The organism is Phreatobacter sp. AB_2022a, from assembly GCF_026847585.1.
Classification (GTDB): Bacteria; Pseudomonadota; Alphaproteobacteria; order Rhizobiales; family Phreatobacteraceae; genus Phreatobacter.
In genome coordinates this window covers 1-56,409 of the sequence record NZ_JAPSET010000045.1, presented here as the reverse complement: position 1 = coordinate 56,409, position 56,409 = coordinate 1, and the positions used below count along the sequence as shown (strand labels likewise).

The following is a 56,409-nucleotide window of genomic DNA, read 5'->3' as shown; positions in this document are numbered from 1 at the left end:
CGCGGTGCTGGCAGCCCGCGAGGCGGCGCGTTCGGCCACCGACCTCGATGCGCTGAAAGCCATTCTGGAGGCCTTCGACGGCTGCGCGCTGAAGGCGACCGCCTCGCGCACCGTGTTCGAGGACGGCGCGCGCCAGGCGCGCGTGATGTTCGTCGGCGAGGCGCCGGGACGCGACGAGGATCTCGCCGGCAAGCCCTTCGTCGGCCGCTCCGGCCAGTTGCTCGACCGCATGCTGGCCGCCATCGGCCTCGACCGGAACACCAACGCCTACATCGCCAACGTCATTCCCTGGCGGCCGCCGGGAAACCGCACGCCGACACCGCAGGAAATCGCCATCTGCGAGCCGTTCATCCGCCGGCAGATCGAGCTGAAGAACCCCGATCTGCTGGTTTGCGTCGGCGCGCCCTCGACCGAGACCCTGATGGGGCTGAAGGGCATCATGAAGTCGCGCGGCCGGCTGCAGCCCTATCAGCTCGGCGAGCGCCAGATCCAGGCGATCGCAACCCTGCACCCGGCCTATCTCCTGCGCAGCCCGATCGCCAAGCGGCTCGCCTGGCGCGACCTGCTGACCATCAAGGCGGTGCTGGAGCGCTAGGGACCTTTATCGTTTCTCCGCTACGGAGAAAGGCGCCAGGAACCCATGGCCCGGCGCCGTCATGCGGCCTGGCGCATCTCGGGCTGGCGATAGCGCAGCCGCACCACGCCGTCGCCGACGACCTTGGAGCTGACGAGATCGAGGCGCACCCGGGCCGGCAGGCCGTGGCTCAGCGGAACGCCCGACCCGGCCAGGGCGGGCACGACGAAGATGTCGAGCTGGTCGAGGGCGCCCGCCGCGATGAAGGCGTTGTTGAGGCGCGGTCCGCCGACGATCAGGGCCGGCCGCGCCCGGCACTCGCGGCGCAGCCGCTCGATCAGAGCGGGCAGGGCGTCATGCCAGGCGCTGGCGCGCTCCGCAGGCTGTTTCAGCGGCGTCGAGGTGACGACCACCACGTTGCGGCCGGGAAAGACGGGGGCGCCCGATGCCGCGAGGCTGCGGTCATAGGTCGTCCGCCCCATTACCACCGTGCCCACCGCGTCGAGAAACCGGCGGTGCCCGGGATCGATGGCGGCGCAGGGTCTCGGCCAGAAGATGCCGTCGGTAGCGGCCGCGAGAAATCCGTCGAGGCTGACCGTCAGCGCGCCGGCAATGCGAGGGGCGGGAACTTGGCCGGATTCGCTCATCGTTCCTTGAGTGCTCCGAAGGTCATGCGATGGTGGCGCGTCGGCCCGTGCACGGCGATCGCATCGCGGTGCTGGCGCGTGCCGTAGCCCTTGTGCTGCTCGAAGCCATATTCGGGATGGATTGCACCAAGATGGCGCATCAGCCGGTCGCGATGGACCTTGGCGATGATCGAGGCGGCGGCGATCGAGACCACCAGGGCGTCACCGTCGACGATGGCTTCGCCCGACATGCCGAGCGGCAGGGCGGGCACGTCGCGGCCGTCGACAAGGACATGGCGCGGCGGCAGCGCCAGCATGCGGACGGAAGCCGCCATGGCGTGGAGCGTCGCCTTGCGGATGTCGGTCCGGTCGATCCGGCCGGGCGAAGCGGAGGCCACCGCGACCGCCAATGCCGAGGCCATGACGGCGGCATAGAGATGTTCGCGCGCGGCCTCGTCCAGCTCCTTCGAATCGGCGAGGCCGTCGGGGATGGCCGCCGGATCGAGGATGACGGCGGCGGCGACCACGGGGCCTGCGAGCGGCCCGCGGCCGGCCTCGTCAATGCCGGCGACCGGCCCGAAACCCTGAGCCAGGGCACGCTGTTCGATGGTGAAGGAGGGGACGATCGGGGCCATGGCAACTTGGAATTCGATTGATCCGGCAGGGCGCCGCGGCCGCCAGGGCTGCCGATCGGCCGGCCGGCAGGACGCGGGACTGTGATTCAGCTTTTTGGCGGAATGTGAGTCCGGTCAGCAACTTGTTTTGCGTTGTTCACAAGACGATTCGGCCGGGCGCGCGCGCCGAGATTCCGATTCAACCGGTTCAGATGCCGCTTCAGGTCGCGCGCCGGGACGTCCGCGCCTCAGAACAGGCTGAGCTGGCGCGCGGCATCCGGGCCTTTTCGCTCGGGAGGTGTGAACAATTCGGTGGCAAGCCGCAGCCGCCGCTTGCCGAAGCCGAGCCGGCGCGAGGCCACCTCGAACCTGCGACCGACCATCCAGGCGAGCGGACCGACGCCCTTCTGCCTGACATGGAAGGTCGCGTCGTAGTCCTTTCCGCCGCGGGTATCGCGGATCAGCGACAGGACGTGGCGGGCCGCGTCCGGCCGGTGCGCGACCAGCCATTCGCGGAACAGGTCGCGGATCTCCAGCGGCAGGCGCAGAAGGACATAGCCGGCCTCGCGCGCGCCCATATGGTAGCAGGCATCGAGGATCCGCTCGATCTCGGCATCGTTGACGGCCGGGATGATCGGCGCCACCAGCACGGCGGTCGGAATGCCGGCCTCCGAGAGCATGCGGATCGCTTCCAGGCGCTTCGCCGGCGTCGCCGCCCGCGGTTCCAGCGAGCGGGCGAGCTTGCGGTCGAGCGTGGTCACCGACAGGGCGACCTTGGCAAGGCCCTTGGCCGCCATGCGCGAGAGAATGTCGATGTCGCGCGTCACCAGATGGCTCTTGGTGACGATGCCGACGGGGTGATTGGTCCGTTCCAGCACTTCGAGGATGCGGCGGGTCAGCTGCCAGCGCTTCTCGATCGGCTGATAGGGATCGGTATTGGTGCCCATGGCGATGGTACGCGGCTGGTAGGCCGGGTCCGCCAGCTCGCGCTCCAGGAGTTCCGGCGCATTCGGCTTGACGAACAGGCGCGTCTCGAAATCGAGCCCGGGCGACAGGCCCATATAGGCGTGGGTCGGGCGGGCGAAACAATAGGCGCAGCCGTGCTCGCAGCCGCGATAGGGATTGATCGACCGGTCGAAGGAGAGATCGGGGCTGTCGTTGCGGGTGATGATCCGCCGCGCCTTCTCCTCCTGCACGGTGGTCGCCAGCTCCGGCAGCTCGTCGAGCGTGCCCCAGCCGTCGTCCAGCGCCTCGCGCGACTGGCTTTCGTAACGGCCGGAGGCATTGCTCAGCGTGCCGCGGCCGCGCCGGCGCTCCTCGCCGACGCCCGCCCCCGCGGAGACGTCGAGCGCGCGGGCCGTACGCAGGCCGAAAAGATTGGCCGCAGCCGCTTCCAGACCGCCGGCGTTCAGCCTGTCGGCCATGCTCTTGTCGATCCGTGCGGTGCTGCGTCCCATGCCCAGAGAGCTACCATCGCCCAACGATCGAAACAAGAACAAAGAGGGATCAAACAGGAACAAAATCCTTTGATCGGACCCTGGCGACGGATGGCGCTTGCCAGTTTGGCAATAAGGGCATAAAGATATCTTTATATGTAACCGAGGAGGCGAGGGCCCCGTGACAGGCGCAAGAGCCCATTCCTTCGACGATGGTGTCGCCGTCCTGAGGGCGGTGGGCGAGCCGACGCGTCTGAGGTTGCTCGCGCTGGCGGCCGAGGCCGAACTGACGGTCACCGACATGGTCGACATTCTCGGCCAGTCGCAGCCGCGGATTTCACGCCATCTGAAGCTGCTGCTGGAAGCAGGCCTGGTCGAGCGCGTCAAGGAGGGATCCTGGGCCTTCTTCCGCGCGAGCGGCGAGGGTGCCGGCGCGCGCGCCGTCCAGGCGCTGGTGGCGCTGGTCGATCCCGAGGACCCGATTCTCGCGAGCGATCGCGAGCGCCTGGCCGAAGTCCGCGCCAAGCGGGCCGAGGAGGCCCAGGCCTTCTTCCGCCGCCATGCCGCGGAATGGGACAAGCTGCGCGCCCTGCACGTGGCCGAGGAGCGGGTCGAGCGTGCCGTCAAGGAGGCGCTGGAGGGCCGGCCGGTCCGGGCGCTGCTCGATCTCGGCACCGGCACCGGGCGCATGCTGGAACTGTTCGCAGGCGAGATCGACCGCGGCCTCGGCATCGATGCCAATCCGGAAATGCTCACCCTCGCGCGCGCCGCGCTCGACCGGGCCGGCATCCGTCACTGCGCCGTCAGGGCGGGCGACATCTATGCCCTGGCCCTGCCGCGCGACAGCTATGACGCCGTGATCATCCACCAGGTGCTGCACTTCCTCGACGACGGCGCCCGCGCGGTGCGCGAGGCGGCCCGCGTGCTGCGCCCCGGCGGCCGGCTGGTGGTGATCGATTTCGCCCCGCACGAACTCGAATTCCTGCGCGAGACGCAGGCGCATCGCCGCCTCGGCTTCGCGCGCGAGGTGGTCGAAGGCTGGCTTGCTGCGGCGGGTCTCGAACCGACCGATTTCCGCACGCTCGCGCCCGACCATGGCGGCAGCGAGCAACTGACCGTTTCCATCTGGGTCGCCCGCGATCCCCGTCTTGTGACCGATGCCCCGGCGCTGCCGGGTGTTCCAGCCGTCGAGGTTGTCTGATGTCCACCTCCTACAAGCCCAGCCGCTACGTCTCGCGCTCCCGGCTCAAAGTGTCCTTCGAGTTCTTCCCGCCGAAGAGCGAGGAGATGGAAGCGACCTTGTGGGAATCGATCGAGCGGCTGGCGCCGCTCGCGCCGACCTTCGTATCGGTGACCTACGGCGCCGGCGGCTCGACGCGCGAGCGCACCCACGCGACCGTCCAGCGCATCATCGCCGAGACGCAGCTGAAGCCGGCCGCGCACCTGACCTGCGTCGCCGCGACCCGCGGCGAGGTCGACGACGTCATCCGCGGCTACTGGGCCGCCGGCGTGCGCCACATCGTGGCGCTGCGCGGCGATCCGGTCGGCGGCATCGGCACGCCCTATGCCTCGCATCCCGGCGGCTATGACGGCTCGCCCGAACTGGTCGCGGGCATCCGCGCCATCGGCGATTTCGAGGTTTCGGTCTCGGCCTATCCGGAAAAGCATCCCGAGAGCGGCTCGATCGACACCGATATCGAAATGCTGAAGCGCAAGGTCGATGCCGGCGCGACGCGCGCCATCACCCAGTTCTTCTTCGACAACGAGGTCTATCTGCGCTACCTCGACCGGGCACGCGCCGCGGGCATCACCATCCCGATCGTCCCCGGCATCGTGCCGGTGCAGAACTTCAAGCAGACCGCGGGCTTTGCCGCGCGCGCCGGAGCCAGCATCCCGGACTGGCTCGCCCGCCGCTTCGAAGGGCTGGAAGGCGATCCGGCCACGCGCAAGCTGATCGCGGCGGCGGTTGCCGCGGAACAGGTCTTCGACCTCGTCGATCGCGGCGTGACCGAGTTCCACTTCTATACGATGAACCGCGCCGATCTCGTCTACGCCGTCTGCCACCTGCTGGGCCTGAGGCCCGAAGGCGAGACGGCCCGCGCGGCGGCGTGATCCGCCGCCGCATCCCCGAGTTCTACCGTTCGACTGCCGCCTGACATCAGAGTGCGCGACATGACCCAGTTTCCGCCCCGCCATGCCAATGGAGCCGATGTGCTCGCCGCCCTCACCAAGGCGGCGGCTGAACGTATCCTGGTGCTCGACGGCGCCATGGGCACGATGATCCAGCGCTACAAATTCGACGAGGCGGCCTTCCGGGGCGAACGCTTCGCGCACTGGAACCATGACCTCAAGGGCAACAACGATCTCCTGATCCTGACGAAGCCCGACGTGGTCGAGGCGATCCACCTCGAATATTTCGAGGCCGGGTCCGACATCGTCGAGACCAACACCTTTTCCTCGACCTCCATCGCCCAGGCCGATTACGGCATGGAGCACCTCGCCTATGAGCTGAACTACGAAGGCGCGCGCCTGGCCAAGGCGGCGGCCAAGAAAGCGGAGGGCCGCGACGGCCGGCGCCGCTTCGTCGCCGGCGCGCTCGGACCGACCAACCGCACCGCCTCGATCTCGCCCGACGTCAACAATCCGGGCTTCCGGGCGGTCACCTTCGACGAGCTGCGCGAGGCCTACGCCGAGCAGACCCGCGGCCTCGTCGACGGCGGCGCCGACATCATCCTGATCGAGACCATCTTCGACACGCTGAACGCCAAGGCGGCCTTCGTCGCGGTCGATGAGGTGTTCGAGGAAAGGCGCGTGAAGCTGCCGGTGATGATCTCCGGCACGATCACCGACCTTTCCGGCCGCACCCTGTCGGGCCAGACGACGGAGGCCTTCTGGTATTCGCTGCGCCATGCCCGGCCGTTCTCGATCGGCCTCAACTGCGCGCTCGGCGCCAAGGAAATGCGCGCCCATATCCAGGCGCTGTCGAAGGTCGCGGACACGCTGGTCTGCGCCTATCCGAATGCCGGCCTGCCCAACGAGTTCGGCCTCTATGACGAGAGCCCGGAGGCAATGGCCGAGCTCGTCGGCGAATTCGCGACCGCCGGCTTCGTCAACATCGTCGGCGGCTGCTGCGGCTCGACGCCCGACCACATTGCCGCGATCGCCAAGACGGTCGCCGGCGTCAAGACGCGCAAGCTGCCGACCATCGAGCCGCGCCTCAGGCTCTCCGGCCTCGAACCCTTCGTGCTGACGCCCGAAATCCCGTTCGTGAATGTCGGCGAACGCACCAATGTCACGGGTTCGGCGCGCTTCCGCAAGCTGATCACGGCCGGCGACTACACGGCGGCGCTCGCGGTCGCGCTCGACCAGGTGCAGAATGGCGCCCAGATCATCGACGTCAACATGGACGAGGGCCTCCTCGATTCCGAACAGGCGATGATCGACTTCCTCAACCTGATCGCCGCCGAGCCGGACATTGCGCGGGTGCCGGTCATGGTCGATTCCTCGAAGTTCAAGGTGATCGAGGAGGGCCTGAAGCGCCTGCAGGGCAAGGGCATCGTCAATTCCATCTCGCTGAAGGAAGGCCACGACAAGTTCGTGGCGGATGCCCGCACGGTGCTGCGCTATGGCGCGGCGGTGGTGGTCATGGCCTTCGACGAGCAGGGTCAGGCCGACACGTTCGAGCGCAAGACCGAGATCTGCAAGCGCGCCTACGACATCCTGGTCAACGAGGTCGGCTTCCCGCCCGAAGACATCATCTTCGATCCCAACGTGTTCGCGATCGCCACCGGCATCGAGGAACACGACAATTACGGCAACGACTTCATCGAGGCGGCCGGCTGGATCCGCAAGAACCTGCCGCATGCCCATATTTCGGGGGGCGTCTCCAACCTCTCGTTCTCGTTCCGCGGCAACGAACCGGTGCGCGAGGCGATGCACTCTGTGTTCCTCTACCACGCGATCAAGCGCGGCATGGACATGGGCATCGTCAATGCCGGACAGATGCAGGTCTATGAGAACCTCGACCCGGAACTGCGCGAGGCCTGCGAGGACGTGGTGCTGAACCGGCGTCCCGACGCCACCGAGCGCATGCTGGCGATCGCCGAGAAGTTCCGCGGCCACGGCAAGGGCGAGGCCAAGGTCGTCGACCTCGCCTGGCGCGAGAAGCCGGTCGGCGACCGGCTCACCCATGCCCTGGTCAACGGCATCACCGAATATATCGAGCAGGACACGGAGGAGGCTCGCCAGCAGGCGGCCCGCCCGCTGCATGTCATCGAAGGTCCGCTGATGGACGGCATGAACGTCGTCGGCGACCTCTTCGGCTCGGGCAAGATGTTCCTGCCCCAGGTGGTCAAGTCGGCCCGCGTGATGAAGCAGTCGGTGGCCTATCTCCAGCCGTTCCTGGAGCAGGAGAAGCGTGATCTCGGCCTCGTCGACAAGCCCGCGGCCGGCAAGATCCTGATGGCGACGGTCAAGGGCGACGTCCACGACATCGGCAAGAACATCGTCGGCGTCGTGCTCCAGTGCAACAACTACGAGGTGATCGACCTCGGCGTGATGGTGCCGGCCCAACGCATCCTGGAGGAGGCGAAAAAGCATCAGGTCGACATTATCGGCCTGTCCGGCCTGATCACGCCCTCGCTCGACGAGATGTGCCATGTCGCGGCCGAGATGGAGCGCCAGGGCTACGAGGTGCCGCTGTTGATCGGCGGCGCCACCACCTCCCGCGTCCATACCGCGGTGAAGATCCATCCGAACTACGAGCGTGGGCAGGCGGTCTATGTCGCCGACGCCTCGCGCGCGGTCGGCGTCGCCTCGACGCTCCTGTCGAACGAGAACAGGCCTCAATATGTCGCCGACATCAGGGCGGAATACGCCAAGATCGCGGAGGCGCATCTGCGCGGCGAGCAGACCAAGCAGCGCCTGCCGCTGGCCGATGCCCGGGCCAACAGCCTGAAGCTCGACTGGGCCGGCTACGAACCGCCCCGGCCGCGTTTCATCGGCACGCGTGTCTTCGAGGACTACGATCTCGCCGATCTCGTCTCGGCGATCGACTGGACGCCGTTCTTCCAGACCTGGGAGCTGAAGGGCCGCTATCCGGCCATCCTCGACGACGAGAAGCAGGGCGAGGCGGCCCGCGGCCTGTTCAAGGACGCGCAGGTCATGCTGCAGCGGATCGTCGGCGAGAAGTGGCTGACCGCGCGGGCCGTGATCGGCTTCTGGCCGGCCAATGCGGTCGGCGACGACATCAAGGTCTTTACCGACGAAAGCCGCGGGCAGGAGCTCGCGACTTTCCATACGCTGCGCCAGCAGATCGCCCGGCGCGAAGGCCGCGAGCGCGCGCATATCGCCCTCTCCGACTATTTCGCGCCGTCGGGGACCAAGGCCGACTGGATCGGCGGCTTCGTCGTGACCGCGGGCATCGGCGAGGACGAACTCGCCAGGCGTTTCGAGGATGCGAAGGACGACTACAACGCGATCCTGACCAAGGCGCTGGCCGATCGCCTCGCCGAGGCACTGGCGGAGCGCATGCATCAGATCGTCCGGCGCGAGCTCTGGGCCTATGCGCCGGACGAGAAGCTCTCCAACGAGGAACTGATCCTCGAGCAGTATCGCGGCATCCGGCCGGCGCCGGGCTATCCGGCCCAGCCCGACCATACCGAGAAGGACACGCTGTTCCGCCTGCTCGACGCGGAGAAGGCGATCGGCGTGAAGCTGACCGAAAGTCGTGCCATGTGGCCGGGCTCCTCGGTCTCGGGCCTCTATGTGTCCCATCCGGACAGCGAATATTTCGGCGTCGGCCGGGTCGAGCGCGACCAGGTCGTCGACTATGCCGCGCGCAAGGGCTGGACGGTCGAGGAGGCCGAGCGCTGGCTGGCGCCGGTGCTCAACTACGATCCCGCGCTGATGCGCTCGATGAGCGAGGCGGCGGAATAGCGCCGGCCGGCTGGAGCGAAAAAGGGGACATGTGCAGCCGGGCCGCCGCGTCGCGACGGCCCGGCTTTTTCATGCGGCAAGGCGCGCTGCGGAGCCCGTCTGTTCGGCGAGAGCCCAGATATGGCCGAAGGGATCGAAAAGTGCTGCGACCCGGCGGCCGGTTTCATCGGGTTGGATGGCGTCCCGGACCGTGGCGCCCGCCGTCGTCGCCGCGGACATCGTCGTGTCGATGTTCTCGACCGTGAGGCGGAAAACGGTGCCGACCGCGCCGGCGGCCTTCGGGAAGAAGGGGCCGCCGCGCCAGGGCTCGCGCTCGCGATTGGGGTTGGCGCCGGCCACCGAGACCTTGAGGCCGGCCAGTTCCAGATCGACCGCCATCGGCGTTCCGGTCCGCGGATAGGTCGCCGTTTCGCGCGCGCCGAAAGCCATGACATAAAAATTTGCCGCCTCCCGCTCGCGGCCATGCTCGACGAAGAGGGTCAGTTCGAGGCTCAGGGGGCTGGTCATGCTGCGTCTCGCTGCGCTTGAGGGAATCGGCCGGCGGCCCATTCTAGCGCGCGATCATCCGGTGTTGCCGCTTCCGGCATGCCCGATGCCATGGCCGATCCATGGCCAGGCGCGGGCGCAGCAAGCCGTGAATCGCGTCGGTCCGAGCGGCTCGACGACCGCCTCGAGCGGGATGCGACCCTAGATCGTCACCTGCGTGCCCACCTCGACCACCCGGCCGGTCGGCAGGTGGAAATAGTCGGTCGCGGAGTTGGCGTTGACCGCCATGCCGATGAACACATAGTCCTGCCAGAGCGGCATGCCGAGCTTGCCGGAGGCCTTGAGGTGCCGCCGGGAGAGGAAGAATGAGGTCGACATCATGTCGAACTTCACGCCGATCTTCTTGCAGGCGATCAGCGCCTTCGGCACGTGCGGCGTCTCCATGTAGCCGAACTTGATGACGAGCTTGGAGAAGCTGTCGTTGAGCTTCTCATAAGAGACACGCTCGCCCTCCGGAACGCGCGGCGTGCCGACGCTCTTCACCGCCAGGAACACGTTGTGTTCGTGCAGCACCTTGTTGTGCTTGAGGTTGTGCAGGAGCGAAGCGGGGGCATAGGCATGTTCCGAGGTCAGGAACACGGCGGTGCCGGGGACGCGGTGCGGCGGGCGCTTCTCGAAGCTCTTCATGAGATCGGCGAGGGGTACCTCGATGCGCCGGGTCTTGTCGGCCAGGATGCGCGTTCCCTTCCGCCAGGTCAGCATCAGGAACATGATCGAGCCGCCGAACAGGAGCGGCACCCAGCCGCCTTCGATGAGCTTCATCAGGTTGGCGCCGAGGAAGACCCATTCGATGATCTGGAACGGCACGATCAGGCACGCGGTGGCCAGGAGGCTCCACTTCCAGACATGGTGGATGACCACGAAGGCCATGATGGAGGTGACCACCATGGTGCCGCTGACCGCGATGCCGTAGGCCGAGGCAAGGTGCGAGGAGGTCTTGAACGACAGGACCAGGAGCAGGACCGCGACCAGCAGGATCCAGTTGATGAAGGGCAGGTAGATCTGCCCGGCATGTTCCTCGGACGTGTACATCACCTTGAGACGGGGCAGCAGGCCGAGTTGCACGGCCTGGCGCGACAGCGAGAAGGCGCCGGTCAGCACGGCCTGGCTCGCGATGATCGTGGCCATGGTCGCGAGGATGACCATCGGCAGCAGGCCCCAGCTCGGCACCAGCAGGAAGAACGGGTTCTGCACGGTGGAGGGATCGGCCAGCACCATGGCGCCCTGGCCGAGATAGTTGAGGGTGAGCGAGGGGAAGACGACGCCGAGCCAGGCATTCTGGATCGGCCGCCGGCCGAAATGGCCGAGATCGGCGAACAGCGCCTCGCAGCCCGAGACGGCCAGAAAGACCGCGCCGAGGGCCACCAGGCCGAGGCTGCCGTGGGTCAGGAGGAAATGCACGCCGTGGACGGGGTTGAACGCCCAGAACACGCCGAGGTCGTCGCGGATGTGGATGAGGCCGGCAAGCCCGATGCAGATGAACCAGGTCATCATGATCGGCCCGAAGAACCGGGCGACATGGGCTGTGCCGTGGCTCTGCACCGCGAAGAACAGCACGATCACCACGGTGGTGATCGGCAGGATGTAGGGGTCGAAGACCGGAGTGACGAGCTTCAAGCCCTCCAGGGCGGACAGCACCGAAATGGCCGGCGTGATGGCGGCATCGCCGTAAAAGAGGGCGGCGCCGATGACGCCCATCACGACGATGAAGGTGCGCCCGCGCCCGAGCGCCTTCTGGGCGAGCGCCATGAGGGTGAGCGTGCCGCCTTCGCCTTCATTGTCGGCGCGCAGCAGGATCAGGACATATTTGACCGTCACCAGCAGGATCAGCGCCCACAGGATCAGCGACAGCACGCCGAGCACGGTTTCGCGTGGAATGGCGGCGAGCGGGGCGGTCGGATGGCCGAGCGCGCCGGCCAGCGCTTCCCGGAAGGCATAGAGCGGGCTGGTGCCGATATCGCCGTAGACGACGCCGATGGACCCGATGAAAAGAGCAGCGAAACTGGCCTTCGGCACATGGCTGTCATGGGCCGTGTCGGCTGAGGGGGGCGCCTTTGCGGGGTCGCCGACACCTGCCGGGACCGTATTGCCGGCTGCCGCCGTTTCGTTCGCCATGGATAAGACCTTGAGACGGCCGGGCGCTTTGTCCGGCCCTGAGTGACAAATGGCTTCAAGCGCCGATCGAGGCCCTCGGGGTTGTCATCAGTCGCCGATCTGTCCCGGCGGTCGTCGCGCTGCCTCGTTGCGGCGCGCGTCATACAGCATTGCACGGGCGATGATCAACTGGCCATCCACGAAAAAGCCGCAAATCGCCGCAGGCCCTGGCTTCGCCGGCCTATTGGATCAACGCAGGCTGGTGTCGGATCGACGCGAGATGTCGAGGATTCGCACACCCTCGGCCGAGACCGTGCCCGATGTCAGGGGAAAGGTCTCGATCGCATCGGTCATGCCGGCCCGCCGTGCAAGGTTGCGGGTCGCCTGGCCGGAACCGGTGCGCGCGACGGGCGCAGCGACGGCGGCGTCGCGTGCCTGGATACTGGCCTGGATCTCGGCCGCTCGGCGGCGCAGGTCGGCCGGCAGCCTGCCATAGGACCGCGCGTCGACGAAATCGGCCTGCCGATAGGGGAAGCGCGAGGCGCCGGCGAAGACGCGGACACCGGTCTCGGTCACCACTATGTCGCCGGCACGCAGCGTGAAATCGTGGGTGATCGGCAGGCGCGCGAGACCATTGGTGGCCCGGCCGTGGCAGGTGCAGGTCGCATCCGCCGCCTCGCGGAAACGGAAGGCGGTGCGCAGCCGGGCGTAGACCTGGCCGCGCGGCCCGCTGGCCTCCTCGATCGGCTGGCCGCCGCGCGCCGTGTAGAGCGCAACCTCGGTGCCGGGGCACAGGCTGTTGCAGGCCTCCTGCTGCGTGCCCTGACCATCGCGGCCGCCGGCGGGTGCCGGAAAGAAGAAGCCGTCGCAGAGCCGGACGCAATAGACTCGGGTGCCGCCCGGCACGCGGAACTGGCCGGACCGGTTCGAAGTGGACACCGAGCGGCCCTGGCGCGCCGGACCGCCCTCATGCCGGGGGCGGACGGTGATCAGGGGCACCTCGCGCTGGGGCGTGGCGCCGAAGAAGGGCAGGCCGGGAAAGGCAGAGCGCGAGGCGACACGGGCGCTGGCCTCGCCGCGCCGCATGGCGCGCAGCTCGGCGTCGCGCCGGATCACGGCGTAGATCTGGTCGGCATCCTGGGCCGCGGCTGGCAGGCTTGCGCCTGCAAGGATGCAGCAGGCGAGAAAGAACACGGCAAAGCCGGACATGCGTGCAACCATTGAAGCCCTACCTGGCCGTCCGTCGCGGCGGACGGCCCATGACATGAAAGGCGGCAGTGGATTGTCGACGCGGTTCCGAGGCTGGAACCATGTCGGCGAGACGTATCAACAAACAGGCTCGCCCCTCGACCTCGCCCCAGGGCGCAGTGCCTGGGACGTGGCCAAACTTCAGCCGAGCCCGTCGCGCATCTGGCACGGGACTATTGCAGTTCGATGTCGACAGTCTAGCCGAGTTTTCCCGCAAGACCAGTACCTGCGTAGACTTGCACGCAAGGGTTGACATCAGAGGGTTAAAGCAAAAGAAAATGCCGGACTTTCGTCCGGCCGAAGGTCTGCGAACTGTCGTGGTTTCGATGCTTTGGATCGACCGGTTCAACCAGCCCTGCCGGTGTCGATGCTCTTAGAATGCACCGAACAGGATGGCTCCGAAAAACGCGAATGCGGCGCAGACGGCAACTACGTTCACGTGTCGGGCAAGTTCCACTGGCAACCTCCCTCGCAGGAACCGGAACCTGCAGGCTAAGCAGCGCGACGGGGCTTTGCCAAGCGGATTCGACCGGCCCGCGACCGGGCGTCGCGGCGGGCAGCGCGAGCGCTTTGACAAGTCTGGCGAATTTGCGGCCGCGCCATGTGGATGATAGGTGAGATATCCTGTCCCATCAGATGTTTCATGGGCTGACGTGGCGGGTCAATCGTGCCCGCAGCGCCCTGCCGGTCCGGCGGCCGGCATGGCGGCGCCTCCCGGCAGACCGCCGGATCGCCGCCTTGACCGGCCTGGAATAGAATGTCACGTCTTTTTACATAATGGCCAAGCCACCGATCGACGATTCATCCCGGCCCACCTCGGCCGACGTTCATCTCGCCGCGCGCCGCGGCTATCATCACGGCAACCTGAAGGAAGCGCTGATCGAAGCGGCGCGCCGGCTGATCGCCGAGCGCGGCCCGGCCGGTTTCACCCTGTCGGATGCGGCCAAGCTCGCCGGCGTGTCGCCGGCCGCTCCCTATCGTCATTTCAAGGACCGGCAGAGCTTGCTGCGCGACATTGCTCAGCTTGGCTTTGCCGCGCTCGGCGAGCGCCTTGGACAGGCCGCGGCGGCCGGTGGGCCGCAAGGCTTCAGCGCCATGGGCCGGGCCTATCTCGCCTTCGCCCGCGAGGAGCCCGCCTATTACGCAGCCATGTTCAACTCGGGCACGACGAGCGAAGAGGCCAAATCCGAAGGGGCCGAGGATCCCGGCTTCCGGATGTTGCGCGAGGCGGTCGGCCGGGCCCTCGGCACGCACGACGCGGAGGCGGCACGGCGGGCGGCCATGCTGGTGTTCGCGCTCACCCACGGCCTTGCGAGCCTGTCGGTGCCGGGATCACCGGCGCGCCCCCGGGATCTCGGCGATCCGGAAAAGCTGCTCGATCTCGGCGTCGACGCCATGCTTCGCGGCCTGCCGGCGGCGCTCGCCGGCGGGAACTGAGGCGGTCAGTCGGCCGGCGGAGCGAGCGCGGCGCCGGCCAGGGCCAGGACGAGGCTCGAAACGGCGCTGGCCGCGAGCAGCGCGAATTTCAACGCGGAAGTCCAGGGCAGGACGGGACTCGCATCGGCGAGGCCTGAATAGGCCAGCGCCAGAAGGCCGTCTTCGACCAGGTCGGCAGTCAGAAAGCCGGCGGGCACGAGAAACAGCAGCCGGAAGGTGCGCTGCGACAGCGGCAGGCCGCGGCTCGCCAGGCCCGCGCCGGTCAGGAGCGCTGCGGCGGTCGCGACGGCCAGCGGCAGATCGGTCAGAAGGGCCGCGAGGGCCTCGCTCCGGCGCGGGCCGATCGTCGTCAGGAAGGCGCGAAAGTCCTCGGCCGTGTAGCCGGCATGGCGCGCCTCGGGCCGCACCTGCTTCAGGCAGTCGAGCCCGCCGCAACTGCCGCGCAGCAGGGCTTCGACGCCGGCATTGGCATAGGCGTTGACGAGAAAGGCAGCGAGCACCGCGGCGAGGGCAAGGGCAAGCCGCAGCGGTGTCGCTGCGCGGGCCAGGCGTTCGACCACAGCCATCGGGTTCACGCTGCGGCGTCCGGCTGTCGCAAGGTCAAAGCGTCTCGGAATCGCGGTCGTTGATCTGACGCTGCAGCCGCTTGTTCTGCGCGGCCAGTTCCTTGAGCTTCTCGTTGATGGCGTCGACGCCGGGGTCGGTCGCACCGTTCACGAAGCGCGCGCCGATCTCGCCGCCGCGGCGCCAGGCGACCTCGCAGGCATAGGTGGCGTTGCGTTGCGGGATCTTCAGTTCGAACCGGTCGGGCAGGTCCATGATCGACCCGCAATCGAGCCGCACGCCGGTCTCGGAATAGTTGCGCACCGTGCATTCGACCGAACGCAGGCCGCCCGGGAATATGATCATTCCCTTCCAGAATGTGCGGGATCGCTGGGCGATTCGGCGTTCACTCATGACTGGCGCGGGTCCGGCGTGGCGTCGTCGTCGCTGCAATTTCAGCTGGCGGTTGCAATGGCTTCCTTCTAGCCCGGGAGCCTTAACGTCTCGTTTACACTATGGTTCGGATTTGTCGAAAAGGCCCGCATAATCCTTTGGCCGGGGCGGCGCGTAACCGCCGCGCTTGGAGGTGCGGAGCCCGAGGCCGACCAGGCCTTCGGCCAGCCTGACGGCCGCGGCGACACCGTCGATGACCGGCAGGCCGCATTCCGCGCCGAGCGCCGCGGCAAGATCGGCCATGCCCGCGCAGCCGAGCACGATGGCTTCGGCCCGGTCGTCGCGGATCGCCTTGGCGATCTCGGCGGCAATTCTGGCGCGGGCGTTCGAGGCGGGGTCGTCGAGCTCGAGCACCGGAACCTCGCAGGCCCGCACGCTGCCGCAGCGGCGGCCGAAGCCGTATTTGTCGACATTGTGCTCGAGCGCCGGCACCGAGACGGCCAGGGTCGTCACCACGCTGAAACGGCCGGCGACGAGGCTTGCGATGTGCATCGCGGCTTCGCCGATGCCGACGACCGGCGCCGTGGCCAGCGACCGCGCGGCGTCGAGGCCGGTATCGTCGAAACAGGCGATGATGAAGGCATCGCTCGCCGGCGCTTTGGCGAGTTCCGCGAGCACGCCCGGCACCGACAGCGCCTCGTCATAATATCCCTCGATCGAGGCCGGCCCGCGCGCGGGATTGACCGCGGCGATGGTCGTGCCGGGGCTTGCCGCCGCCCGCGCGGCCGCGCCGATCCGCCGGGTCATGGCGGCGGTGGTGTTGGGATTGACGACCGTCAGAAGCATCAGCTCCGCTCCCCGAAAGAGGTCTTGCGGGGCGCGAGACGCGCGGGCTGCCGCATCGTCCGCGCCCGGCCTTACGCCGGCACTGCGGGCAAGGCGGTTTCCTCGACCCGCAGACAGCGCACGACGTGGCCGGCGCCGACGGTGACCGGCTCGGGCTGCGCCGCCGTGCAGGCGGGCACGGCCAGCCGGCAACGCGGGGCAAAGGCGCAGCCGGGCGGCAGGTCGGCAAGATCGGGCGGTGAGCCGGCAATGGCATCGAGCCGCGCGCCGCGCGGCAGTCCCTCGCGGGCGCGGCTGTTGAGGAGCCCGATCGTATAGGGATGGCGGGGCGCGCGGATGATGTCGCGGATCGACCCGGTCTCGATGATCCGGCCGCCATACATCACCGCCACGCGGTCGGCGACCTCGACGGCCACGCCGATATCGTGGGTCACGAAGATCACGGCGAGGCCGAGTTCGCGCTGGAGCTCGCGGATGAGCAGCAGGATCTGGATCTGGACGGTGGCATCCAGCGCGGTGGTCGGCTCGTCGGCGAGCAGGACCTGCGGGTTGCAGGCAAGGGCCAGCGCGATCATCGCCCGCTGCCGCATGCCGCCCGACATTTCATGGGGATAGTTGTCGAGCCGGCGCTCGGGCGAGGGGATGCGCACGCGCTGGAACAGGTCGAGCGCGCGCCGGCGGGCCTCGGCCGTCGAGCAGCCCTCATGCTTGACGATGGTCTCGGCGATCTGGCGGCCGAGCGTGTAGACGGGGTCGAGCGCCAGCGCCGGCTCCTGGAAGATCATCGACACCGCGCGGCCGCGGAAGGCCTGGAGATCGCGGGCGCCGAGCGCGAGCACGTCGCGGCCGCCGACGCGGATCGTGCCGGTGGTGACGCTGCGCCGTTCCGGATTGAGCCGCAGCAGGGCCCGCAGCGTGACCGACTTGCCGGAACCGGATTCCCCGAGGATGGCGAGGGTTTCGCCCCGATCGAGCGTCAGGTCGACGCCGTTGACGGCACGGATCGGTCTGGCGCCGCCCGTAAAGGCGACGGTGAGGTCGCGGATCACGACGGTCGGTTCCTCGGCGGCCATGGCCTCGCTCCTTACGCGGCTGCGCGGCTGGACGGAGCCGCGGAATGGCCCGAGCCCGGTTCGCTCATCAGGCAGGCGGCCGCATGGTTTTGCGCCGCGCCTGCCAGGGCGGGTTGGCGGGCGCTGCAGACGGCCTCGGCATGGACGCAGCGCGTATGGAAGCGGCAGCCGTCCGGCGGATCGATCGGGTTCGGCGGGTCGCCCGAGATCGGGGCTTCCATCGTGCGCCGGTCCGGATCCATGGTCGGCATGGACCGGGTCAGCGCGGCCGAATAGGGGTGCAGGGGCGCGTCGAACACGGCGTCGGCCGGGCCGATCTCCGCGACCTTGCCGAGATACATCACCATGACGCGGTCGGACATGTGGCGCACCACGTTCAGATCATGGGAGATGAACAGATAGGTGAGCGCGAATTCGTCCTTCAGATCCATCAGGAGATTGAGGACCTGCGCCTCCACGGACTTGTCGAGCGCCGAGACGGCCTCGTCGAGAATGACCACCTTGGGCTGGAGCGCCAGGGCACGGGCAATGTTGACGCGCTGGCGCTGGCCGCCCGAAAGCTCGTGGGGATAGCGTCCGGCAAAACGTGATGGATCGAGGCCGACGCGGGCGAGCAGGTCGCGGGCGCGGGCGATCGCGGCCGGCCTGCCGACGCCATGGACCTGCGGGCCGAAGGCGATCGAGGCCTCGATGGTCAGGCGTGGATTGAGCGAGGCGTAGCTGTCCTGGAACACCATCTGGACCTGGCGGCGGTAGCCGGTCAGCGACAGGTCCGGAGAGCCGACCTTGGCGCCGTCGAACAGGATCTCGCCGGCCGTCGGCGCGATCAGATGCATCATCAGGCGCGCCGTGGTCGACTTGCCGCAGCCGCTCTCGCCGACGATGCCGAGCGTCTCGCCGGGGAAGACGTCGAAATCGACGCCGTCGACGGCGCGCACCACCTTGGCCGGCCCGAACAGGCCGCCGCCGGCCACGGGGAAATGCTTGACGAGGTTGCGGATGGTGAGAAGCGGCACTTTCATTGCTTCACGTCCATGGCCGAGCGCAGGCCGTCGGCCAGCAGGTTGAACGAGATCGAGGTCAGGAAGATCATCACGCCGGGCAGGGCCGCGACCATCGGCTGGGTATAGATGGCGGTGCGCAGCGTGTTGAGCATCAGGCCCCATTCGGGCTCCGGCGGGCGCACGCCGAGACCGAGGAAGGACAGGCCCGAGGCGAGGATCATGGAGACCGAGATGAGGCCGGTCGCGTAGACGAAGATCGGCCCGAGCACATTGCCCAGCACATGCACGCGGATGATGGTCAGGGCGCGGGCGCCGGAGGCGCGCGCCGCTTCGACATAGTCGCGGCTGCGCACCTGGGTGGTCACCGCCTCGGCGACGCGCGCGATCGGCGGAATGAACACGATGGTCAGCGACACCAGGGCGTTCTGGATGCCGGCCCCCAGCGCGCCGGACAGCGCGACCGCGAGCAGCACCGAGGGGAAGGCGTAGAACACGTCGATGGTGCGCATCATCAGCGTGTTGGCGCGGCCGCCGGCATAGCCGGCGACGATGCCGATCAGGCTTCCGGCGATGAAGGCCATGATGACCGGCGTCACGCCCATCATCAGCGAGTAGCGGGCGCCGTGGATGAGCCGGGACAGCATGTCGCGGCCGAGCTCGTCCGTGCCGAGCGGGAAGCCGGCCGTGCCGATCGGCCGCAGCCGGCGGATCGTGCGGCCGGCATAGGGATCGGCCGGGGCGATCCAGGGCGCGAAGATCGCGACCAGCACCAGGGCGAGGATCAGGATGCCGGCGAGCATCGCGACCTTGTCGCGCGATACGCGCTTCGCGACGCCGGTCCAGTAGCCGGGCGAGCGTTCGATCGCGGCCGGCGCCTTGGCCGGGTCCTCGCGCAGCAGGGACGCCACCGATGTCATGATCAGCTCCGCTGGATGCGCGGGTCGATGGCCGTCTGGAGGACGTCCACCAGCAGGTTGAGGCCGACGAAGAACAGCGCGAGCACCAGGATGGTGCCCTGCAGCAGCGGCAGGTCGCGCTGGAAGATCGCCGCGTTCAAGAGGAAGCCGGTGCCCGGCCAGGAGAACACCGTCTCGATCAGGATCGAGCCGCCGAGGAGATAGCCGAGCTGCAGGCCCATCACGGCAAGCGCGGTCGGGGCGGCGTTCTTCACGACATGGCCGAAAATGCCGAATTCCGAGAGCCCCTTGGCCCGCAGGGCCGGCACGAAGTCCTGCGACAGGATATCGGCGACGAGGGCGCGGATGGTGCGCGCGACAATGCCCATTGGAATGACGCTCATGGTGGCCGCGGGCAGAATGAGGTGGCGGATATGCTCCCAGTCCGGCCGCCATTCCGCCGAGCCGCCGGGCCCGGCGCCGGTCGGCGGCAGCAGGTTCAGTTGCGCGGAGAAGATGATCACCAGGACCATGCCGAGCCAGTAGTGCGGCACCGAGACACCGACAACCGACAGGAAGGAGGCGATCTTGTCGACCGCGCTGTTCCTGAAATAGCCGGCGACGAAACCGAACAGCAGGCCGAAGAAGAAGCCGATGAGCGTGGCGATGGCTGCGAGCAGCAGCGTGTTGCGTACCGCGCCGATGACCTCGCCCGAGACGGCGCGGCCGGTGGCGATCGAGGTTCCGAGATCGCCATGCAGGGCCCTGAGGCACCACTTGAAGAACTGCTCGTAATAGGGTCGGTCGAAACCGTAGGCCGCCATCATCTGTTGCTTCAGCGCGTCCGATGCGTCCGGCGGCAGCACCGACACCAGGGGATCGCCGGGTGCGATATGCACGAGGGCGAAGCAGACGAGCGATACGCCGATGACGATCGGGATCGTGTAGACCAGCCGCTTGGCCAGGTAGACGAGCATCGGTCGGACCTCATGCGCCGGGAAACCCCGCGCGCGGCCCGCGCCGGCCGCCCGCAGGGTTCATCCAGAGGAAACGCGGCGGGCCGCATCGGGCCGCCGCGTCGTGACGCGCGGGCGATCAGGAGCCGGCGCGGATGTCCATCGTCGCGATGTCGATGAACCAGGAGCGGGGCTGGACGACGCCGGTGACGCGCGGCGACAGGGCGCGCGGTCCGACATCGTGGGCGACCCACAGGAACGGCGCCTCTTCGACGAGGCGCTTGTGCAGCGCGGCCAGCGCATTGTCGCGGCCGGCGGCGTCGAAGGTGGTGCGGGCCGTATTGACCAGCGCGTCGAACTCGTCGGAGTTGAAGAAGCCCCAATTGTTCGAGGTCGGCGGATTGGCCTGGCGCGTCACGAAGCGGCCCATGGCGAAGAACGGATCCATGGCCGCGAAGGTGACGTTGATGGCGTTGGCGCCGCGGGCGCCGGCGGAGCCCGCGCCCTCGCGCCAGTTGGTGAAGACCGAGTTCCACTCGGCGACCTCGAGCTCGACGTTGAAGAAACATTCCTTCAGCGCCTGCTGCAGCCATTCGTTCATGACGATCGGCTGCATCTGGCCGGAGCCGGAGGCCGAGGTCAGCACCTTGACGGTGACCGGCCGTTGGGCCGAGAAGCCGGCTTCCTGCATCAGCCGGCGGGCGGCCGCGAGATCGTAGCGGATGTCGAAGGACGGATTGCCCCACCAGGGATGGCCGGGCGGAACCGTGCCCTTCGGCACTTCCATCTGGCCGTTCAGGAGTTCCTTCAATTCATCGCGGTTGATGCACAGATTGGCCGCGTGCCGCACCCGCCGGTCGGTCCAGGGCGAACCCTCGCGGAACGAGAACTGCCAGGGCCAGACATGCGGCTGGGCGTTCGAATAGATCTTGAAGCCGCGGCTGGTGATCTGCGGCACGGCGTCGGGCGAGGGCGCCTCGATCCAGTCCACCTGGCCGGCCAGCAGGGCGGCGGTGCGGGCATTGGGCTCGGGCAGCGGCAGCAGCACGACGCGATCGATCTTCGGCCGGCGTGCGGTATCCCAATAGTCGCGGTTGGCGACCATTTCGAAGCGTTCGCGCGGGACGAGGCGGACGCCGCGAAAGGCGCCGGTGCCCGAGGGATTGGCGGCGAACGCGGTCCATGCCGCCTGGGCGCGCTGGCGCGGGTCGGTGACGCCTGCCGGCACCTCGCCGAGCAGCTTCTGCCAATGGGCAGGGGAGGCCATGAACAGGTTGGTCAGATTGATGGGCAGGAACGAGTCCGGCGCCGAGGTGGTCAGCTCGACGGTGAGATCGTCAATGGCCCGCGCCGATCGCAGATTGGGCATGCGCGAGACCGTGACGCCCACCTGGCTCTGGTCGAAATGCGGCGCCGACTGGTCGAGCACCTTCTGGACGTTCCAGACCACGGCCGCGGCATTGAACGGCGAACCGTCATGGAATCTGACGCCGGGCCGCAGCTTGAAGACCCACTTGGTCTTGTCGTTGGCGTCGACGGCCCATTCGAGGGCGAGGCCGGGAATGATCACCGACGGGGCATCGGCCCGCGACAGGTCCCAGTTGACCAGAGCGTCGTAGATCGGGATGCCGGTGAAGCGGTTGCCTTCGAAGCCCTGGTCCGGCTGACCGTGGGTGCGTGGAATGTCCGCGGCGGTCATGCCGATGCGCAGCACCTTCTCCTGCGCGATGGCCGGTGCATTGGCCATGGCCCCCGCCAAGACCAGAACCGCGCCGGCAATGACGGCCGGCCGAATGGTGGACAGCATGCATTTCCTCCCTGATGCCCGTCTCATCGACGCTGGCAAGTGACGTGCCAGATGTCCGAAACGGCCCGTCTCGTGCGGGCCTGGATGCTTCGGTTTCATCGACCATCCGGCCCCATGCCGGTGGGAGGGGCATGCTGATCAATCCTTGAGCAGATTGATCGGAGCTGCAAGGCCGTTCTCGACGGCAGGATCGGGGCGCGCCGCTTTCACGCGGCCCTCCAACGCAGGGCGGGCTCGGCCGTGAAGGCTACCAGGCCCAGGGCACGGCGACGCCGCGGCCGGCAGCGCGGGCGCGCTCGAAGACCAGGCGGCCGACGGTCAGGTCCTGCAGGGCGAGGCCGGTCATGTCGAACACCGTGATGTCGCCGGGCGCCCGCTGGAACGCCATCTTGCCGGAGAGGATGTCGCCGAGCTCGATGGCGGATGTGGCGGGCGCCCACTGCATTTCGCCGATCGCCCGGGCCTGGACGCGGTCGTCGACGACGAGCCGGGCGCGGGCGAGCAGCCCTTCGGGCAGTTCGCGCTTGCCCGCGGTATCGGCGCCGACACAGGTCAGATGCGTGCCCGGCCGGACCGCATCCGTTTCGAACAGCGCCCCGGGGCCGGGCGTCGCCGTGATGACCAGATCGCTCACCGCCACGGCGCCGTTGCGGTCGCCGGTATGTGCGATGCGGCAGCGGCCGGCGAACAGCGCCTCGAAGCCGGGATCGGGCCGGCCATCGCCGGAGACGTAGGCGACCTCGGCGAGCGAGGGCATCAGGTCGAGGGCGAAGCGGAGCTGGATGCGTGCCTGCACGCCGGTGCCGAACACGACGGCGCTGCGGCTGTCGGGCCGGGCGAGACGGCGCAGCCCGAGGCCTCCGGCCGCGCCAGTGCGCAAGGTGGTCACGGCATTGCCGTCGATGATGGCGCGCGGCCGCCCGGTCGCCGGGTCGACCAGCACGATGGTCGCCTGGTGCGGCTCTCCGCCGCAGGCGCGGTTGGCCGGCCAGAAGCCGGCGGCCTTGAAACCGAGCAGGCCGGCATCCGGAACATCACCTGCCTTGATGCCGAAAATGCCGCCGCCCGGCAGCGCCTCGCGCACGACCGGGAAGACACGGCCGCGGCGTTCGGCATGCAGGATGAAAGCCTCTTCCACCGCGGCCGCCACGGCGTCCGGGGCGAGCAGGGTGTCGACGAGGCTGCCGTCGATCAGCAGGAGCTGCGCGGCGGCCCGATCCGCAGCGGCGGGCCTATCTTGCATCGACATAGACGGTCGCGCGCGAGACGCCGAGATGCGCCGCGACGATCTCCATCGAACGACGCACTTCGAGGCAGCCGGCCTCCTTCAGCTCGCGCATCAAGGCGCGGCGCTCGTCGGCCTTCAGGGTCCGCGGCGTCGAGGCGATGCGCGCGGCGAACGCGTCGATGCGTGCCCGGATGGCCTCGGCGCCGGCCGGATTGAGCGATTCCCGCGCGGGGCCGGTCTGGTCGACGCTGGCGAATTGTCCGAGCGCCGTCTGCAGGCTGCGGAACAGGCTGAGATCGATGTTGAGGCAGAGCGCCGCGACATATTGCCCGGTCGAATCCTTGATCCCGATCGATGTGCTCTTGGCCTGCCGCCCGTCGGCGAACTGGTTGGCATAATTGGCGATCACCTGCGGATAGTCGGGATCGGCGATGCGGGCGAGGCCGAGCTCGGTCGCGGGATCGCCGACCGCGCGGCCCGAGAGGTTGTTGTCGATGGCATAGATCGCGTGGCGCGGATCGCGCAGGTCATGCACGACCACCTCGCAGAAGGGCGCGAAGGTTTCGGCAAGGCCTGCCGCGACCTGCTTCAGTTCGGCGAGCAGCACAGCCTGTTCCCGCGTGGTCTTGTTCGCCTTGATCCCGGCCATGGCCGGCTCCTTCCTGTCCCGGCTCATGGCGCGGCCGCGCCGAACAGCTCGGAAATCAGGCCGGCGCTCTTGATGCCGGTGCCGGTCACGACGACGACGGTGCGCTCGCCGGCGCGGATGCTGCCACGGGCGACCAGATGATCGAGCGCGGCGGCGGCAGTCGCCGAGGTCGGTTCGACCATCAGGCCTTGGGCGGCGAGCCGCTTCAGCGCGGCAATGATCTCTCCCTCGGTGACGGCCACGGTGTCGCCGGCGGTCTCCTTCAGCGCGGCGATCATCTGGGCAAGGCGCAGCGGCGCCTTGATCGCCGTGCCCTCCGCGACCGTCTTTTCGACCGGCCGGGCGACCGGCGTGTCGACGCCCGCCCGGAAGCTCGCATCGACCGGCGAGCAGGCGAGCGGCTGGGCCGCGAACAGCCGTGGCATGCGGCCGATCTGCCCGGCGGCGAGCAGTTCCCTGAAGCCGATATGGCAGCCGAGCAGGCTGCTGCCGGCCCCCACCGGCACGATGACGTTGTCGGGCGCGCCGAAGCCGAAATCCTCCCAGATTTCATAAGCGAGCGACTTGGTGCCCTGCAGGAAGAAGGGCTGCCAGTTGTGGCTGGCATAGAAGAGCGCGTCCGACTGCCTGATCGCCTCGGCCTGCGATTCCTCGCGGGGACCCTCGACCAGCTGAACCTCGGCGCCATAGGCCCTGATCTGGGCGATCTTGGCGGGCGAGGCATAGGCGGGGGCGAGGACCTTGGTCCTCAGTCCGCCGGCGGCGCCATAGGCGGCGACCGAGGCGCCGCCATTGCCGGAACTGTCCTCCAGCACGGCGTCGACGCCGAGCTGGCGCAGCGCCGACAGCATGACGGTCGTGCCGCGATCCTTGAAGCTCGAGGTCGGGTTGAACCATTCAAGCTTGAAGAAGGGGCGCAGGTCGCCCCAGCTCCGCTCGACGAGCGGGGTCATGCCCTCGCCCATGGAGATCGGCCTGGCGATCTCGACCGGCAGGCTTGCCCGGTAGCGCCAGAGCGAGCGCGTGCCGCGTTCGATCTCGTCGCGGGTCAGGCCCCTGAGCTCCGTCATCATCAGCGGGTGACGGTCGTCCGAGCACCAGCGCGGCTGGTCGAGCGGATAGAGCGTTCCGTTGCGCGGGTCGATATAGGCGGGCTCTCGCATGGGTCAGGGCCTCTGGATCAGGACGGGTTCGGCGATATCCGCTGCGGCTGGCGGGTCGGTGTCGCCGGCACTGCGTCTGGCCGTGCCGCGCTGGCCATACCAGCCGGCAATGGCCATGGTGGCAACACCGTTGCCGATGACATTGGTGGCGGTGCGGGCCGAATCCATGATCCGGTCGATGCCGAGGATGAGCGCCAGGCCGGCGAGCGGAATGTCCGGGAACATCAGGAGCGAGGCGGCAAGCGTGACGAAGGCGCCGCCCGAGACGCCGGCTACGCCCTTGGAGGTGAGCAGGAAGACGAGCAGCAGGGACACCTGTTCGGCAAGGCCGAGCTGGATGCCGGCGGCCTGGGCGATGAACAGGGCGGCCAGGGTCATGTAGATCGACGAGCCGTCCAGGTTGAATGAGAAGCCGGCAGGTACGACGAAGCCGGTGACCTGCTTGCTGCAGCCGGCAGCCTCGAGCTTGCGCATCAGGCCGGGCAGGGCGGCTTCCGACGAGGTGGTGGTGAAGGCGATGATGATCTCCTCGCGGATCCGCACGAGGAAGGACCACAGGCCAAAGCCGGAGAGACGCGCGACGAGGCCGAACACGACCACGATGAACAGCGCGCAGCCGGCATAGACGAGGGCAATGAGCTTGGCCAGGGGCAGCAGCGAGGCGAGGCCGAACTTGCCGAGGGTGAAGGCGGCGGCGCCGAAGATGCCGATCGGCGCGACCTTCAGGATGAGGCCCATGACCTTGAAGACGAGCTCGGTCAGCACGGTCAGGTCGCGCACCACGGGCGCGGCTCTCTCGCCCAGCAGGTGCAGCCCGTAGCCGAACAGCAGCGAGACCAGGAGGACCTGCAGCATGATGCCGCCGGCCAGCGCATCGGGCACCGTCTTCGGAATGATGCCGAGCAGGAACTCGACCGTCGAAAGCGCCTTGCCGCCCTCGGCGATACGGGCGACGGCGGCGGCGCCGTCGGCCGGTAGCGTCAGCCCGAGGCCGGGCTGGAAGATATTGCCGAGGACCATGCCGAGCATCAGCGCGAGCGTGCTGACGATCTCGAAATAGACGATCGCCGCGATGCCGATCCGGCCGAGGCCGGCGCCGCGCTCCATCTGGGCGAGGCCGGTGACGATGGTGAGGAACACGATGAGCCCCGCGATCATCTTGATGAGCTTGACGAAGGCGGTCGCGAGCGGATTGAGCTGGGTGCCGATATCGGGCCAGAGCCAGCCGACCATGCCGCCCAGCACCAGGCCGAGCGCCATCTGGAAGGAGAGGCTGAAATAGAACGGCGTCCTGGCGCCGTCGGGCAGGGTCGTCGCGGTCATCTGTGGGTTCCCCTTCGGACAGGCGCCTCTTGTGAGGTCGTTGGAAGTCCTGCTGCGCGATGCGCGGCGAACGGGAATATACAGAAAATCTAAAATCAGACAATATGTATTGGAGCTGGCCGAGACGAAGCATCCGCCTCCTTCCCAATGGAGGGGCGGTCTTCACCACGTTTCAGTCAGGCGCGGCGCGAGGAGACTGTCGCAGGGGCGAGGGGAGCCGGCACTATCGGCCGCCCCCTAGATGGGCAGGGGCAGCGGTCCGCCGGCATCGAGCTCCGCGGCGCGGGCGATGCGCAGCGCCAGGGGATCGGCGAAGCGTCGCGCCACCACCTGGAGGCCGATCGGCAGGCCGCCCGCGGTCCGGGCGACCGGCACGGAGACCGCCGTCCATTCGAGATAGTTGACGAAGCGCGTGAGCGCGCCGGGCGCTGCCGTCTCGTCGACTTCGGCGATCGGGATGGCGGGGACGGCGGTGGTCGGCAGAATCAGCGCGTCGATCCCCTCGAGCGCGACATTCGCCGCGACGATGCGCTCGGCGCGCTGCTCGAGGCCGTTGAACAGGGCGGGGCCGGAAAGGCTGGCGCCGCCGCGGATGCGCGCCGCGACCGGCGCGCCGAGCGCCGGCGGGTCGCTGTCGGCGAAGGCGCCGTGGCGGCAATAGCCCTCGACCATCATCAGCTCGCCGCAGGCGGCGGTATAGGTCGCGAGCGTTTCCGGCAGCATGAGGCGGACGATGCGGGCGCCGGCCCGTTCCAGCCCGCGGGACGCGGTTTCGATCGCCGCGGCCACCTCGACATCCACGGCCATGTCGTGGTCGAGGCTGACAAGCCCGATGGTCAGGCCCTTCACGCCGGCTTCCAGGCCCGAGACGAGATCGAGGCCCGGCGCGCCGGCCGTCGCGGGATCGGCCGGATCGGAGCCGAGCATGGCCTGGCCCATGACCGCGGCGTCGCGCACGGTGCGCGCGATCGGCCCGATCGTGTCGAAAGCGAGTGCCAGTGGAACGACGCCGGACCGGCCGACGAGGCCGAACGAGGTCTTGTAGCCGACGGCGCCGCACCAGGCCGCCGGCAGGCGAACCGAGCCGCCCGTGTCGGTGCCGAAGGCGAGCGGCACCATGCCGGCGCCGACCGCGACGCCCGAGCCGGACGACGAGCCGCCCGGCACGCGCGGCACGGCGATGTCGTGGGGGTTGACCGGGGTGCCGGCCACCACATTGGTGCCCCAGCCGCCGAAGGCATATTCCACCGTATGGGTCTTGCCGATGACCACGGCGCCGGCGGCGCGCAGCCGCGCCACGGCGGCGGCATCGAAGCTTGCCGGCGGCAGGTGATCGCGCGTCGTGGAGCCGGCCCGGGTTTTCTGGCCGCCGACATCGATGATGTCCTTCACCGCCACCGGCACGCCATGCAGCGGACCGCGCCGGTGGCCGCGTGCCTGGAGCTGATCCAGCAGAGCGGCTTCGGCCCGCGCCTCCTCGGCCAGCACCAGGATGAAGGCGTGCAGCCGGTCGTTGTCGCGGGCGATATGGGCGAGCGCCGCGTCGATCACGGCGGCCGCCGTGGTCTTGCCGGCGGCGATGGCGTCGGCGGTGGCGGTCGCACCGAGCGCGGGCAGGGAGGCTGGGTCGGTCATCTAGACGGTCTCCAGGACGGGAAGGCCGAGGCGCTTGGCCACGATATCGGCAAGGGCGAGCGAGGCGGTGAGCCCCGGACTTTCGATGCCGAGCAGATTGACGAGGCCGGATATGCCGTGGGCCTCCGGACCATCCACGCGGAAGTCGGGCATCGGCGTGCCGGGCCCGTGCAGCTTCGGCCGGATGCCGGCATAGTCGGGCTGCAGGGCATCGTCGGGCAGGCCGGGCCAATAGCTGCGGATGGCCGCATAGAAGCCCGCGGCGCGCGCCGGGTCGACCACGAGGTCATGCTCGTTCTCGACCCACTCGACGTCGGGGCCGAAGCGGCAGCGGCCCTGCAGGTCGATGGTCGCGTGCACGCCGAGCCCCGCGGCATCGGGCATGGGATAGACCAGCCGGGAGAACGGCTGACGGCCGGTCAGGGCGAAATAATTGCCCTTCGCGTACCACTGCCGCGGAATCCAGTCGGCTGGAAAGTCCTTGAGGTCACGCAGGAATTTGGGCGCGAAATGGCCCGCTGCATTGACCAGCATGGGCGTGGCGATCTCGGCCGGTGCGGCCCCGCCGGTCTGCAGAACGATGCCGTTCGCGGCGATTTCGGCCGACAGGACAGGTGTTTCGAAGGCCACCATGCCGCCGGCATCTTCCAGGTCGCCCTGCAGCGCCAGCATCAGGCCGTGGCTGTCGACGATGCCGGTCGTGCCGGACATGAAGGCCTTGACGCAGGCCACTTCCGGTTCGATGGCGCGGACGTCCTCCGGCGTCATCCAGGCAAGGCCCGTGACGCCATTGGCATGGGCCTGGTCCCAGATCGCCCGGAGCTTCGGCAATTGCGAGGTTTCGGTCGCCACCATCAGCTTGCCGCAGTTTTCGGTGCTCACGCCCCGGTCGGCGGCATAGCGATAGAGAAGCTCCTTGCCGCGCAGGCAGGCGGCCGCCTTCAGCGATCCCGTCGGATAATAGAGCGCGGCATGGATCACTTCGCTGTTGCGCGAGGATGTGCCGGTTCCGATGGCGTCGGCGGCCTCGATGACCAGTGTCTCCCGGCCGGCGAGAGCAAGGCGGCGCGCAACGGCGAGGCCCACAACGCCGGCACCGATGACCACGGCATCGATCGAATAAGCTGTCATGGGCCGATACGCACCCCCGCAAACGGGCTCCTTGTTTAAGGGCCTTCGGCGGTGCGGGAAAGGGGGCTGGTCGCAAGGGTGGTCAACGGCCGGCAGGCGGTGGATACCAGTCCGCCGCACCGGCTCCGCATGCTCCGTGGCCCGGCTGACTGCCGCTTATCGGCGCCTGAAGCGCCAATCGGCCTGCCAAAAGAGCGCAGGATGCGCCAGCGCTATCGGACGATGGCGCGACGCCGGGCTATTCGCCGATCAGTTGCATGAGCGCGGTCGCAATCAGACCCCACAGGCCAATACTGGCAAGCAGAGCAATGCGCCAAGTCCCTGCGGGCTTCTCGAACGTTATCTCACGATCGACGCGCGCAGCCTGCCAATAAAGTCTCTGGCCTTGCATGATCGTTCACCGCCGCTGTGAACCACGGGACAAAGCTTAATACACAAATCGCATTTGTCCATAGTCTGTCATTCGGCTGACAAGCATCGTCGTTAACGGTGGACGGTTCACCGCCAGCGGCGATGCAGCCAGAGCCACTGTTCGGGATGGTCCCGCACCCAGGATTCGACGACGTCGGTCATCACCTGCATGGCGCCCTTGACGTCGATCCGGCCATCGGCGTCCCGCGGCAGGACGAGCTCCTCGGTCGCCTCCAGCCGGAACCGGTTGCCGGGCAGGCGGATCACCCGAGCGCCGTGGACCGGGCAGTCGAATTCGCGGGCGAGCTTGGCGGCGGTGGGATTGGCCTTGGCCGGGCGCCCGAAAAAGGTGACGTCGACGCCGCGCGCCAGGTGCTGGTCGATCAGCATGCCGATATGGTTGTTGCGCTCCAGCTCGCGGGCAAGCTGCAGCACGCCGGCGCCGCCGGAGGCGACCATCTTGCCCATGGTCCGGCCGCGGATCTTGGCGATCGCCCGCGCCACGAAGCGATTGTTGGGCATACGATAGAGCGCGGTGGTGTCGAGCCCATGGGCGGCCGCGGCCACCGCCGGCATCTCCCAGTTGGCGAGATGGGCGGCGAAGAAGATCGCCGGCTTGCCGTCGTCGCGCAGCCGTTCATAAAGCGGCACGTCGTCGGTGATGATGCGACCCTGGTTCGGCTTCGCCACGTCGAAGTCCCAGAGGTCGTCCATGCAGGCGTATTCGCAGGCGGTGCGGCCGAGATTTTCCCAGACGCCGCGCAGGATCGCCTGGATCTCGGCCTCGGACTTCTCGGGAAAGGCGGCCTTCAGATTGGCGTAGCCGGTGCGGTTCGCCTTGATGAACCGGCCGATGCGCGGCGCCACGAAGGCGCCGAGATCGCTCGCCCGGTCCGGGCCGAGCGAACGGACGAGGCGCAGCCCGACGAGCACGAGAACGCCCACCACCCAGTCGAGCGGCAGCATGGCCCAGGGGTAGTTGTGGCGGATCCAGCGAACCAAGGGACCGGCCGCGCTTAGATCTGGACGAGGATCTTGCCGAAGACCCGGCGGCTCTCCAGCCGATCGAGCGCCTCCTGGAACCGGTCCATCGGCAATTCCGTATCGATGACCGGCGAGACGCCGTCGGCGATCCGCTTCAGGCCGTCGGCGATCGCCCGGATCGGCGCGCCGAACGAACCGAGAATCTTGTACTGCTGCTGGAACAGCTGCATCAGGTTCATCTGGACGGTGGCGCCCGAGGTGGCGCCGCAGGTCGCCAGCCGGCCGCCGCGCTTCATGCACAGGAGCGAGCCGTTCCAGGTATCGGCGCCGGTATGCTCGAACACGACGTCGACGCCCTTCTTCTTGGTGATCTTGCGCACGACGCCTTCGAAGCGCTCGGTGCGGTAGTTGATCACGTGGTCGGCGCCGATGGCGCGCGCCTTCTCGGCCTTTTCGTCATCGCCGACGGTCGTGATGACGGTGCAGCCGAGCGCCTTGGCCACCTTGATGGCCACGGTGCCGATGCCGGAGCCGCCGGCCTGGACCAGCACGGTTTCGCCGGGCTGGAGCTTGCAGTTGTCGAACAGCATGTGCTCGACGGTCGAGAAGGTGATCGGGGCGGTTGCGGCATCGGTCAGCGAAACGCCGGCGGGAACCGGCACGACCAGCCGCTCTTCCATGGTGACGTATTCGCAGGCGAAGCCATCGATATGGAAACCCATGACGCCGCCGACATTCTCGCAGAGATTGTCGCGGTTCGACCGGCAGTAGACGCAGGTGCCGCAGGTCTTGGCACCGAACATGGCGACCTTGTCGCCAGCCTTGAAGCGGGTGACCCCGGCCCCGACGGCGTCGATCGTGCCGGAGGCCTCCGCGCCCACCACCAGCGGCATCTTCCGCTTGGCGAAGGCCATGCCGCGAAAGCCCCAGACGTCGATGTGATTCAGCGCGACGGCGGCGATCCTGATACGGACCTCGCCTGCCGCGGGGGCCGGCGCGTCCTCGATCTCTTCCAGGCGGAGGTCGCGGTCACCATGGAGACGGAGCGCGCGCATCGGATTCTCCTTGAGGTCCGGTTTGGCTTTCGGGAGCGCAGCGCGCTCTGTGAAAAACGAGTGGCGCTGCCTAAAGGGCAGGACGGGCCTCGTCAACTCGCCGGGGCCCGAGGGCGGGGCGGCCGGCGTCAACGCGGGCGCTGCCGTGGCTCGGCAGGTATGCCCGGGCGGCGCTGCCAGCGGCCCGGAGAGGCGAGGGTTAACGCGAACTTACCCCCGTCGGTCGGGAATGCGGAGGGTTGATGACTTGCGACGGCTCCTCTATAGCAGGCCCGAAGCCTAAACGATGCCCCTCGCGGGCACCCGCCTCCTATTGTCTCGCATCTATTCGCCGGATGGCGGCCCGCACGGAGACCCTCAATAATGTCGTCCACCTTCGAAACCGTCTCGAAGATCATCTCGGAAACCTGCGACATTCCGCTGGAGAAGATCACGCCGGAAAGCCATGCGATCGATGATCTCGGCATCGATTCGCTCGACTTCCTCGATATCGCCTTCGCGATCGACAAGGCGTTCGGGATCAAGCTGCCGCTCGAGAAGTGGACGCAGGAGGTGAACGAGGGCAAGGCGAAGACCGAGGACTATTTCGTGCTCGGTGCGCTGTGCACGAAGATCGACGAACTGGTCGCCGCCAAGACGGCGTGACGCCGTCGCGCGCCTGACGTCGCCGGGGCCCTCACTCGTTTCGGGGCTTTGCTTCGTTCATCGGTCCGGGCCCTGTCGAGTGCGGTCCCGCTGACGGGAGGTCCGCGTTCCATGCGGCTCGAATATTTCCAGATGATCACGCGCGTCCTGTCGTTCGACGCGCAGGCGAAGACTTTGACGGCAGCGGCCGACGTGCCCGCGGAGAGCCCGGTTTTCGAAGGGCATTTCCCCGGCTACCCGCTGCTGCCGGGCGTCCTGATGATCGAGGCCATGGCCCAGACCTCGGGCTGGCTGATTCTCGGCCTGAACAAGCTGACCGCCATGCCGTTCCTGGTCGGCACCAATTCGGCCAAGATGCGCGATTTCGTGCAGCCCTCGACGCCGCTCGAAGTGACCGCCCAGCTGATCGGCGACGGCTCCGGCTATGCGGTGACCAAGGCCTTCATTACCCGCCAGGGCAAGAAGGTCGCGGAAGCCGAGATCAAGTTTGCGGTGAAGACCTTCCCAGATCCAAAATTCGCCCTGATGATCCGCGAATGGGGCGAGCGCCTCGAGTTCCCGTTCGAAAAGCTCGAAGCGGCCTGACAACAATGCGATAAATGAGGAGTGCTTGATGTCGATTGCCCGGGAACGCGAGGCCTGGATCACCGGGATCGGCCTTGTCACGGCGCTCGGCGAGGGGCTCGATGCGCATTGGGCCGCCCTTGGCGGGGATAAGGACGCCTGGCTGAAGGTCGATTCGTCCACCTACGCGCCCTATCACGTGCATCCGGCGGTCGCCATCGACGTCGTCAAGCAGATCCCCGACCGGGGCGACCGGCGGCAGATGGAGGCCTGGCAGCGGCTCGGCACCTATGCGGCGGGCCTGGCGCTCGACGATGCCGGCGTGAAGGGCGACAAGGCGCTCCTGTCCAGCATGCACATGGTCGTCGCCGCCGGCGGCGGCGAGCGCGACTATGCGGTCGACGGCCAGGTGCTGACCGGTCTCGAAGCATCCAATGCGCCCGGGGCCTTCCTCAACGAGCGCCTCATGAACGATCTGAGGCCGACCCTGTTCCTGGCCCAGCTCTCCAACCTGCTGGCCGGCAATATTTCGATCGTCCATGGGGTGGTCGGCTCCTCGCGCACCCTGATGGGCGAGGAAATGGCCGGGGTCGACGCCGTGCGCGTCGCGCTGGCGCGCTGCCATGCCGGCCAGGGCGACCTGTTCCTGGTCGGAGGCGCCTATTCCGCCGAGCGGCCGGACACGATCCTGCATTTCGAGCTCGGCCACATGAACTGGACCAAGCCCTGGGCGCCGGTCTGGGAGCGCCAGAACGAGGGCGGCGGCACCATTCTCGGCTCGGTCGGCGCGTTCCTGGTGATCGAGGCGCGCGAGCATGCAGAGAAGCGTGGGGCCAAGCCGATCGCCAAGCTGACGACGGTCACGTCCGACCGCACGGCGCGCAAGCCGGGACAGGCCGAACATTCCCTGGCGGTGCAATGGAACGCCATCTCGCCCCAGCTGGTGCCGGGCGCGACCGTGGTGGTTTCCGGCAGCACCGGCGTCGCCGGCCCGGTCGCCATCGAGCGCGACCTCCTCGATCAGCGCCGAGTGCCGACCCGCGCCACCGGCTCGGTGATCGGCCACAGCGTGGAAGCGACCTTCCCGGCCAATATCGCGCTCGCCGCCATGATGGTGGCGCGCGGCGAAGCCGTGCCGCCGGTCGGCGGGTCGCCGACCGAAGCGGCCATGACACGCAAGGTGAAGCAGGCGGTGGTAACCTCGGTCGGCCATTGGCGCGGCGAGGGCCTCGGCCTCGTGGAAGCGATCTGAGGGAGACCGGCATGGCTGGCGCGGCGAAGGACAAGCATGGGCGTCCCGTGGTGGTGGTGACCGGCATGGGCGTGGTCACCTCGCTCGGACAGGGCAAGGAGGACAACTGGGCCAAGCTGACGGCCGGCGTGTCCGGCATCCATCGGCTGACCCGCTTTCCGGTCGACGGCCTCAGGACGACGATCGGTGGCACGGTGGATTTCGTGCCGTTCGACAACGCTCCCGACCTGACGACCAAAATGGCCGCCCTGGCGGCCGATGAAGCCGTCGCGGAGGCGGGCCTCGGCGCGGATGGCGATTTCCCCGGTCCGCTGTTCCTCGGCATGCCGCCGGTGGAGCTCGAATGGCCGCAGCGGCAGGAACTCGCCCGCGCCGGCGGGCGGCCCGAGGCGGTCACCTATGGCGAGCTGCTCAAGGGCGCGGCGGCCAAGGACTTTTCGGCGATGCAGACGCGCTTCCTGTTCGGTTCGGTGAGCGACGAGCTGGCCGACCGCTTCGGCACCAAGGGCGCGCCGATTTCCGTGTCGACCGCCTGCGCCACCGGCGCGACCGCCATTCAGCTCGCCGTCGAGGCGATCCGGCGCGGCGAGACCGACGCCGCGCTGGTGATCGGCGCCGACGGCTCGGCCAACCAGGAATCGCTGGTGCGCTTCTCGCTGCTCTCGGCGCTCTCGACCCGCAATGAGAAGCCCGAGGCGGCGGCCCGGCCGTTCTCGCGCGACCGCGACGGCTTCGTCATGGCGGAAGGCGCGGGCGCCCTGGTGCTCGAATCCTATGATCACGCCAAGGCGCGTGGCGCCAGGATCCTCGGCGTCGTGGAAGGCTGCGGCGAGATGGCCGATTCGTTCCACCGCACCCGCTCGAGCCCGGACGGCGCGCCCATCATCGGCTGCATCCGCAATGCGCTCGACGATGCCGGGGTCACCCCGGCGGATGTCCAATATGTCAATGCGCACGGCACCTCGACGCCGGAGAACGACAAGATGGAATATGTCGGGCTCTCGGCGGTGTTCGGCGATCACCTCAAATCCATCGCGGTCTCCTCGAACAAGTCGATGATCGGCCATACGCTGTCGGCAGCCGGCGCGATCGAGGCGGTGTTCACGCTGATGACCATCGGCCGCGGCGTCATTCCGCCGACCATCAACTACGGCGAGGCCGATCCCTCGATCGATCTCGACGTGGTGCCGAACGTGGCGCGCAAGGCCGAAGTGACCAGGGCGATCTCCAATTCCTTCGGTTTCGGCGGACAGAACGTCTGCCTGGTGCTGGCGAAGGAACCGGCGTGATGGGACGCGTCCTGGTCACCGGCGGCGCCAAGGGCATGGGGGCGGCGATCGTCCGCGCCCTCGCCGAGGCCGGGCACGACGTCACCTTCACGGTCCGTTCCTCGGGAGAGGCGGCCGAGGCCCTTGCCGCCGAGATTCGCGCGGCGCATCCGGGCCGCGATGTCGCGATCCGCAGCGTCGACCTGGCCGACAAGCAGGCGGTCGAGGATTTTGCCGCCGAGCTCGCCGAGCAGGACGCCTATTACGGGCTCGTCCACAATGCCGGCCAGCCCTATGACCAGCTCGCCGCGGTCATGGACCAGGGCAAGGCCGAGACGGTGATGCAGATCAATTTCTTCGCCTTCACCCGGCTCGTCTCCGCGCTGGTCCGGCCGATGATGCGTGCCCGTTCCGGCCGGATCGTCGCGATCGGGTCGGTCACCGCCGAGCGCTCCAACCAGGGCAACGCCGCCTACGGCGCCTCGAAGGCGGCGCTCGCGGCCTATTGCCGGACGCTCGCCATCGAAAGCGCCAAGCGCGGCGTGAGCGTCAATATCGTCGCTCCTGGCTTCGTCGACACCGATATGATGGCGAAATATGCCGATTATCGCGACAAGATGGAGAGCCAGATCCCGGCTGGCCGGTTTGCCCGGCCGGAGGAGATCGGCGGCCTCGTGGCCTATCTCATGTCGCCGCTGGCCGGCTACCTGACCGGGGCCACCCTGACCATGGACGGTGGACTGACGGCATCCATGGGATTGTCGCGCTGACGGGCGCTGCGGCGGATTGAACACAGATGGATCGGCCGACGCTTTCCTTCGCCTCGCGCGCCGCCGGCTGGATCCGGGCGACCTTCGACGATCCCAACCGTGCGGCCTTCCTGTTCGCGCCGCTGCTCGGCTTCCTGCCGCTGCCGCTCGGCAGCGTGGCAACCCTCTGGTTCTTCATCGGCGCGGCCTATGTCGGCATCCTCTGGGGGGCCGGCCGGGTGCGATGGGTCTGGCCGCGCGAGACGGCCTTCGGCTGCACGGTGGCGCTGGTCTATTTCGCCGTCGCGGTGCTCTCGCCGGTCCTGTTCCCGAACCGGCTGATGGGCCTGCTCGACGTCGGCACGACGATCCATTTCCTGCTGTTCCTGGTCCTGGTCGGCGCCATGGTCCAGACGCCGCGGATCGACGTCTTCGACCTGTTCCTGCACGGCATCCGCGCGGGTGCGATATCGGCCCTGATCTTCGCCAGCATCGAGGCTTTCGTGTTCGGCCGCAGCCGTCCGACCGCCGGCATGGCCAACGCCATCCCCTTCGGCGATGTCGCGATTCTCGCCGCGGGACTGTCGCTGATCGGCTTTTCCAGGCTGTCGCGGCTGCACAAGGTCTTCGCGATCGTCGCTTCGGCGGCCGGCCTCGGCGCCTGCCTCCTGTCGCAGACGCGCGGCGCGCTGCTCGCCCTGCCGCTGATCGTGCTGGCGCTCGGCGTCTATCTCTGGCCGATCATCCGCCGCCGCACCGGCATGACCGTCCTCGCCCTGATGCTGGTCGGCGCGGCGGTCGGCGGGCTCGGCCTCATCGCCAAGGTGTCCGACCGCTTCGTCGAGCTGCGCTCATCTCTCGCCGACGGCGAGGCCATGAACAGCCGCGATCCGAGCACGGCCCACCGGGCGATCCTGTGGACCTATGGCGCCGAAGCCTTCCTGTCCCGGCCGGTGCTCGGCTATGGCAGCCAGAACGCGGTGAGCGAGGTGCGCCGGCGCGCCGCCAAGGACGGCTTCGACGTGCCGCCCTACCGGCACCTGCACAACGAGTTCATCACGACGGCCGTCGGCCGCGGCCTCATCGGTCTGATCGCGCTGATCGCCGTGCTGGCCGCGCCGATCATCATCGCGGTCGGTTCGGTCCGCGATGACCGCTACCGCGACCGGGTCGCCTTCGCGATCATGCTGTCCGGCGGCTATGCCATTTTCGGCATGACCAACCTGATCTTCAGCCACGATCAGATGAATACGGTGTTCATGTCGGCCTATGTGGTGCTGCTGGTCGCGGCCTATCAGGCCGCGACACGGCAGACGGCGTTCTACCGGCCTTCGCTGGCGGCGCCGGCGGCCTGACGGGCGACGGCACGGCGTGGACATGTTGACCATTTTAGCGAATTTGGCTGGCGCGGGGGCCCTGTTGCAGCTAGCGCATGGACGAGATCATGGGCGCCGCGGCGTCGCAGAAGGGTTCGGACACCATGTCGGGTGAGACACGCATCGTACCGGTCATCCTTTCCGGCGGCGCCGGCACGCGGCTCTGGCCGGCATCCCGCGAAGCCCACCCGAAACAGTTCCTGCCGCTGCTCGGCGACCGTTCGACGTTCGAGGATACCCTGACGCGTGTCTCCGACCGTTCGGTCTTCGCCGAGCCGATGGTCGTCACCGGCGAGGATTTCCGTTTTCTCGTCGCAGACCAGCTGACGCGGGCGGGCGTTGCCGGGCGGATCGTGCTCGAACCGATGCGGCGGGATTCCGGACCGGCCATCGCGGTTGCGGCCGAGCTGCTGCGGCAAAAGGATCCCGATGCGGTCATGCTGGTGCTCGCCGCCGATCACCTCGTCACCGATCCCCAGGCCTTCACGGCGACCGCCGCCGCCGGTCTCGACGCCGCCCAGGCGGGCGCGCTCGTCACCTTCGGCATCAGGCCGACCCAGCCGGCCACCGGCTATGGCTATGTCCGGCCCGGCGCAACCATGGATGGGCGGGTCAATATGGTCGCCGCCTTCGTGGAAAAGCCCGATGCCGAGACCGCGACGCGCTTTCTCGCCGAGGGCTATCTGTGGAATTCCGGCAATTTCCTGTTTCGCGCCGATGTCTTCCTCGGTGAACTGAAGCGGTTCGAGCCGGAGATTGCCGCAGCGGCGGCCAAGGTCGCCACCGCCATCGCGCGCGACGAAGCCGGTGGCATCAGCTTCGAGCGGATCGACCGCGAGCTGTTCGCCGCTTCGCCGGCGAAATCGGTCGACTACGCCGTCATGGAGCGGACCGATCGTGCGGCGGTGATCGCCGCCGACTATGCCTGGTCGGATCTCGGCTCCTGGAACGCGCTCTGGGAGATCTCGCCCAAGGATGCGGACGGCAATGCCGCCCGCGGCGCGGTATCGCTGATCGGCGCGCGCAACGTCTTCGTGGTGAGCGAAGAGGTGCACACCGCCGTCATCGGGCTCGAGGACATTGCGGTGGTCGCCACCAAGGATGCGGTGCTGGTCGCGCGCCGCGACGTCGCCGGCGACCTGAAGACGCTGGTCGGCGATCTGCGCGCCGACGAGACGACGCGTCGCCTTGCCGACGAGCACCGCAAGGTGCTGCGCCCCTGGGGGTCCTATGAGGGGGTCGACCGCGGCACCCGCTTCCAGGTCAAGCGGATCGTGGTCAAGCCGGGCGCGCGCCTGTCGCTGCAGAAGCATTTCCACCGCTCGGAGCATTGGGTGGTGGTGACCGGCACGGCGACGGTCGAGATCGACGGCGTCGAGAAGCTCGTGCGCGAGAACGAGAGCGTCTACATCCCGCTCGGCGCCTGGCACCGCCTGACCAATCACGGCCGCATCGACCTCGAGCTCATCGAGGTGCAGTCGGGCAGCTATCTCGGCGAGGACGACATCGTCCGCTCGCAGGACGACTACAAGCGGGTCTGACGGCCCGACGCGGCCTGCACGAGCCGGGCGAGCCCGGCCGCGCTCGTTTCGACCGGCGTCCAGCCGGCCGCGGCGAGCTTCGCATCGTCGGCGACCAGATCGCGGCCGAGCTGATCGTAGAGGCCGGGGAGGAGCAGCCGAACCAGCCGCGCATCGAGCCCGCCCGGCAGGCCGAACGTGCCGGCTGCCCGGCCGAGCGACCGGCGCATGGCGGCGATCATGGCCGGCACGGTCAGCGCCTCGCCGTCGGTGACGTGGAACAGGCCGCCCCGCGTCCTCTCGTCCATCAGGGCGAAGGCCGCCGCAGCGGCGAGATTGCGATCCGAGACCAGCGAGCGCCGGCCGGCGAGGCTGCCGATCGGCAGCGGCAGGGGCAGGCGGGCAAGCCGCGCGAGCTTCGCCATATTGGCCTTGGCGCCGGCGCCATGGACGACGGTCGGCCTCAGCACGACGGCTGTGCCGAGCGCGTCGCGCACCAGCCGTTCGCCGGCGAGCTTGGAGCGCCCATAGGCGTCGGTCGGCCGGGCCGGGCCGGCCTCGGTCAGGGCCGCCGGCGCCGTCGGCCCGGTCATGGCCCGGATCGAGGAGATCAGGACGAAGCGGCCGATGCCGGCAGCCGCGGCGGCCGCGGCCAGACGGGCGGCGGCCTCGGCGTTGACGCGCATCATGCGCGCCTCGTCCGTGCCGGCCGGCTGATGGGCAAGGCCCGCCGCGTGGACCACCGCATCGATCTCCGCCAGCAGCGGGCGCCAGTCGACGTCGCCTTCCAGGTCCGGCAGCGCTCGCGGCGTGATGCCGGGCGCCGCCGCCAGCGTGCCTGGATTGCGGGCGCCCGCCGATACGGCATGGCCCTGCTCCGCCAGATAGCCGGCGATGGCCCGGCCGACGAAGCCGGTTGCGCCGGTGACCAGGACCTTCACGGCCGGGATGCCGCCGCTGCAGGCCGCCGGCGCTGCCAGCCGAGGACCGGCAGCACCGTCCAGCAGAGGCCGATGGCCAGCGCCAGAACCTGGACGGCAGGATAGGGCGCGGCAAGGGCGACGAGCGCGAGCACGGCGGTCGCTGCGGAGATCAGCGCGACGACCGCCGAGACGCGCCGCACCGCCACGCCGCTGTCGACCGCGCGCTGATAGCCGTGGTCGCGATGCGGTTCGGCAATGTTGCAGCCGCGCATGAGCCGGCCAGCCAGCGTGATCGTCGCATCGGTCACCGGGTAGAGCACGATCAGCAGGCCGGCGACCAGAGCGCCTTCGGCGCTCAGGCGCAGCGCGAGCCAGCCGACCACCAGGCCGAGCGGCAGGCTGCCGGCGTCGCCAAGGAAGATGCGTGCGGGATGCCGGTTCCAGAGCCAGAACCCGGCCACCGCGCCGAGGCCGGCGCCGGCCGTCAGGCCCGTCGTCGGCCCGGCGAGCGCGAGAGCTCCGGCCAGGGCCGCCGCGGCGAGGGCCGGTGCGCAGTGCGCCGCGGTGATCTCGTCGATCCCGTCGATGAAGTTGACGATATTGACCATTGCGACCAGCGCGACGGTCATGACCGCGCGCTCGGGCCAGTAGAGGCCGTCGAGCGGCAGGAGCCGGAGCGCGGGCGGCAGCCCGGCCACCGCCAGGAGGCAGAACAGGATCTGCAGGACGAGCTTCAGCCGCCAGCGCAACGGCCTGATGTCGTCGACCAGGCCGAGCGCGGTGAGGCCGAGGGCCGCGGCGGCGAGGAAGACGAGGCTACGGTCCATGCCCGAGGCGAGGCCCGTGGCGCCCAGGGCGATGGCGATGAGCGCCGCCATGAGGCCGACGCCAGCGCCCTGCGGGATGGGCTCGCGATGCGAGGAGCGGCCATTTGGGCGCGCGAGCGCGAGCTTGACCATCAGCGGCCGTGTCAGCGCGATCGCGAGCCATGCGAGGGCGGCGGCAGCGCATGCTGCCAGCACGATCGCGAGGAGCGGAGACATGGCGGGGGAGGTGGCGGTGATGACCGTAAGCCCTTCGACCTTGAGCCTTCGAACGAGCCATCCGCATAGCCGCGCCGGCGCAGCGCGGCAAGCGCCGCGCCGGCGGCCGGGAGGTCAGCGCGCCGCGAGGGCTGCCCGCAGGCCCGCGGCGATGCGGTCCTGGGTCGCTTCGTCGAGATAGGGGTGCATCGGCAGGGCCAGCACCTCGTCGGCGAGCCGGTCGCTGACCGGCAGGCCGTTGCCGGCGCTCGGATAGTGCTTGTAGGCGGTCTGCTGGTTCAGCGGCCGCGGATAATAGATGGCGGTGGGAATGCCCTCGGCCTTGAGTCGTGCCGCGACCGTGGTGCGGTCTGCGCCGCGCAGCTTGATGGTATATTGCGCCCAGCTCGAGGTGAGGCCGTCGAGCACGACAGGCACGTCCACGATGTCGCCGAGCAGGGCATTGTAGCGGGCGGCGATGCGCTGCCGGGCGGCCACCTCGTCGGCGAAGATCTTCAGCTTCTCGATGAGGACGGCGGCCTGGATCGTGTCCATGCGGCCGTTGAGGCCGATCCGCTGGTTGTCATATTTGTCGTCGTTGTTCTGGCCGTGGATGCGCAGCGAGCGCATGACGGCGGCAAGCTCCGGGTCGTCGGTGAAGACCGCGCCGCCATCGCCGTAGCAGCCGAGCGGTTTGGCGGGGAAGAACGAGGTGGCGGTGGCGATGCCGATGGTGCCGACCTTGCGGGTCTTGTAGGTGGCGCCGAAGGACTGTGCGGCGTCCGACAGGAGCCAGAGGCCCTGTTCGGCGCAGATCGGCTCCAGCGCGTCGTAATCGGCCGGCTGGCCGAACAGATCGACCGGAATGAAGCCGACGGGATTGAGGCCGCGCTCGCGCGCCGTCTTGACGCCGGCGGCGAGCGAGGCCGCGTCGACGTTGAAGGTATCGGGGTGGACGTCCAGGAAGACGGGCGTCGCGCCGACCCAGGCCACGACCTCGGCGGTCGCCGCGAAGGTGAAGGCGGGGCACAGGACCGCATCGCCCGGCTTGACGCCCTTGGCCATCAGGATCAGGGCGAGGGCATCGGTGCCGCTGGCGCAGGAAATGACCTCCTTCGCGCCGCAGAACTCGGCCAGCGCCTTCTCCAGCGCGAAGACCTCGGGGCCCATGATATAGGCGCCGTGGTTGACCACCTTGAGAATGGCCGCGTCGATATCGCCGCCGAGGCGCCGGCGCTGGGCGCCGAGATCGATGAACGGCAGGGGGCTGAGCGGCGCGGCTTCGGTCATGGCTTGGTCTTTCCGCAAGGGCCGCGGCGGAACGGCGCGCGGCATGGATGAATATGGCTCGCGCTGCAACTAGCCGCGTCGGCCATCAATCCCAAATCACTTTGTCTTTCCTGACGTGACGACGGCAGGCCCGCGGCGGGCGGAGCCTGCGCCGGTCCGGAGCTGCGGCGTCTCAGCGCGAGACGGTGATGCGGGCGAGATCACGCACGGATCGACCGGCCCGGCCATCGCCCGGCACGACGAGGCGCAGCGCGCCTTCCGCCAGGTCGGCGCCGTCGCGGCGCAATGCGACCAGGATCGGCTGCCCCTGATAGTCCGGCGCAAGCTCGGCGAGCGCCACCACGACCGCATAGCCGTCCCGACCGGTCATGCGCGCCATCAGTTTTGGATGGTCGCCGTGATGGTCCGGGTCGACCAGGCCGGCGCTGGTCAGCACCGTCCAGAGCAGGGGACCGGTCCATTCGGCCGTCGTCTCGCCCCGGCCGGTCCGCTGGGTCACGCGCTGGGTGATCTGCGGCAGGGCCGCGAGCCTGTCGCGTGTCAGCGTGAGCGGCGCGGCCTCGCCAGCCTGGACGACGAGGCCGGCCGGGCTGCCGACGTCGGCATCCTCGGCCATGGCCGGCCCGGCCGCGACCAGCAGGAGCAGGGCCAGGGCAAGCCGGCGGGGCAGCGGCATCAGGGACGGCATCGGTGCTTCACCATTGGCGACGGTCCGACGGCGGACGGCGCTTGTGATCACGCTATATACAATTGGATATAGCGTGATCACAAGCGCGGCGCGCTACTTGAAGCGGCCGCAAAATGTCGTGTCCGGCACCTGCGGACCGGCCTTGCCGAGCGAGCGCCACCAGGCATCGAGGCTCGCCCGGTCGGCGGCGAGCCGCACGGCAAGGCCGCGCGCGAGCGCGAGCCAGCGTGGGAAGAGTGCTTCCGGCACCGCGATGAGAACCGGCACGTCACGCTCGATGGCTTCGGCGAGCGCGCCGACGAGGCCGCTCCCGGCCAGTTCCTGCGAGCCGAACCGATTGAGCACGACGAGATCCGGCCGGCGCCGCAGCCCGGCGGCCAGCCAGGCGCCGATGTCGGGCAGGGTGGTGCCACAGGCCGCCCGCGGGTCGCGCCGGGGCCCGGCTTCGCACGGGGATGCGGGGATGGTTTTGAACAGAGGCCCGCCCGGCCGGCGAGAGTCGCCTGCCGGCCGGGCCTGCACGACGCCGCGCACATCGAATCCCTGGCCCAGCAGATCGTCGATGAAGCTGGCGAGCAGCGCGTCCGGCGTGACATCGCGGCCATAGACCATGGCCGCCACGTCGCAATCGCCGTGGAAATGTGGCGTTCGTGCGCGGCGTCCGGCGGCAAGAGATGCAGGCAGGACTGGCATCGGTCCCTCCGCTCCTGGTCAGGCGACGGCCGTGCCGTGCTCGGCCGCGCGGCCATGGTCGATCGCCGCGAGCGCCGTGAGGAAACTTGCGAGGCTGGCGCTGCGCAGCGGCCGATAGGCCTTGCCGGCCTCGCGGCAGTGGCGCTTGATGAGGCCGGCCGCGAGGTGACTGATGCAGTCGACCGGAAACAGGACGAGGTCGGCCTGGCTGATCAGGCCGGGCAGCAAGGTCACATTGTCCTCAACCCCGCCGTCATGGGCGAGAAGCAGGCCACCGCGCGTGGCGGCGAGCGCCCTCAGCTGATCGACGAGACGCGGCCGGCCGCCGACATAGAGCAGCGTCAGGCCGCCCAGGTCGGGCGCATCGTCGGTATCGCCTTCCCCAGCCTGCAGCGCCGCTTCGAGCGCCGCCAGCTCGCGGCGGAATTCCGCCTCCCGCAGGCTCAGCGCGCGATTCAACCGCTCGGCCTCGGCAGCCCGCAGCTCGGCCCGCTTCAGCCGCTCGGCGAGATTGTCGGCATGAGCCCTGCTGCCTTCGTCGCGGTCCGTGGCGCTCGCCAAGCCACGGCCCGCTTCGGCACGCGCCTGTTCGCGGATCGCCAGCCTTGCCAGCTCGCTTTCGCCGGCTTCCGCCCGGCGCTGGAGAACAGCCCGCTCATCGGCCGCCGCGCGCAGCCGCGCCTCCTGGCGGGCGATCTTGTCGTCGCGCTCGGCCAGCTGCCGCTCGAGCCGGTTCAGGCGGGCAATGTCGATCCGGTTGGCGCTGCCGACCAGATGGGACAGCATATGCACCTCGCCGAAGGCATCGTGAAGGAGCTGCCGATCGGCCGCCGGATGGCTGAGCACGGCCCAGTAGGCGCCGGAAATGTCGCCGTCGTCGAAGGCCTTGCGCCAGATCTCGCGCAGACCCTCGGTGCTCGTCGCCTTGCCGAAGCGCTTCAGCGCCGCTTCATGCCGCCTGTCCAGAGCCTTGTTGATCAGCTTGCCGGCGAGATCCTGCCGACCGGCGGCATGGACGCCGCGGATGTGCAGCGCGTGGTCGCTGGCCGATCCGGCATCGGCGTCGCCGAGCTTGACGAAGACCTGGCGAAGTTCGCCGGCGGTCAGGCAGGTGCCGATGATCGAACAGTGGAAATGCGGCGAGATGGCCCAGATCTTCCGCCGCCTGGCGGAAGGCGGGCCTTCGTCGCCGAAGGCCGGGGGCCGGAGCCGGTCGGCCAGTGAAGGCGGCTCGACCCGCGGGCTGCGATGAAGAACGGTGAGGCTCGACACTGGTGTGCTCGCATCGTTATGCTTCTATGGATATAACGATAGCCGTCCTTGCGCCGCACGCCAAGCCTTGCCGGCGGCATCGCCGGCCAATGATCCACGGCGGCGAACAGATCGAGAGGAACCGTTCCGAGCATGGAGCATGGAACAACCGACATCGCCATCGTCGGCGGTGGGGCGAGCGGCGCGCTGCTGGCGGTCCGGCTGATGCACCGGATGACCATGCCGGTCCGCGTGACGCTGTTTGACAGGAGCGCCCGGCCAGGGCTCGGGATCGCCTATGCGACCACGTCCTGCGCGCATCTGCTCAATACGCGGGCGGGCGACATGAGCGCCTTTGCCGAGGACCCTGACCATTTCAGGCGCTGGGCCGGCGTCACGGCCGGTGGCTTCGTGCCGCGCCAGCTTTATGGCCGCTATCTCCAGGCCATGCTGGCCGATGCCGCGGCGGCCGGCCGGGGCCGGCTGCAGATCGTGGCCGACGACGTGGTCGGCCTGCGCCCGGCGGCGTCGGACCTGATCCTGACGACCGCCGGCGGAGCATCGCTCGCGGCCCGGTTCGTGGTGCTCGCCACCGGTTATCGGCCGCCGGCGGCCGACACCGGCCTGGCTTGGCGGCGCGACCCCTGGGGCAGCGACATTTTCGACGGGCTCGATCCGGCCGGCCAGGTGCTGCTGGTCGGCACCGGCCTGACCATGATCGACATGGTGATTTCGCTGATGGAGCGGGACCATCTCGGCCAGATCGTCGCGCTGTCGCGGCGCGGTCTCCTGCCGCGCACGCATCCGCCGGACGCCGGCGCCGGCGCCGGCGCGGATACCGACCTGCTGTTCGCCGGGCGATTGTCGCGGCGGCTCGCCCGCTTCCGCGCGCTGAGCGAGGCGGCGGGAGGCTGGGAAGCGGTGATGCAGGATCTGCGGCCGCGCAATGGCGCGCTCTGGCACAGCCTCGACGATCGGCAGCGCCGCCGCTTCCTGCGCCATTTGCGCCCCTGGTGGGAGGTCCATCGCCATCGCGCGCCGCCGTCGGTCGGGGTCGGGCTGAAGGCCGTGATCGCCGCCGGGCAGCTGACCGTGCTCGCCGGCCGGCTCCTCGCCATCGAAGCCACCGGGGAGCAAGCGCGCGTCACCGTGCAGTTGCGCGAGGGCGGGCGCCACGAAACCCATGTCTTCGATCGTGTCGTCGATTGTTCGGGCGCGCGCTGCGATCCGGACGATGCCGACCGGTTGCAGGCGCAAATGCTGCGCGACGGACTGATGCGCGCCGACCGGCTGGGTCTTGGCATCGACGTCGACGGCCGGGACCGGGTGCTGGACCGCGACGGCGTCGCGTCGCAGCGGCTGTTCGCGCTGGGCCCGCCGACGCGCGGGCGGCATTGGGAGATCACGGCGATCCCCGATATCCGGCGCCGCGCGGCCGAGCTTGCCGAGGCGCTTCTGGTCGGGCTCGCCCAGGGCTCCGCCGCGGCCTCCTAGTTCCAGGGGCTCGGCGAACCGTAGGAACTCGGCACCTCCTGCCGCTCGATCAGCATGCGGTCGCGGCGGCTCAGCGCGCGCCACCGCCGGCGGTGGCGGCGGCGCGACCAGGAACGTCGCCGCGGCGAGCGCTCGTCATTGGGATAGGCCGGGTATTGTGCGGCAGCAGGCCCTGCGAGGACGAGGCTGGCAAGGGCTGCGAGAACGGCGCGCCTGGCGATCATCGGTTCCTCCCGCGGCCGGCAAGCGCGGCGCATGGCGCGCTTGCTAACTCGGTACAGGGTTATTAGCCTTGCGGGCATGTCCGGAACGCCACATGCAGGCCTCGACCCGGCGCGCCGCAGTGCCGATGCCAAGCTGTGCCTGGAATTCGTCAACACGGTGGCCTGGCGCAATTCGGCAGCGCCGGAGGAAAAGCTTCCATCAGCGCATGCGCTCGTCGACTGGTGCACCGGGGCGGGGCTGGTCGGCGCGCGGGACCGTTCCCGCCTTGCCGCGGCCCTGGCCGATGCGCCCGCCGCCGACAGGCTGTACCGGACGGCGCTTGGCTTCCGTGATGCGACCTACCGGCTGCTGCGCGCGCGCATCGACGGCAGGTCGGGCGCCGCCGCGGATTTCGCCGCGCTGAACACGGTCATCGCAGCCATGCCGCAGCGCCAGGTCCTGGCGCCCGGGCCCGAAGGGATCGGCTGGCACGACACGGGCCGGCCGGCCAGCGCGCTCGACATGCTGGCGCCGCTCGTCTGGTCGGCCGCCGATCTGCTGAGCGGGCCGCGCGCCGAACGGGTCAAGCAGTGCGCGGATCCCAAGGGCTGCGGCTGGCTGTTTCTCGACGAAAGCCGCACGGGCACACGCCGCTGGTGCTCGATGGGCGATTGCGGCAATCGCGCCAAGGCGCGGCGGCACTATGAGCGCAGCCGCGCCGGCCTCGGCTGAACCGCCGCCCGTCAGGCCTCGACCCTGAGGCCGGCCTTGCCCGCCTCGACATGCCCGATGATCGCCGTTCGCGGATAACCTTCGGCGCGGAGCGATGCGGCGAGCGCATCGGCCGCCTCCGGCGCGCAGGCGAGGAGCAGCCCGCCGGACGTCTGCGGGTCGGTCAGGACATGGCGCTGCCACTCCGCAACATCACCGCCGAGTTCCGCCTCCGCACCGTAGCTCGCCCAGTTGCGAAGCGAAGCGCCGGTGACGCAGCCGAGCTTCGCCAGGGCTTCGGCCTCGGCCAGGAGCGGCACGGCCGGCGCGCGCACCACCAGCAGCGCGCCGGAGGCGCGGGCCATTTCCAGGCCGTGACCGATGAGGCCGAAACCGGTGACGTCGGTCATGGCATGGATGTCGGGGTTCGCGCCGAGCCGCTGGCCGGCCCGGTTCAGCAGCGTCGTCGAGGCGATCATCTCGGCATAGGCTTCGGCCGACAGCCTGTCTTTCTTGATGGCCGACGAATAGATGCCGACGCCGAGCCCCTTGGTCAGGATCAGCCGGTCGCCGGGTCGCGCGCCGCCATTGCGCCTGACGTCCTGCGGCCGGCAGGTGCCGATGACGGCGAGGCCGTAGATCGGCTCCGGCGAGTCGATGGAATGGCCGCCCGCGACCGGAATGCCGGCGCCGGCGCAGACCTGCGCGCCGCCCTGGAGAATGGCGCGGATGGTCTCGACCGGCAGCTTGCCGATCGGCATGCCGAGGATCGCCAGGGCCATGATCGGCGTTCCGCCCATGGCGTAGACGTCGGAAATGGCATTGGTCGCAGCGATGCGTCCGAAATCGTGGGGATCGTCGACCATGGGCATGAAGAAGTCGGTGGTCGCGATGATGCAGGTCTGCTCGTCGACCTGGTAGACGGCGGCATCGTCGCCGGTCTCGGTGCCGACCAGGAGCCGATGGAAAGGTCCGGCCGCGGGCTGGCCGGCGAGCAGGTCCTGCAGGACCGACGGGGCGAGCTTGCAGCCGCAGCCGCCGCCATGGGCAAGGCTGGTCAACCGCACGGGCGCTTCGATGGGGGCCTGGATGTTCATTGCCGATCCTCCCGGGCGGATGCCGCGATCAATGCCGTTTCATGAGCCTGAAGACATAGAGCCCGTCGGATTCGGCCTGGCCGAGGAGGCGATGGCCGGTCTGGCGGGCGAAATGCGGAATGTCGATGACGGTGAGCGGATCGGTGCATTCCAGCACCAGCACGGCGCCGGCCGGCACCGTGCGCAGGGCCCGCTTGGCGTGCAGCACAGGCTGCGGACAGGCGAGCCCGCGCAGGTCGAGCACCGTTTCCGCGCCGCTGGCGTCGGCCGGTTCAGGCCGCATCGAGAGGTCTTGCCGTGATCGCATAGCGGAACCTGTCGGGGTCGAGGCAATCGAGCCGCTGGCCGGCGACTTCCGCCTGCGGATACATCAGGAAGCCGAGCGTCGGGCCGGTCGCGCCCGGCAGGGCGACGTCGTGCGCGAAGTTGTAGGCGAGCCAATTGCCTTCCCAGGCTCCGAACAGCGTCGCGCGGGCGGCAGCGACCTTGGGATGGTCCAGGTCGAGATTGGCCGGTGGCTCCTCGAGCGCGACCTTGCGCACGTCGGCGGGGTCGACCGGGGTCCAGCCGACACCCTCCAGAAAGACCTCGGCGCGGCAGTGCTGGGCCTTGGTCACCACCTCGGAACCCGCGCCGAGGCTGCGATAGCCGAAGCGGGACGGGGCAAGGCGCAGCCCGTAGACATCGCGCGCCGGCAGTCCCGCGGCGCGCGCAAGACCGACATAGAGCGCATTGAGATCGGCGCATTTGCCGCCGAGATTGCCACTGGTCAGCATGGCGGCGATGTCACCGGAACCACAGCCGCGCGTGGTGGCGTCGCGGAAGGTGTTGCCGACCACCCATTCGTAGATCGCCCGGGCCTTGGCGAGGTCGCCGGTGGCACCGGCGACGATGCGGTCCGACGTCGCCTTGACGATGCCGTCGATGGGGATGAGCTCGGTGCCCTCCAGGTAGAGCCGCCGCTCGGCCGCCTCGAGCGGACGGATCCCGGCGGGCCGGGCGAGGTCGACCGCGCGGTCGCGTGTCAGAACCTGGCTGACGACCTCCACGACAGGGGCGTCCGGGCCGGCCGCCGGCGTCCCGGCCGGCCAGGTCACGTGCAGCATCTCCGCGCCGTATTTCGCTTCGCGTCGCAGCCGCGCGAGCCCATTGGTCCGCCAGAGGCTGCCGCCGGTCCGCATCCAGTCCGCCTCGGTGACCGAAGGCAGGGGGATCCAGGCCTGCACGGCGCCCGACGCCTCGGCGATCTCGAGACGGGTCTTCACCTCGTAGCCGCGCCATGCGCCCGGGTGCGGGGCGAAAGCGTTCTCTGCGCGCAGCGGCGAGGACCACGCCCCCGCCAGCGCCGCCGCGGCACCGGCCTGCACCATCATGCGTCGATCAATCGGCATGTCAGCCTCCCTCGGAATGGGCTTCCTCTCGTTGGAGTTCCGGCGGCGGTTCGCCGGATCGGGCGCCCGGCTCCGGGCGCGGCGGCGTCGCCGCCCGTATCAGGGCGTCGGGATCGACCTGGTCCCAGGGCATGTCGGCCTCGACGCCGAACCGCGTCGACGAACCCGGCCCGAGCACGACCGATGTCGGCAGCAGCGCGACCTGCCAGGCCTTGATCACCGCGCGGTCGCGATCGAGCAGGATGGGCAAGGTCAGCGCCAACTCGTCGCGCAGCCGGCGGACCCGCGAGTCGGGTTCGGCGGCCGAGACGACCAGAACCTTCAGCCGCGCGGCCCCGGCACGTGCGGCAAAACGCTGCAGGGCAGGGAGTTCGGCGCGGCAGGGCAGGCACCACGTCGCAAAGAAGTGAACCAGGACGATACGGTCGTCCGCGCCGGCAAAAGCGGCGTCATTCCCATCCAGAGCCGGCAGGATGAAATCCGGGACAGGCTTCCGCCAAGCCCTCCACGCCGGCGCTTCGGCGCGCGCGGCGTCATGATCGGCCGCAAGAAACGCCAGGGCCAACGCCATTCCGGCGCAGCGGCAGAATGTGGCGAGCGAGCCCCGCACCGCGGGAGCGACACGACAGTGCACGACGCGAAGTCTGCGCGCCGGTGCCGAAGAGGTCAACAGGATGCTGCGGCCGACACTGCATCGCGGGAGCCTCTGCTGCGGTGCAACCTATAGCAATTGCTTGCATTTCCCTCCGACCTTTGCATTGTTCTAGTCAGCATTTTTGTCAGTGATCCGAGTGGATACCGGGTCTTCCGTCATGAACGGCTCGGAATGCTGCTCGCGGGGCATCTGGGGAGGATCGCTACCGTGAATATCGAGATCTCGCGGCGCCTGTTCCTGAAGGGCGCAACAGCGGGTGTTGCGGCCACGTCATTGGCAGCGTTCGGGTTTGGCGAGACGGAGGCGGCGCAGGCCGCCGCGATCCGTCCGTTCAAGCTCGCCAGCCTGTCGGAGACGCGCAACACCTGCCCGTACTGCTCGGTTGCCTGCGGCGTCATCCTCTACTCCAAGGGCAACGTCACGAAGAACGAGCCGGCGCGCGTCGTCCATATCGAAGGCGATGCCGACCATCCGACCAATCGCGGCACGCTGTGCCCGAAGGGCGCGGGGCTGCTCGACTTCGTCCAGTCCGAGACGCGGCTGCAATATCCGATGATCCGCAAGCCGGGCTCGGACCGGTTCGAGCGCGTCACCTGGGAGGTCGCCCTCGACCGCATCGCGCGGCTCCTGAAGGACGACCGCGACGCCAACCTGATCGAGCGCAACAATGACGGCGTGACGGTCAACCGCTGGGTGTCGACCGGTTTCCTGGCGGCGTCGGCGACCACCAACGAGACGGCCTGGGCCACCTACAAGGTGGTGCGCTCGACCGGCATGGTGGTCTTCGACAACCAAGCGCGTGTCTGACACGGACCGACGGTAGCCAGTCTGGCTCCAACATTCGGTCGCGGCGCGATGACCAATTCGTGGACCGACATCAAGAACACGGATCTGGTCGTGATCATGGGCGGCAATGCCGCCGAGGCGCATCCTTGCGGATTCAAGTGGGTCACGGAGGCCAAGGCCAACCGCGGCGCCAAGCTGATCGTCGTCGATCCGCGCTATACGCGCTCGGCTTCGGTGTCCGATCTCTACGCGCCGATCCGGCAGGGCACCGACATCGCCTTCCTGCTCGGCCTCATCAACTACTGCATCACCAACGACAAGGTGCAGTGGGACTATACCCGCGCCTTCACCAACGCGACCTATGTGGTCAAGGAGGGCTTCGCCTATCAGGACGGGCTGTTCACCGGCTATGACGAGCAGCGCCGCGACTATGACCGCTCGACCTGGGAATACGAGATCGGCGCCGACGGTTTCGCCGTGGTCGACGAGACGCTGCAGCATCCGCGTTGCGTCTGGAACCTGCTGAAGCAGCACGTCGCGGTCTATACGCCCGAAATGGTCTCGCGCATCTGCGGCACGCCCCGGGACACGTTCCTGAAGGTCGCGGCGATGGTGGCCGAATGCTCGGCCAAGACCAAGACCATGACCTCCATGTACGCGCTCGGCTGGACCCAGCATTCCAAGGGGTCGCAGAACATCCGCGCCATGGCGATGCTGCAGCTGATCCTCGGCAATATCGGCGTGCGCGGCGGCGGCATGAATGCGCTGCGCGGCCACTCGAACATCCAGGGCCTGACCGATATCGGCCTGATGTCGAACCTGATCCCGGGCTATCTGACCATCCCCACGGAACGGGAGACGACCTTCGACAGCTACATGTCGACGCGCGGCTTCCGCCCCTTGCGGCCCGGCCAGATGAGCTTCTGGCAGAACTACCGCAAGTTCTTCGTCAGCTTCCAGAAGGCCATGTGGGGCGCGGCGGCGACGCCAGCCAACAACTACGCCTATGACTGGCTGCCGAAGCTCGACGTGCCGGCCTATGACGTCCTGCGTGCCTTCGAGCTGATGCACCAGGGCAAGATGACCGGCTATTTCTGCCAGGGCTTCAACCCGCTCCTGTCCTTCCCGAACCGGGCGAAGCTGACGGCGGCGCTGTCGAAGCTGAAATTCCTCGTCACCATGGATCCCTTGGAGACGGAGACCGCGCGGTTCTGGGAGAACCACGGCGAGCACAACAATGTCGACCCGGCCAAGATCCAGACCGAGGTCATCCAACTGCCGAGCACCTGCTTTGCCGAGGACGAGGGGTCGCTCGTCAATTCCTCGCGCTGGCTGCAGTGGCACTGGCCGGGTGCGACACCGCCGGGCGAGGCCAAGCACGACACCTGGATCATGGCGCAGATCTTCCTGCGGCTGAAGGCGCTCTACGAGCGCGAAGGCGGCAAGGTGCCCGAGCCGATCGTCAATCTCGACTGGCGCTATCGCGATCCGGGCGCGCCCTCGCCGGACGAACTGGCGCGGGAACTGAACGGCTATGTCCTGGAGGACGTCGCCGATCCCAACGATCCGTCGAAGCGGCTCCTGGAAAAGGGCAAGCAGCTTGCCGGTTTCGGGCTGCTGCGCGACGACGGCACGACCATGGCGGGCTGCTGGATCTATACCGGCTGCTACACCGAAGCCGGCAACCAGATGGCGCGGCGCGACACCAGCGATCCGGACGAGACCGGGGCCTATGCGAAATGGGCCTGGTCGTGGCCGGCCAACCGGCGCATCCTCTACAACCGTGCCTCGGCCGACATCGAGGGCAAGCCGTGGGATGCCACGCGCAAGCTGATCGAATGGAACGGCACGGCCTGGACCGGCTATGACGTTCCCGACATCGCGGTGAACGCCAGGCCGGACCAGGTCGGCCCCTTCATCATGAACCCGGAAGGCGTGTCGCGCCTGTTCACCCGGGCGATGATGCGCGACGGGCCGTTCCCGGTGCACTACGAGCCGTTCGAGGCGCCGATCGCCAATGTCATCGCGCCGAAGATCCGGGGCAATCCGGCGGCGCGGGTGTTCCGCGGCGACATGGAGCAGTTCGGCGAGGCGCGGGAGTTTCCCTATGCGGCGACCTCCTACCGGCTGACCGAGCACTTCCATTTCTGGACCAAGCACGCCCAGATCAATGCCTCGCTCCAGCCGGAATTCTTCGTCGAGATCGGCGAAGCCCTGGCGCGCGAGAAGGGCATCGTGTCAGGCAGCATGGTGCGGGTGTTCTCCAAGCGCGGCTCGGTGAAGGCGCGCGCAGTGGTCACCAAGCGGATCATGCCGCTGACCTGCGACGGCCGCACCGTGCACGTCGTCGGCATCCCCCTGCACTGGGGGTTCACCGGCGCGGCACGCAAGGGCTTCGGCCCCAATTCGCTGACGCCCTATGTCGGCGACGCCAATATCGAGACGCCGGAATACAAGGCCTTCCTGGTCGACATCGAGCCCATTCCGGGCGCAACATCGTGATCTGAGGAGGCACGCCCATGTTTCCGCCGCTTCCCAATCCCGATCTGGCCAAGACGCAGCCGCGGTTCGGCGAAGCCGATATCGTGCGCCGCTCGGCCTCCAGCGTGCCGACCCCGGCGCGCCAGCTCACCCCGATGGCCAAGCTGATCGATGTCTCCAAATGCATCGGCTGCAAGGCCTGCCAGTCGGCCTGCCTGGAATGGAACGACCTGCGCGAGCCGGTCGGCATCAACCACGGCACCTATGACAACCCGGTCGACCTGACACCGGCGAGCCTGACGGTGATGCGCTTCACCGAATGGGTGAATCCGGAAACGCGCAACCTGGAATGGCTGATCCGCAAGGACGGCTGCATGCATTGCGCCGATCCCGGCTGCCTGAAGGCCTGTCCGGCGCCGGGTGCGATCGTCCAGTACACCAATGGCATCGTCGACTTCGTGCACGAGAACTGCATTGGCTGCGGCTACTGCGTGAAGGGCTGCCCCTTCAACATTCCGCGCATCAGCCAGGTCGATCACAAGGCCTACAAGTGCACGCTGTGCTCCGACCGCGTGGCGGTCGATCAGGGCCCGGCCTGCGCCAAGGCCTGCCCGACCCAGGCGATCGTCTTCGGCACCAAGGACGAGATGCGCCAGCATGCCGAGGGCCGGATCCGCGACCTGAAGTCGCGCGGCTACCGCAATGCCGGGCTCTATGATCCGCCCGGCGTCGGCGGCACCCACGTCATGTACGTGCTGCACCATGCCGACCAGCCGGAGCTCTATGCCGGGCTTGCGAAGAACCCACGCATCAGCCCGCTGGTCGAATTGTGGAAGGGGGCTGCCAAATATGCCGGCCTCGCCGTCATCGGCCTCACCGCCGCCTTCGGTTTCCTGCATCACGCGATTTCCGGCCCCAACCGGGTGTCGCGCGAGGATGAGGAGGATGCCAAGCGTCTGACGGAGGGCGAGGCATGAGCACGCGCGACGTCTCTCCCGGCGACCAGGTGCATGACGGCAATCCCGTCGTGGTCGACCGCTATTCGGTGGGCGCCCGGATCAACCACTGGATCACCGCCATCAGCCTGATCCTGCTGGCCGTGTCGGGGCTTGCCCTGTTCCACCCGAGCCTGTTCGGCCTGACCGCGCTGTTCGGCGGCGGGCAGAACACCCGGGCGCTGCATCCCTGGTTCGGCGTGGTGCTGTTCTTCGGCTTCTGCGGCCTGTTCCTCCGGTTCTGGAAGCTGAACCTGTGGGAGCGGACCGACAATGTCTGGCTCTCGAAGATCCGCGACGTGCTCAACGGTCACGAGGAGAACCTGCCCGAGGTCGGCAAGTACAATGCCGGCCAGAAGCTGGTTTTCTGGTCGATGTCGCTGCTGATCATCGTCTTGATCTCCACCGGCATCGTCATCTGGGACCAGTATTTCGGCCCCTATTTCACGATCGAGCAGAAGCGCATCGCCGTCCTGGTGCACGCTTTCGCGGCGATCGTCGCGATCTGCGTCTGGATCGTCCATGTCTATGCCGCGATCTGGGTGCGCGGCACGATCAGCGCCATGACCCGTGGCCAGGTGACCGGCGGCTGGGCCTGGCGGCATCATCGCAAATGGCTGCGGAAACTCGTTTCCGGCCGGCATGACGGCGACAAGGCAGGTGCGACGCCGGCGGAATGACGGCGGGCTCGATGCCCGGCGCTTGGACAATGACACGTGGCCCGTGCGGTTCGTGAGGTGAAGCATGAGCAAGGTTGTCGGTGGGGCGGCGGGTGGCGTCGCCATAGGAGAGGCCGCAGCACCGCCCTTCGCCAGGCTGCCCGATGCGGCCGTCCACTTCCGGCAGCGTGCGCAGCGCTTCGCGATCCTGTCGGAGGGCCATAAGCTGCGCCCCTATCTGCGCTTTCTCGCCGGCCTTGCCGAGGCGCAGCATCGCGCGCAGGAAAGCCTGCCCGCACCGGTCATGCCCGACGAAGCCCGGCTTGCCCGCGCCTATGATTTCGGAATGCCGCCGCTCGACCGCGGCCATGCGGCCGGCGACGACGCGCTCGCGGCGACAATGGACGCACTCTTCGCGCTCGCGCCCGAGATTGAAATGCCTGAGGCCGGACGCGCCGCGCTGCGCCGCGTGACGGCGGCAGGCGAGGACGAGCGCGAGGCCATGGCCGCGCTCCTGCTCGCGGGGGCGGCGCCGACCGAGGCGGTCGCCGAGCATGTCTATGTCGCCGCGGCCCTCCAGCTGCACTTCACCCGCCTCGCCGGCGGTCTTGCCGCCGACCGGCTGAAGCCGGCCGGCGAAGGAGCCTGTCCGAGCTGCGGCGCGCCGCCCGTCGCCTCCGCCGTCGTCGGCTGGCGCGGCGCCCATGGGACACGCTTCGCGACCTGCTCGCTCTGCGCGACGCAGTGGCATGTCGTGCGGATCAAATGCACGCTGTGCGGCGAGACGGCGAAGATCGGCTATCAGGCGGTCGACGAGGGGGTGGGCGAAGGCACCGAGGCACTGGTGCGGGCGGAGACCTGCGATGCCTGCCAGGCCTATGTGAAGGTCCTCCAGCAACACCGGAACCCCGATCTCGATCCGGTCGCCGACGATGTCGCGAGCCTTGCCCTCGACCTGCTGATGCGCCAGACCGGCTATCGGCGGGGCGGGCTCAATCCGTTCCTGTTCGGTTACTAGCCATGGCCGATGCAGCGCTCCGCGCCCTGCCTTCGGTCGACGAAGTCCTGCGCGCGCCCGAGGCCGCC

General features: G+C 68.7%; 51 protein-coding genes. 18 read left to right on the top strand and 33 right to left on the bottom strand.

The window, feature by feature from the left end; all coding sequences use genetic code 11:
• A partial coding sequence (locus OZ671_RS25560; protein ID WP_268863326.1) for a uracil-DNA glycosylase occupies positions 1 to 595 on the top strand: 595 nt, incomplete at its 5' end.
• Positions 596 to 654: 59 nt separating this feature from the next.
• Here the strand turns inward: OZ671_RS25560 and OZ671_RS25555 are convergent.
• The 3 genes from OZ671_RS25555 to OZ671_RS25545 form a co-directional block, all read right to left on the bottom strand.
• Positions 655 to 1,221, bottom strand: coding sequence for a dihydrofolate reductase family protein (locus OZ671_RS25555; protein WP_268863325.1), 567 nt, complete (start codon positions 1,219 to 1,221; stop codon positions 655 to 657).
• Positions 1,218 to 1,835 carry a ribonuclease HII gene (locus OZ671_RS25550; protein ID WP_103168754.1) on the bottom strand — a complete coding sequence of 206 codons (618 nt, stop codon included), beginning with the start codon at positions 1,833 to 1,835 and terminating at the stop codon, positions 1,218 to 1,220. The genes OZ671_RS25555 and OZ671_RS25550 overlap by 4 nt, the downstream gene beginning before the upstream one ends.
• 227 nt (positions 1,836 to 2,062) lie before the next feature.
• Entirely contained in the window at positions 2,063 to 3,238 is a 1,176-nt protein-coding gene (locus OZ671_RS25545) for a PA0069 family radical SAM protein (RefSeq protein ID WP_103169246.1), read from the bottom strand.
• Between the two features lie 193 nt (positions 3,239 to 3,431).
• On the opposite strand from OZ671_RS25545, the gene OZ671_RS25540 reads away from it, so the two are divergent.
• From OZ671_RS25540 to metH, 3 genes are read left to right on the top strand one after another with little or no spacing between them, the layout of a single operon-like run.
• On the top strand, positions 3,432 to 4,451 hold the full coding sequence (locus tag OZ671_RS25540) for a metalloregulator ArsR/SmtB family transcription factor (RefSeq protein ID WP_038306702.1): 1,020 nt from the start codon (positions 3,432 to 3,434) through the stop codon (positions 4,449 to 4,451).
• Positions 4,448 to 5,362: a methylenetetrahydrofolate reductase [NAD(P)H] gene (gene metF, locus OZ671_RS25535; protein ID WP_038306700.1), complete on the top strand. Its 915-nt coding sequence runs from the start codon at positions 4,448 to 4,450 to the stop codon at positions 5,360 to 5,362. Before OZ671_RS25540 ends, metF begins: the two co-directional genes overlap by 4 nt.
• A gap of 60 nt (positions 5,363 to 5,422) precedes the next feature.
• Positions 5,423 to 9,187: a methionine synthase gene (gene metH / locus OZ671_RS25530; protein WP_268863324.1), complete on the top strand. Its 3,765-nt coding sequence runs from the start codon at positions 5,423 to 5,425 to the stop codon at positions 9,185 to 9,187.
• 69 nt (positions 9,188 to 9,256) lie between these two features.
• On the opposite strand, the gene OZ671_RS25525 is transcribed toward metH, so the two are convergent.
• The 3 genes from OZ671_RS25525 to OZ671_RS25515 all read right to left on the bottom strand — a co-directional run bounded on the left by OZ671_RS25525 (position 9,257) and on the right by OZ671_RS25515 (position 13,036).
• Positions 9,257 to 9,694 carry a VOC family protein gene (locus OZ671_RS25525; RefSeq protein WP_268863323.1) on the bottom strand — a complete coding sequence of 146 codons (438 nt, stop codon included), beginning with the start codon at positions 9,692 to 9,694 and terminating at the stop codon, positions 9,257 to 9,259.
• 180 nt (positions 9,695 to 9,874) lie between these two features.
• Positions 9,875 to 11,848, bottom strand: coding sequence for a potassium transporter Kup (locus OZ671_RS25520; protein WP_268863322.1), 1,974 nt, complete (start codon positions 11,846 to 11,848; stop codon positions 9,875 to 9,877).
• A gap of 228 nt (positions 11,849 to 12,076) precedes the next feature.
• The gene (locus OZ671_RS25515) at positions 12,077 to 13,036 is read right to left on the bottom strand and encodes a DUF2865 domain-containing protein (protein WP_268863321.1); all 960 of its coding nucleotides are present in this window, start codon (positions 13,034 to 13,036) and stop codon (positions 12,077 to 12,079) included.
• Between the two features lie 816 nt (positions 13,037 to 13,852).
• On the opposite strand from OZ671_RS25515, the gene OZ671_RS25510 reads away from it, so the two are divergent.
• Entirely contained in the window at positions 13,853 to 14,512 is a 660-nt protein-coding gene (locus OZ671_RS25510; protein WP_268863320.1) for a TetR/AcrR family transcriptional regulator, read from the top strand.
• Positions 14,513 to 14,517: 5 nt separating this feature from the next.
• Here the strand turns inward: OZ671_RS25510 and OZ671_RS25505 are convergent, their stop codons facing one another.
• From OZ671_RS25505 to OZ671_RS25430, 16 genes are all read right to left on the bottom strand, one after another.
• Complete coding sequence (locus OZ671_RS25505) at positions 14,518 to 15,087, bottom strand: hypothetical protein (protein WP_268863319.1); 570 nt, start codon at positions 15,085 to 15,087, stop codon at positions 14,518 to 14,520.
• Between the two features lie 25 nt (positions 15,088 to 15,112).
• Entirely contained in the window at positions 15,113 to 15,421 is a 309-nt protein-coding gene (locus OZ671_RS25500; protein ID WP_268863318.1) for a PilZ domain-containing protein, read from the bottom strand.
• A 147-nt stretch (positions 15,422 to 15,568) separates the two neighbouring features.
• On the bottom strand, positions 15,569 to 16,294 hold the full coding sequence (locus OZ671_RS25495) for an aspartate/glutamate racemase family protein (RefSeq protein ID WP_268863317.1): 726 nt from the start codon (positions 16,292 to 16,294) through the stop codon (positions 15,569 to 15,571).
• Positions 16,295 to 16,365: 71 nt separating this feature from the next.
• Entirely contained in the window at positions 16,366 to 17,367 is a 1,002-nt protein-coding gene (locus OZ671_RS25490) for an ABC transporter ATP-binding protein (protein ID WP_268863316.1), read from the bottom strand.
• An 11-nt stretch (positions 17,368 to 17,378) separates the two neighbouring features.
• Entirely contained in the window at positions 17,379 to 18,389 is a 1,011-nt protein-coding gene (locus tag OZ671_RS25485) for an ABC transporter ATP-binding protein (RefSeq protein WP_268863315.1), read from the bottom strand.
• On the bottom strand, positions 18,386 to 19,288 hold the full coding sequence (locus tag OZ671_RS25480; protein ID WP_268863314.1) for an ABC transporter permease: 903 nt from the start codon (positions 19,286 to 19,288) through the stop codon (positions 18,386 to 18,388). The genes OZ671_RS25485 and OZ671_RS25480 overlap by 4 nt, the downstream gene beginning before the upstream one ends.
• Positions 19,289 to 19,290: 2 nt before the next feature.
• The gene (locus OZ671_RS25475) at positions 19,291 to 20,244 is read right to left on the bottom strand and encodes an ABC transporter permease (protein WP_268863313.1); all 954 of its coding nucleotides are present in this window, start codon (positions 20,242 to 20,244) and stop codon (positions 19,291 to 19,293) included.
• A gap of 118 nt (positions 20,245 to 20,362) precedes the next feature.
• On the bottom strand, positions 20,363 to 22,030 hold the full coding sequence (locus OZ671_RS25470) for an ABC transporter substrate-binding protein (RefSeq protein WP_268863312.1): 1,668 nt from the start codon (positions 22,028 to 22,030) through the stop codon (positions 20,363 to 20,365).
• A gap of 247 nt (positions 22,031 to 22,277) precedes the next feature.
• A complete protein-coding gene (locus tag OZ671_RS25465) occupies positions 22,278 to 23,279 on the bottom strand; it encodes an ornithine cyclodeaminase family protein (RefSeq protein ID WP_268863311.1) in 1,002 nt (333 codons plus the stop codon).
• Positions 23,263 to 23,907 (bottom strand): helix-turn-helix transcriptional regulator, encoded by a 645-nt coding sequence (locus OZ671_RS25460; RefSeq protein WP_268863310.1) that lies wholly within the window; start codon positions 23,905 to 23,907, stop codon positions 23,263 to 23,265. Before OZ671_RS25460 ends, OZ671_RS25465 begins: the two co-directional genes overlap by 17 nt.
• Before the next feature lie 23 nt (positions 23,908 to 23,930).
• Positions 23,931 to 25,070, bottom strand: a complete 1,140-nt coding sequence (locus tag OZ671_RS25455) for a threonine synthase (RefSeq protein WP_268863309.1) — start codon at positions 25,068 to 25,070, stop codon at positions 23,931 to 23,933.
• 3 nt (positions 25,071 to 25,073) lie between these two features.
• Positions 25,074 to 26,393 (bottom strand): cation:dicarboxylate symporter family transporter, encoded by a 1,320-nt coding sequence (locus OZ671_RS25450; protein ID WP_268863308.1) that lies wholly within the window; start codon positions 26,391 to 26,393, stop codon positions 25,074 to 25,076.
• Positions 26,394 to 26,630: 237 nt separating this feature from the next.
• Positions 26,631 to 28,028: an amidase gene (locus OZ671_RS25445; RefSeq protein WP_268863307.1), complete on the bottom strand. Its 1,398-nt coding sequence runs from the start codon at positions 28,026 to 28,028 to the stop codon at positions 26,631 to 26,633.
• Positions 28,029 to 29,159 (bottom strand): NAD(P)/FAD-dependent oxidoreductase, encoded by a 1,131-nt coding sequence (locus OZ671_RS25440; protein ID WP_268863306.1) that lies wholly within the window; start codon positions 29,157 to 29,159, stop codon positions 28,029 to 28,031.
• 498 nt (positions 29,160 to 29,657) lie between these two features.
• Positions 29,658 to 30,572 carry a lipid A biosynthesis lauroyl acyltransferase gene (locus OZ671_RS25435; RefSeq protein ID WP_268863305.1) on the bottom strand — a complete coding sequence of 305 codons (915 nt, stop codon included), beginning with the start codon at positions 30,570 to 30,572 and terminating at the stop codon, positions 29,658 to 29,660.
• Positions 30,573 to 30,586: 14 nt separating this feature from the next.
• Positions 30,587 to 31,609 carry a zinc-binding dehydrogenase gene (locus OZ671_RS25430; protein WP_268863304.1) on the bottom strand — a complete coding sequence of 341 codons (1,023 nt, stop codon included), beginning with the start codon at positions 31,607 to 31,609 and terminating at the stop codon, positions 30,587 to 30,589.
• A gap of 363 nt (positions 31,610 to 31,972) precedes the next feature.
• Between OZ671_RS25430 and OZ671_RS25425 the strand changes: the two genes are divergently transcribed.
• From OZ671_RS25425 to OZ671_RS25395, 7 genes are all read left to right on the top strand, one after another.
• The gene (locus OZ671_RS25425) at positions 31,973 to 32,254 is read left to right on the top strand and encodes an acyl carrier protein (RefSeq protein WP_038306655.1); all 282 of its coding nucleotides are present in this window, start codon (positions 31,973 to 31,975) and stop codon (positions 32,252 to 32,254) included.
• Between the two features lie 111 nt (positions 32,255 to 32,365).
• Positions 32,366 to 32,839, top strand: a complete 474-nt coding sequence (locus tag OZ671_RS25420) for a 3-hydroxyacyl-ACP dehydratase FabZ family protein (RefSeq protein ID WP_268863303.1) — start codon at positions 32,366 to 32,368, stop codon at positions 32,837 to 32,839.
• A gap of 28 nt (positions 32,840 to 32,867) precedes the next feature.
• Entirely contained in the window at positions 32,868 to 34,070 is a 1,203-nt protein-coding gene (locus OZ671_RS25415) for a beta-ketoacyl-ACP synthase (protein WP_268863302.1), read from the top strand.
• A gap of 11 nt (positions 34,071 to 34,081) precedes the next feature.
• Positions 34,082 to 35,359 carry a beta-ketoacyl-ACP synthase gene (locus OZ671_RS25410; RefSeq protein WP_268863301.1) on the top strand — a complete coding sequence of 426 codons (1,278 nt, stop codon included), beginning with the start codon at positions 34,082 to 34,084 and terminating at the stop codon, positions 35,357 to 35,359.
• Positions 35,359 to 36,108 (top strand): SDR family oxidoreductase, encoded by a 750-nt coding sequence (locus tag OZ671_RS25405; protein ID WP_038306647.1) that lies wholly within the window; start codon positions 35,359 to 35,361, stop codon positions 36,106 to 36,108. Before OZ671_RS25410 ends, OZ671_RS25405 begins: the two co-directional genes overlap by 1 nt.
• 26 nt (positions 36,109 to 36,134) lie before the next feature.
• Positions 36,135 to 37,442 carry an O-antigen ligase family protein gene (locus OZ671_RS25400; RefSeq protein WP_268863300.1) on the top strand — a complete coding sequence of 436 codons (1,308 nt, stop codon included), beginning with the start codon at positions 36,135 to 36,137 and terminating at the stop codon, positions 37,440 to 37,442.
• A 125-nt stretch (positions 37,443 to 37,567) separates the two neighbouring features.
• Positions 37,568 to 39,004, top strand: coding sequence for a mannose-1-phosphate guanylyltransferase/mannose-6-phosphate isomerase (locus tag OZ671_RS25395; protein WP_268863328.1), 1,437 nt, complete (start codon positions 37,568 to 37,570; stop codon positions 39,002 to 39,004).
• Here OZ671_RS25395 and OZ671_RS25390 read toward each other — a convergent pair.
• From OZ671_RS25390 to OZ671_RS25365, 6 genes are all read right to left on the bottom strand, one after another.
• Complete coding sequence (locus OZ671_RS25390; RefSeq protein ID WP_268863299.1) at positions 38,989 to 39,924, bottom strand: NAD-dependent epimerase/dehydratase family protein; 936 nt, start codon at positions 39,922 to 39,924, stop codon at positions 38,989 to 38,991. The two genes, OZ671_RS25395 and OZ671_RS25390, sit on opposite strands and share 16 nt — an antisense overlap.
• Positions 39,921 to 40,949, bottom strand: a complete 1,029-nt coding sequence (locus OZ671_RS25385) for a glycosyl transferase (RefSeq protein ID WP_268863298.1) — start codon at positions 40,947 to 40,949, stop codon at positions 39,921 to 39,923. The genes OZ671_RS25390 and OZ671_RS25385 overlap by 4 nt, the downstream gene beginning before the upstream one ends.
• A 114-nt stretch (positions 40,950 to 41,063) precedes the next feature.
• Positions 41,064 to 42,218 (bottom strand): DegT/DnrJ/EryC1/StrS family aminotransferase, encoded by a 1,155-nt coding sequence (locus tag OZ671_RS25380; RefSeq protein WP_268863297.1) that lies wholly within the window; start codon positions 42,216 to 42,218, stop codon positions 41,064 to 41,066.
• A 172-nt stretch (positions 42,219 to 42,390) separates the two neighbouring features.
• Positions 42,391 to 42,894: a molybdopterin-dependent oxidoreductase gene (locus OZ671_RS25375; protein ID WP_268863296.1), complete on the bottom strand. Its 504-nt coding sequence runs from the start codon at positions 42,892 to 42,894 to the stop codon at positions 42,391 to 42,393.
• Between the two features lie 105 nt (positions 42,895 to 42,999).
• Complete coding sequence (locus tag OZ671_RS25370) at positions 43,000 to 43,599, bottom strand: DUF2478 domain-containing protein (protein ID WP_268863295.1); 600 nt, start codon at positions 43,597 to 43,599, stop codon at positions 43,000 to 43,002.
• Positions 43,600 to 43,617: 18 nt separating this feature from the next.
• Complete coding sequence (locus OZ671_RS25365) at positions 43,618 to 44,871, bottom strand: DUF2325 domain-containing protein (RefSeq protein WP_268863294.1); 1,254 nt, start codon at positions 44,869 to 44,871, stop codon at positions 43,618 to 43,620.
• A 132-nt stretch (positions 44,872 to 45,003) separates the two neighbouring features.
• Between OZ671_RS25365 and OZ671_RS25360 the strand changes: the two genes are divergently transcribed.
• The gene (locus OZ671_RS25360; RefSeq protein ID WP_268863293.1) at positions 45,004 to 46,344 is read left to right on the top strand and encodes an FAD/NAD(P)-binding protein; all 1,341 of its coding nucleotides are present in this window, start codon (positions 45,004 to 45,006) and stop codon (positions 46,342 to 46,344) included.
• Here the strand turns inward: OZ671_RS25360 and OZ671_RS25355 are convergent.
• Positions 46,341 to 46,568, bottom strand: coding sequence for a hypothetical protein (locus tag OZ671_RS25355; RefSeq protein WP_268863292.1), 228 nt, complete (start codon positions 46,566 to 46,568; stop codon positions 46,341 to 46,343). The two genes, OZ671_RS25360 and OZ671_RS25355, sit on opposite strands and share 4 nt — an antisense overlap.
• 76 nt (positions 46,569 to 46,644) lie before the next feature.
• On the opposite strand from OZ671_RS25355, the gene OZ671_RS25350 reads away from it, so the two are divergent.
• Complete coding sequence (locus tag OZ671_RS25350; protein ID WP_268863291.1) at positions 46,645 to 47,280, top strand: CGNR zinc finger domain-containing protein; 636 nt, start codon at positions 46,645 to 46,647, stop codon at positions 47,278 to 47,280.
• 11 nt (positions 47,281 to 47,291) lie between these two features.
• Here the strand turns inward: OZ671_RS25350 and selD are convergent, their stop codons facing one another.
• From selD to OZ671_RS25330, 4 genes are read right to left on the bottom strand one after another with little or no spacing between them, the layout of a single operon-like run.
• The gene (gene selD, locus OZ671_RS25345; RefSeq protein WP_268863290.1) at positions 47,292 to 48,356 is read right to left on the bottom strand and encodes a selenide, water dikinase SelD; all 1,065 of its coding nucleotides are present in this window, start codon (positions 48,354 to 48,356) and stop codon (positions 47,292 to 47,294) included.
• 28 nt (positions 48,357 to 48,384) lie between these two features.
• Positions 48,385 to 48,639 carry a sulfurtransferase TusA family protein gene (locus tag OZ671_RS25340; protein ID WP_268863289.1) on the bottom strand — a complete coding sequence of 85 codons (255 nt, stop codon included), beginning with the start codon at positions 48,637 to 48,639 and terminating at the stop codon, positions 48,385 to 48,387.
• Entirely contained in the window at positions 48,629 to 49,741 is a 1,113-nt protein-coding gene (locus OZ671_RS25335; protein WP_268863327.1) for a transglutaminase-like domain-containing protein, read from the bottom strand. The genes OZ671_RS25340 and OZ671_RS25335 overlap by 11 nt, the downstream gene beginning before the upstream one ends.
• Before the next feature lie 7 nt (positions 49,742 to 49,748).
• A complete protein-coding gene (locus OZ671_RS25330) occupies positions 49,749 to 50,318 on the bottom strand; it encodes a TlpA family protein disulfide reductase (RefSeq protein ID WP_268863288.1) in 570 nt (189 codons plus the stop codon).
• 255 nt (positions 50,319 to 50,573) lie between these two features.
• Here OZ671_RS25330 and fdnG point away from each other — a divergent pair, with 255 nt between their 5' ends.
• The 4 genes from fdnG (at position 50,574) to fdhE (ending at position 56,341) form a co-directional block, all read left to right on the top strand.
• A complete protein-coding gene (gene fdnG / locus OZ671_RS25325) occupies positions 50,574 to 53,690 on the top strand; it encodes a formate dehydrogenase-N subunit alpha (protein WP_268863287.1) in 3,117 nt (1,038 codons plus the stop codon).
• A gap of 17 nt (positions 53,691 to 53,707) precedes the next feature.
• Entirely contained in the window at positions 53,708 to 54,646 is a 939-nt protein-coding gene (fdxH, locus tag OZ671_RS25320) for a formate dehydrogenase subunit beta (protein ID WP_038306607.1), read from the top strand.
• On the top strand, positions 54,643 to 55,344 hold the full coding sequence (locus OZ671_RS25315; protein ID WP_038306605.1) for a formate dehydrogenase subunit gamma: 702 nt from the start codon (positions 54,643 to 54,645) through the stop codon (positions 55,342 to 55,344). Before fdxH ends, OZ671_RS25315 begins: the two co-directional genes overlap by 4 nt.
• Before the next feature lie 64 nt (positions 55,345 to 55,408).
• Positions 55,409 to 56,341, top strand: a complete 933-nt coding sequence (fdhE, locus tag OZ671_RS25310; RefSeq protein WP_268863286.1) for a formate dehydrogenase accessory protein FdhE — start codon at positions 55,409 to 55,411, stop codon at positions 56,339 to 56,341.
• Positions 56,342 to 56,409 lie beyond the last annotated feature (68 nt).

What these genes read in the sequence shown, in the direction of transcription:
- OZ671_RS25395 (WP_268863328.1), top strand. Translation starts at nt 37,568, where the DNA reads ATGTCGGGTGAGACACGCATCGTACCGGTCATCCTTTCCGGCGGCGCC.
- OZ671_RS25495 (WP_268863317.1), bottom strand. Translation starts at nt 16,294, where the DNA reads ATGCTTCTGACGGTCGTCAATCCCAACACCACCGCCGCCATGACCCGG.
- OZ671_RS25410 (WP_268863301.1), top strand. Translation starts at nt 34,082, where the DNA reads ATGGCTGGCGCGGCGAAGGACAAGCATGGGCGTCCCGTGGTGGTGGTG.
- OZ671_RS25450 (WP_268863308.1), bottom strand. Translation starts at nt 26,393, where the DNA reads ATGACCGCGACGACCCTGCCCGACGGCGCCAGGACGCCGTTCTATTTC.
- OZ671_RS25315 (WP_038306605.1), top strand. Translation starts at nt 54,643, where the DNA reads ATGAGCACGCGCGACGTCTCTCCCGGCGACCAGGTGCATGACGGCAAT.
- OZ671_RS25525 (WP_268863323.1), bottom strand. Translation starts at nt 9,694, where the DNA reads ATGACCAGCCCCCTGAGCCTCGAACTGACCCTCTTCGTCGAGCATGGC.
- OZ671_RS25445 (WP_268863307.1), bottom strand. Translation starts at nt 28,028, where the DNA reads ATGACCGACCCAGCCTCCCTGCCCGCGCTCGGTGCGACCGCCACCGCC.
- OZ671_RS25550 (WP_103168754.1), bottom strand. Translation starts at nt 1,835, where the DNA reads ATGGCCCCGATCGTCCCCTCCTTCACCATCGAACAGCGTGCCCTGGCT.
- OZ671_RS25510 (WP_268863320.1), top strand. Translation starts at nt 13,853, where the DNA reads ATGGCCAAGCCACCGATCGACGATTCATCCCGGCCCACCTCGGCCGAC.
- OZ671_RS25355 (WP_268863292.1), bottom strand. Translation starts at nt 46,568, where the DNA reads ATGATCGCCAGGCGCGCCGTTCTCGCAGCCCTTGCCAGCCTCGTCCTC.
- OZ671_RS25470 (WP_268863312.1), bottom strand. Translation starts at nt 22,030, where the DNA reads ATGCTGTCCACCATTCGGCCGGCCGTCATTGCCGGCGCGGTTCTGGTC.
- selD (WP_268863290.1), bottom strand. Translation starts at nt 48,356, where the DNA reads ATGAACATCCAGGCCCCCATCGAAGCGCCCGTGCGGTTGACCAGCCTT.
- OZ671_RS25415 (WP_268863302.1), top strand. Translation starts at nt 32,868, where the DNA reads ATGTCGATTGCCCGGGAACGCGAGGCCTGGATCACCGGGATCGGCCTT.
- OZ671_RS25380 (WP_268863297.1), bottom strand. Translation starts at nt 42,218, where the DNA reads ATGACCGAAGCCGCGCCGCTCAGCCCCCTGCCGTTCATCGATCTCGGC.
- OZ671_RS25490 (WP_268863316.1), bottom strand. Translation starts at nt 17,367, where the DNA reads ATGGCCGCCGAGGAACCGACCGTCGTGATCCGCGACCTCACCGTCGCC.
- metH (WP_268863324.1), top strand. Translation starts at nt 5,423, where the DNA reads ATGACCCAGTTTCCGCCCCGCCATGCCAATGGAGCCGATGTGCTCGCC.
- OZ671_RS25425 (WP_038306655.1), top strand. Translation starts at nt 31,973, where the DNA reads ATGTCGTCCACCTTCGAAACCGTCTCGAAGATCATCTCGGAAACCTGC.
- OZ671_RS25375 (WP_268863296.1), bottom strand. Translation starts at nt 42,894, where the DNA reads ATGCCGCTGCCCCGCCGGCTTGCCCTGGCCCTGCTCCTGCTGGTCGCG.
- OZ671_RS25480 (WP_268863314.1), bottom strand. Translation starts at nt 19,288, where the DNA reads ATGACATCGGTGGCGTCCCTGCTGCGCGAGGACCCGGCCAAGGCGCCG.
- OZ671_RS25360 (WP_268863293.1), top strand. Translation starts at nt 45,004, where the DNA reads ATGGAGCATGGAACAACCGACATCGCCATCGTCGGCGGTGGGGCGAGC.
- OZ671_RS25370 (WP_268863295.1), bottom strand. Translation starts at nt 43,599, where the DNA reads ATGCCAGTCCTGCCTGCATCTCTTGCCGCCGGACGCCGCGCACGAACG.
- OZ671_RS25485 (WP_268863315.1), bottom strand. Translation starts at nt 18,389, where the DNA reads ATGAAAGTGCCGCTTCTCACCATCCGCAACCTCGTCAAGCATTTCCCC.
- OZ671_RS25420 (WP_268863303.1), top strand. Translation starts at nt 32,366, where the DNA reads ATGCGGCTCGAATATTTCCAGATGATCACGCGCGTCCTGTCGTTCGAC.
- OZ671_RS25440 (WP_268863306.1), bottom strand. Translation starts at nt 29,159, where the DNA reads ATGACAGCTTATTCGATCGATGCCGTGGTCATCGGTGCCGGCGTTGTG.
- OZ671_RS25555 (WP_268863325.1), bottom strand. Translation starts at nt 1,221, where the DNA reads ATGAGCGAATCCGGCCAAGTTCCCGCCCCTCGCATTGCCGGCGCGCTG.
- OZ671_RS25465 (WP_268863311.1), bottom strand. Translation starts at nt 23,279, where the DNA reads ATGTCGATGCAAGATAGGCCCGCCGCTGCGGATCGGGCCGCCGCGCAG.
- OZ671_RS25400 (WP_268863300.1), top strand. Translation starts at nt 36,135, where the DNA reads ATGGATCGGCCGACGCTTTCCTTCGCCTCGCGCGCCGCCGGCTGGATC.
- fdxH (WP_038306607.1), top strand. Translation starts at nt 53,708, where the DNA reads ATGTTTCCGCCGCTTCCCAATCCCGATCTGGCCAAGACGCAGCCGCGG.
- fdhE (WP_268863286.1), top strand. Translation starts at nt 55,409, where the DNA reads ATGAGCAAGGTTGTCGGTGGGGCGGCGGGTGGCGTCGCCATAGGAGAG.
- OZ671_RS25500 (WP_268863318.1), bottom strand. Translation starts at nt 15,421, where the DNA reads ATGATCATATTCCCGGGCGGCCTGCGTTCGGTCGAATGCACGGTGCGC.
- OZ671_RS25515 (WP_268863321.1), bottom strand. Translation starts at nt 13,036, where the DNA reads ATGTCCGGCTTTGCCGTGTTCTTTCTCGCCTGCTGCATCCTTGCAGGC.
- OZ671_RS25455 (WP_268863309.1), bottom strand. Translation starts at nt 25,070, where the DNA reads ATGCGAGAGCCCGCCTATATCGACCCGCGCAACGGAACGCTCTATCCG.
- OZ671_RS25545 (WP_103169246.1), bottom strand. Translation starts at nt 3,238, where the DNA reads ATGGCCGACAGGCTGAACGCCGGCGGTCTGGAAGCGGCTGCGGCCAAT.
- OZ671_RS25520 (WP_268863322.1), bottom strand. Translation starts at nt 11,848, where the DNA reads ATGGCGAACGAAACGGCGGCAGCCGGCAATACGGTCCCGGCAGGTGTC.
- OZ671_RS25430 (WP_268863304.1), bottom strand. Translation starts at nt 31,609, where the DNA reads ATGCGCGCGCTCCGTCTCCATGGTGACCGCGACCTCCGCCTGGAAGAG.
- OZ671_RS25475 (WP_268863313.1), bottom strand. Translation starts at nt 20,244, where the DNA reads ATGCTCGTCTACCTGGCCAAGCGGCTGGTCTACACGATCCCGATCGTC.
- OZ671_RS25405 (WP_038306647.1), top strand. Translation starts at nt 35,359, where the DNA reads ATGGGACGCGTCCTGGTCACCGGCGGCGCCAAGGGCATGGGGGCGGCG.
- OZ671_RS25460 (WP_268863310.1), bottom strand. Translation starts at nt 23,907, where the DNA reads ATGGCCGGGATCAAGGCGAACAAGACCACGCGGGAACAGGCTGTGCTG.
- OZ671_RS25340 (WP_268863289.1), bottom strand. Translation starts at nt 48,639, where the DNA reads ATGCGGCCTGAACCGGCCGACGCCAGCGGCGCGGAAACGGTGCTCGAC.
- OZ671_RS25350 (WP_268863291.1), top strand. Translation starts at nt 46,645, where the DNA reads ATGTCCGGAACGCCACATGCAGGCCTCGACCCGGCGCGCCGCAGTGCC.
- OZ671_RS25330 (WP_268863288.1), bottom strand. Translation starts at nt 50,318, where the DNA reads ATGGCGTTGGCCCTGGCGTTTCTTGCGGCCGATCATGACGCCGCGCGC.
- OZ671_RS25385 (WP_268863298.1), bottom strand. Translation starts at nt 40,949, where the DNA reads ATGTCTCCGCTCCTCGCGATCGTGCTGGCAGCATGCGCTGCCGCCGCC.